Below are 57671 nucleotides of genomic sequence, written 5' to 3' on the forward strand. Positions count from 1 at the left end.
GACGGACCAGCGTCGACGTTTCAGGGTGTTTGAAACGGGGTTTGAAGAGAGTCTCGGTGAGATTCGCCTGCGTCATTGCGTTGCCTCCATGGATACGTCATATAGTGCCCATTGTAACGCGTGGCGGGATAAAAAGAACAACGCCCGGCATAGCCGGGCGTGTAAAGTTACGTACTGAAATTAACGGCCTGAAATAGGCGGTACGAAGACCACGCCCATATCCCACGGCTGTTCAATCCAGGTATCCTGTGGGATATCAATGACGTAATCGTCAACCAGTGGGCGACCCGCTGGCTTAGCGAAGATCGTCACGAAGTGCGCTTTCGGGTACATTTCGCGAATAGCGACCGCAGTACCGCCGGTGTCCACCAGATCGTCGATAACGATGAAGCCTTCACCGTCGCCTTCAGCGCGTTTCAGCACTTTCAGCTCACGCTGGTTATCATGGTCATAGCTGGAGATGCAGACGGTATCGACATGACGAATACCCAGCTCACGTGCCAGCAGCGCCCCCGGTACCAGACCGCCACGGCTGACGGCAATAATGCCTTTCCACTGTTCGGAAGGCATCAGACGCGCAGCCAGTTTGCGTGCGTGAATCTGCAACATGTCCCAGGTGACGACGTATTTTTCGCTCATGTGAAGTGTCCCAGCCTGTTTTTATACGGCTTAAAAAGTGTTCGAGGGGGAAATAGGTTGCGCGAGATTATAGAGATCTGGCGCACTAAAAACCAGTGTTTAGCGCTCCCTGCCTGAGTTTTTACATGCTTTATGCTACCAGCCAGCAGAGAAAGTGGTATTCTCAGTTGCATCTCGCAAGCCTGTCTTGTGGTAACTATTAACCTGCTAACCCTGTGGCCTGCAACCCTGTTTGCAGCGCCTCGACAAGGAGACTTATCGTGTCTGAACTGTCTCAATTATCTCCGCAGCCGCTGTGGGATATTTTTGCCAAAATTTGCTCCATTCCACACCCTTCCTACCATGAAGAACAGCTTGCCGAACATATTATGGGTTGGGCGAAGGAAAAAGGTCTGCACGCAGAGCGCGACCAGGTTGGCAACATTCTGATCCGCAAACCGGCTACTGCAGGCATGGAAAACCGTAAACCGGTTGTACTGCAGGCGCACCTGGACATGGTGCCACAGAAAAACAACGACACCGTTCACGACTTCACTAAAGACCCAATCCAGCCGTACATCGATGGCGACTGGGTAAAAGCGCGCGGCACCACCCTGGGCGCGGACAACGGCATCGGTATGGCCTCTGCGCTGGCGGTGCTGGCTGACGACAGCGTTGAACACGGTCCGCTGGAAGTGCTGCTGACCATGACCGAAGAAGCGGGCATGGACGGCGCGTTCGGTCTGCAGGCGAACTGGCTGCAGGCAGATATCCTGATCAACACCGACTCCGAAGAAGAAGGTGAGATCTACATGGGCTGCGCGGGCGGGATTGATTTCATCTCTACCCTGCCGCTGTCACGCGAAGCGATCCCTGCTGGCTTCCAGACCTTCAAGCTGACGCTGAAAGGGCTGAAAGGCGGCCACTCCGGCGGTGATATTCACCTGGGCCTGGGTAACGCCAACAAACTGCTGGCGCGCTTCCTGGCGGGCCACGCGGCCGAGCTGGACCTGCGTCTGGTGGACTTCAACGGCGGCACCCTGCGCAACGCGATCCCACGCGAAGCCTTTGCCACGGTTGCGGTGCCAGCGGCGAAAGCGGACGAGCTGAAAAAACTCTCCAGCATCTACCTGGATATCCTGAAAAACGAATTGTCGGCGAAAGAGAAGAACCTGACCGTGGTGCTGGAATCCGTGTCTACGGATAAAGCCGCCCTGACCGCGCAGTCTCGCGACAGCTTCGTTCAGCTGCTGAACGCGACGCCAAACGGCGTGATTCGCAACTCTGACGTGGCGAAAGGCGTGGTGGAAACCTCTCTGAACGTGGGCGTGGTGACCATGAACGACGACAGCGCGGAAATTATCTGCCTGATCCGCTCCCTGATCGACAGCGGTAAAGAGTATGTAGTAAGCATGCTGGAATCTCTGGGTGCGCTGGCGGGCGCGAAAACCTCCGCCAAAGGCAGCTACCCTGGCTGGCAGCCGGATGCAAGCTCTCCGGTGATGGCGCTGGTGCGTGAAACTTATCAGCGTCTGTTCAACAGCACCCCGAACATCCAGGTGATCCACGCGGGTCTGGAATGTGGTCTGTTTAAGAAGCCGTATCCGGACATGGACATGGTTTCCATCGGGCCAACCATTACCGGTCCACACTCGCCGGATGAGCAGGTTCATATTGAAAGTGTCGGCCATTACTGGACGCTGTTGACGGAACTGCTGAAGGCGATTCCTGCGAAGTAATTTGTCGTCTGTTGCCCGGCGGCGCTACGCTTGCCGGGCCTACGATGAGTGTAATCTACAATCCCAAAACCAGCTGACGCTCCAGCTGCGGATCCAGCAGCGTGACGTGCAGTCCCACCAGCCTCACCCCTCGTCCGCCTCGTCGTTCTTCCCACGCCTTTTTCGCTGTTGCGATAAGATCTTCTTTGTTCAGGCGCGGCCAGACGTGCTCCTGCGTCGTCTGCTGAAAGTCGTTAAATTTCAGCTTGATGCCCTGTCGGGCAATCAGTAAATCAGGCTTTACTTTGATCAGGCGTCGCTCCAGCTCTGGATAGAGCTGTTCCGTAATAATGGTTTCGCATTCCGACCAGTCATGGATGTCTTCGCTCAGCGTGCGCTCAACCCCGACCGATTTACGAAGCCGTTCGTTGTTTACATCGCGGTCGTCAATGCCCTGACTGCGCTCCCACAGCACGCGGCCAAACTTCCCAAAGCGCTTGAGCAGCATAGCCAGGTCGCTTCGCTGCACATCTTCGCAGGTGCGTAACCCCATACTTTCCAGCTTCGCGGCGGAGACTTTGCCTACGCCGGGGATTTTGCCAAGCGGCAGCGTTTTTAAAAACGCCGGGACCTCTTCAGGGGTGATGACGTACTGGCCGTTGGGTTTATTTAAATCGGAAGCAATTTTGGCGAGAAATTTTACCGGCGCGACGCCTGCCGACGCGGTGAGATTCAGCTCGTTGAAAATGGTCTGGCGGATCTCCTGCGCCATCAGGGTAGCGGAGCCGTGACAATGCAGGCTGTCGGTGACGTCCAGATAGGCTTCGTCCAGCGAAAGCGGTTCAATCAGTGAGGTGTAGCGGGAGAAGATTTCGCGTATATGGTTTGAGGCTTCTTTATAGGCGTCAAAGCGCCCTGGCAAAAGAGTAAGGTGCGGACACAGTTTCAGCGCCATCGCCGTCGGCATGGCGCTGCGCACGCCAAATTTGCGTGCAGGATAGTTGGCGGTGCTGATCACACCGCGCTGAACGCGGCTGCCGCCAATGGCGATGGGAATATCCCGCAGCGCCGGGTTGTCACGCATCTCCACTGCGGCAAAAAAGCAGTCCATATCGACATGGATTATTTTGCGCATCGGTCATACCACACATGTATTTATATACAGTATAACAAAAGGCAAAAAATGCGTCAGCTATTTTCCTTACTCACGGTTGTCATATAAACGTGTTACAAACATTCGTAATAAAACCTTTATATACATACATTTAGAAAATCAATGGAGCGTAATTATTCATGAAGAAAATTCTCCCGATTTCGTTACTGTTTCTGGCGAGTGCTGCATCTGCTAGCCCTGCGATCGTTGCCCACCGGGGCGGGACTGCGGATGCACCTGAAAATACCCTGCCAGCCATTAAGCTCGCCCTCGAAAACAAAGCAGATATCGTCTGGATTACCGTGCAGTTAAGTCGGGATGGCGTACCGGTTCTCTATCGACCTGCCGATCTGAAAGCGTTAACCAATTTGCAGGGAAAGGTGTCACAGTATACCGCTGAAGAACTGGCAAAGGCGGATGCCAGCGTGAAGTGGAAAGATAAGGGCCTGCCGGAAAACCTGCTTAATTCCCCGATACCGACGCTGAAGTCGGTGCTGAGCACCTGGCCAGATACGCGGTTTTTTATTGATATCAAATCTCCGGATGCCGATCCGGCGAACATGGGCAACGCGCTGCTTAACGTATTGAAAGAGACCAACAGCCTGAATCGCGTTCGCGTTTATTCAACCGAAGATCGCTATATGGAAGCATTGCCTGTCGAAATCCCCCGCTTTGTCACGCGCAGCGAAACCCGCACGCGTCTGGCCACGATTTCCCTGAGCCACGAATGTCTGCCTCCTTCACAAAAAATGGACGATTACTGGTATGGGCTTGAGTTAAACCGAAAAGTAGAAGTGGTCGAGAAATTCACCTTAGGCGAAGGTGTCTCTCCTGCAACATTAACGTGGGACAAAGAGGCCGTTGACTGCTTCCGCTCTCAGGGCAATGCCCATCTGATTTTTATCGGCGTGAACTCTGAAGAGGATTACCAGAAGGCGAAAACACTGGGTGCCGAAGGGGTTCTTGTAGACTCACCAGCCAAAGCCAAAAGCTGGGCAAAATAAATGATAAAGGCCGCACGAAGCGGCCTTTTCCTAGATGATCCTCTGCTGATCCCGGGCCATGCGCTTTTTGCGTGCATCGCATGGTTCGGGGCAGTCGCACACCTTTTCCATTCCGATGGAAGAGATACCTCCACAGCTGCCCTGAATGCTTTTACGCTTGATGATCCAGCCTAAAGACATACCGAACACCACCAGCAAAAACACCGCAAAGGTTGCCAGAAAGGTCAACATAATCAGCCTCCGAAATCATCAAGGAGGATGTTTTCATCTTCCACGCCGAGATCTTTGAGCATCTTGATCACGGCGGCGTTCATCATTGGCGGACCACACATATAGAACTCGCAGTCTTCCGGTGCCGGGTGCTGTTTGAGGTAGTTTTCATACAGCACGTTGTGAATGAATCCCGTGTAGCCCGTCCAGTTATCTTCCGGCTGCGGATCGGAGAGCGCCACGTGGAAGGTAAAGTTCGGATTCTCACACGCCAGCTGTTCAAACTCATCGTCGTAGAACATTTCGCGCAGCGAGCGCGCACCGTACCAGAAGCTGATTTTACGCTTGCTGCCGAGACGCTTGAGCTGATCAAAGATGTGCGAGCGCATAGGGGCCATACCCGCACCGCCGCCGATAAAGACCATTTCGGCGTCGGTATCTTTAGCAAAAAACTCGCCGAACGGACCGGAGATCGTCACCTTGTCGCCTGGCTTAAGAGACCAGATATACGACGACATCACGCCCGGCGGCGCGTCAGGCACGTTTGGCGGCGGCGTGGCGATACGCACGTTGAGCATGATAATGCCCTTCTCTTCCGGGTAGTTAGCCATGGAATAGGCGCGCAGCGCGGGCTCTTTTACCTCGGAAACAAAGCGGAAGAGATTAAATTTATCCCAGTCGGCCCGGTACTCATCGGGCACGTCGAAGTCCGCATAGGACACGGTGTGCGCCGGACACTCAATCTGGATATACCCACCTGCACGGAACGGGACGCTCTCCCCTTCAGGGACACGCAGCTTGAGCTCTTTAATGAACGTGGCTTTGTTATCGTTCGAGATAACCTCGCACTCCCATTTTTTCACGCCGAAAATCTCTTCCGGCAGCTCAATCTTCATGTTCTGACGCACCGCGACCTGGCACGCCAGGCGGCACCCCTCTTTCGCTTCACGCTTCGTAATATGCGACAGTTCAGTAGGCAGAATATCACCGCCCCCCTCTTTCACCGTCACACGACACTGCCCGCATGAGCCGCCTCCACCGCAGGCTGACGAGACAAAAATCCCGTTGCCCGAGAGCGTATTAAGCAGCTTGTCCCCTGCCGGAGTGCGGATCTGGTTCTGCGGATCGTCATTGATATCAATGATCACATCCCCGGAATTAACCAGCTTTGCGCGCGCCGCCAGAATCAGCCCTGACAGCACCAGTACTATCAGCGTGAACATCACCACGCCAAGAATAATTTCCATCTGTTAGCCCTTATAGCTGCACACCAGAGAAGGACATAAAGCCCAACGCCATCAGGCCGGTGGTGATAAAGGTGATCCCTAAGCCACGCAGCCCCGCAGGCACGTTGGCATATTTCATTTTTTCACGGATCCCCGCCATAGTGACAATCGCCAGCATCCAGCCGATACCGGAACCGAAGCCGTACACCACCGATTCACTGAAGTTGTAATCGCGCTGAACCATAAACGAGACGCCACCGAAGATGGCGCAGTTCACCGCGATCAGCGGCAGGAAGATCCCCAGCGCGTTGTACAGCGACGGGAAATACTTATCGAGGATCATCTCCAGGATTTGTACCAGCGCCGCAATCACCCCGATGAAGGTGATGAAGTTCAGGAAGCTAAGATCGACGCCTTCCACCAGCGCGCCGTCCCGCAGCACGAAGTTGAACACCAGGTTGTTAATCGGAACCGAAAGCCCCAGCACAACGGTGACCGCCACGCCCAGGCCAAATGCCGTCGAGACCTTTTTAGAAACGGCAAGGAACGTACACATGCCCAGGAAGAAAGCGAGCGCCATGTTTTCAACAAACACCGCGCGCACAAATAAACTCAGGTAATGAGCCATTGTCGGTTACTCCTTTTCCTGCTGTTCAGGCTTCAACGTACGAATCAGCCAGATCAGCAAACCGATAATGAAAAACGCGCTTGGGGCCAGCAGGAACAGGCCGTTCGGCAGATACCAGCCGCCGTTCTGTACCGTATCCAGCACCTGAACGCCAAACAGCTTGCCGCTGCCAATCAGCTCGCGCAGAAAACCGACCGTCAGGAGGATCACGCCGTAGCCCAGGCCGTTGCCGATACCGTCCATAAAGCTCGCCAGCGGCGGCATTTTCATGGCGTAGGCTTCAGCGCGCCCCATCACGATGCAGTTGGTGATAATCAGCCCGACAAACACCGAAAGCTGTTTGGAGGTTTCGTAGGCGAAAGCGCGCAGCAGCTGATCGACCACGATCACCAGCGAGGCGATGATCGCCATCTGCACGATGATCCTCACGCTATTGGGGATGTGGTGGCGGATCATCGAGATAAACATGCTGGAAAACGCCGTCACCAGCGTTACCGCCAGCGTCATCACCACCGCCGTTTCCAGCTTGGTCGTTACCGCCAGAGCCGAGCACACACCCAGCACCTGCAGGGTTATCGGGTTATTGGCTAAAAGTGGGCCAATAAGCACTTTTTTAACTTCTTTCAGTTCACCCGTATCAGCCATTGTTCAGCGCTCCTTCACGTACGTTCTTCAGGAAGGGACCAAAGCCCAGTTCACCCATCCAGAAATCAAAACTGTGCTGCACCCCGTTAGAGGTGAGTGTGGCGCCGGAAAGACCGTCAACGGCGAATTCATCCCCAGGACGCGCGCCTCCTTTCACCACCTTCAGCGCAGGCTGACCGTTATCATTGAGCACTTTTTTACCGATAAACTTCGCACGCCAGTTAGGGTTTTCCACTTCGCCACCCAGCCCCGGCGTTTCGCCCTGATCGTAATAAGTAATACCTTTGACCGTGCGGCCATCGGTATCCAGTGCCACAAACGCATACATCATTGACCATAAGCCGTTGCCGTAGATGGGCAACACGATTTCCTGTATGCGCTTCTGCTCGTCACGGACGAGATAAATCTCCGCGACATTGCTGCGGCGCTTAATGCCAGCCGGATCCTGCGAGGCGTCAAGCACGGTGCTCATCTGCGGATCCTTTAATGCCAGCGCCTGGTTATATTTCGCCGGGTCTTTATCCATCAGCTCGCCGGTTTTTAAATCCACCAGCCGTGCGGTAATGCGTTCAGCAAACACGTCGGCGACGTCGTCCTTCGTCATGCCTTCCTGCATCAGCCCGGCAACGGCCAGGATGTTACGCTGTTTATCCAGCGCGCGCTGTTCCTGCTGCAGCGGTTTCAACCCTACGGCGGAACCGGCAACCACGATGGAACAGACCAGACACAGTACCAAAACCACCAGCAGCGTTTTGCTGATGCTGTCGTTATTTTTAACCTCAGCCACGCGCCTTCCTCCGCTTAATGTTGGCGCGCACGACCAGGTAGTCGAACAGCGGCGCAAACAGGTTGGCAAACAGAATGGCCAACATCATCCCTTCCGGATAGGCCGGGTTGACCACGCGAATAAGTACACACATCACGCCAATGAGCGCGCCGTAACACCATTTCCCCCTGTCGGTAAAGGAAGCCGAGACGGGATCGGTGGCCATGAACATCATGCCAAACGCAAAGCCTCCCAGCACCAGGTGCCAGTACCACGGCATGGAGAACATCGGGTTCGTGTCTGAACCAATGAGGTTGAACAGCGTGGCGGTAAGCACCATGCCGAGCATAACGCCCGCGACGATGCGCCAGGAGGCCACGCGGCCAAAGAGGATGATGGCCCCGCCGATTAAAATCATCAGGGTAGATACTTCGCCAATAGAGCCCGGAATGTTGCCAAGAAACGCGTCGAACCAGGTTACGGGCTGGCCGGTAGCATTGTTGACCAGCGTTTCACCGCCGCCTGCCGCCCACTGAGAAAGCGGCGTCGCGCCGGAGAAACCGTCCGCAGCCGTCCACACCAGGTCGCCCGAAATCTGCGCCGGGTAAGCAAAGAACAGGAACGCACGCCCCGCCAGCGCCGGGTTGAGGAAGTTACGTCCGGTGCCGCCGAAAATCTCTTTGGCAATCACCACGCCAAAGCTGATCCCCATCGCCGCCTGCCAGAGCGGCAGAGTAGGCGGAACAATCAGCGCAAACAGAATGGAGGTCACGAAGAAGCCTTCGTTAATCTCGTGTTTGCGGATGATGGCGAACAGCACTTCCCAGAAGCCGCCCACGATAAAGACGGTCATGTAGATCGGCAGGAAGAAGACGGCCCCCAGCGTCATCATGCTGACCCAGCCTGCATCAGCCGCAAAGCTCACGCCCAGCGACTGCGCCAGACGATAGTGCCAGTCAGACTGGATCACCTGCGCCAGCTGCTGAGCGTCGTACATGTGATGCAGCGCCGGAATGGTTTGCAGACCAACGTTGTACATGCCCCAGAACATGGCCGGGAAAACCGCAAACCACACCAGGATCATCATGCGTTTCAGATCGATGGCATCGCGAACGTGCGCTGCCCCTTTCGTCACCAGACCCGGAGTGTAGAAAATAGTCGTCGTCGCTTCATACAGCGGGTAGTACTTTTTGAGCTTCCCTTCGGTAAAGTGCGGCTCAATTTTTTCAAAGAGGTGTTTTAATCCCATGGTTATCCTTCCTGCTCAATGCGGGTTAACACCTCGCGCAATACGGGTCCATATTCGTATTTACCCGGACACACATAGGTACAGAGCGCCAGATCTTCTTCATCCAGTTCCAGACAACCGAGCGCCTGCGCGCCGTCGGTATCGCCTGCCAGAAGATCGCGCAGCAGCACGGTAGGCAGAATATCCAGCGGCATTACACGTTCGTAGTTGCCAATCGGAACCATCGCGCGCTCGCCGCCGTTTGTGCTGGTAGAGAAGTTAAAGAGCTTATGACGCAGAAAGTGGCCAAGCGTGGTGCGGGTGACGGAGTATTTTTCTGCGCCAGGCAGAACCCAGCCGAACAGCTCTTTCTCACGCCCTTCCAGAACGACGCTCACCTGAAGATGGAAACGTCCCAGGTACGCGTGCGCATTGACAGCGCGGCGGCCGCTGAGTACCGAACCGGAAATGAGGCGGTTTTCACCCTCTTTCGTTTCCCCTGCCAGCAGTTCATTAATGTCTGCTCCCAGAAGCGTCTTAACCAGACGCGGGTTTGCGGCCTGCGGCCCGCCGATGGCGATAATCCGTTCAGCGCAGAGTTCACCCGTCGTAAAGAGCTTACCGATGGCAATGACATCCTGATAATTAAGGTGCCAGACCTGTTTTTTAAGGCTCACCGGCTCAAGGAAGTGGATATGGGTCCCTACCAGACCCGCCGGATGCGGGCCGGAAAATTCATTAAACGTAACCTGCCCCTGCGGATGGCCGCCAAGCTTGCCGCCGCTGGCCTGGCAAACGTGCACTTTTCCGGGCGTCAGGCGAGTCAGAACGGTCAGCCCGGCATCAAAGGCTTTACGCTGCGCCAGGATAATGGGCTGCGGGTCTGCGCTGAGCGGGTTGGTGTCGATGGCCGTCACGAAAATGGCAGCCGGGGCGGTATCAGGAACGGGTGATTTGCTGAAAGGACGCGTACGCAGCGCCGTCCACAGGCCGGACGCGAGCAGCTGAGCCTGCACATCTTCGCGGCTAAGCGTCGCGAGGTCTGCCGCATCATAACGAGCAAACTCACGCTGTTCATCGCCTTCAATGCGGATTACCACCGACTGCAGCACGCGACGCTCGCCGCGGTTGATCGCTACCACGGTGCCGCTGGCGGGGGCCGTGAACATGACGCCGGGATTTTTTTTGTCTTCAAAGAGCGCTTGCCCTTTGATCACGCGATCGCCCTCCTGCACCAGCATTGAAGGACGCATGCCCAGATAATCGTCACCTAAAATTGCGACATGACGGACGCTTGCGCCACACGAGACGTGCTGCTCAGGCACGCCTGCAATCGGCAAATTAAGTCCTTTTTTTATTTTAAACATGTGGTTAGCAGGTTTCCATAAACAACAATCCAGTGGGCGCAAAGTGTAACATTTTCCCCTTCTCTCGGGCAGGGGATCCACGGTCGGGCGCGCCAAAATGCGAGCTATTACGCAAAGTTCCTGGAGCCAGCGCATTTTTGATGGTTTATAAAGTAAAACTAATTTGTAAACTCACCGCCCGGCTCTTGCGAAAATCTATAGCGGTGCTAATGTGAGCGCACCTAACAGAATAATCTGATTTCGGGTCTCTTTTGCCGTCCTGGCAAGTTAGTCCAGGTTTTATCAAGGAATTTGTAGTATGCGTAAAATCGCATTGTTCATTGCGATGCTTCTGATTCCGTGCATGTCGTTTGCCGGGCTGCTCAGCAGCAACAGCTCCACCACGCCGATCAGCAAAGAATATAAACAGCAGTTAATGGGATCCCCGGTTTATATTCAAATCTTCAAGGAAGAGCGCACGCTCGATCTGTTTGTAAAAATGGGCGAAACATATCAGCTGCTTGATAGCTACAAAATTTGTAACTATTCCGGCGGGCTGGGCCCGAAACAGCGTCAGGGCGATTTCAAAAGCCCGGAAGGTTTTTACAACGTTCAGCGTAACCAGCTAAAGCCGGATAGCCGCTTCTATAAAGCCATCAACATCGGTTTCCCGAACGCCTATGACCGTGCTCACGGTTATGAAGGGAAATACCTGATGATCCACGGTGCCTGCGTGTCTGTCGGCTGCTACGCGATGACCGACTCCGGCATTGATGAGATTTTCCAGTTCGTAACCGGCGCACTGGTCTTTGGGCAGCCTAACGTTCAGGTCAGCATCTATCCGTTCCGCATGACCGATGCCAATATGGCGCGCCATAAGTACTCTTACTACGCCGATTTCTGGAAACAGCTGAAGCCGGGTTATGACTACTTTGAGCAGACCCACAAGCCGCCGGTAGTCTCTATCGTCGATGGCCGTTACGTGGTCAGCAAACCGCTGAGCCACGAAGTCGTCCACCCGCAGCTGGCGTCAAATTACACGGTCCCCGAGACAAAATAGCACCCACTCGCCTGGCATAATCTTTTGCCAGGTTTCGTTGCCCGTCAGCGGCTGCGTTGCAATAACGGTGACCACATCGTTCGGTGTGGTCTCTTTCTGAAAATCTATCTCCACATCCTGATCGAGCAGCGTAGCAACACCAAACGGCGCGCGGCGCGTGATCCAGAAGAGATTCGTCGAGCAGAACGCCATCACGTAGCGTCCGTCAGACAACAGCATGTTAAACACGCCTTTTTCACGCAATTCGGCTGCCAGCGTCGCGATGTATTTGAATACGGCGGCCATATTGCCGGGCGTGCGCGGATAACGTTCTGTCAGCTTATGCAGCAGCCAGCAGAAGGCCTTCTCGCTGTCCGTTTCGCCCACCGGACGGAAGTTGCCCGTTTCCAGAGATTTATAGCCCGTAAGCTGCCCGTTGTGCGCGTAGGTCCAGTTACGGCCCCACAGCTCGCGTGTAAAGGGATGGGTATTTTCCAGCGCAACTTCGCCACGGTTTGCCTGGCGAATATGCGCGATCACCGAACAGGATTTAATGGGATAGTCCTGCACCAGTTTGGCAATCGGTGAGTTAAAGCTGGGCTGTGGATCTTTGAACGTGCGACACCCTTTGCCTTCGTAGAAGGTGATGCCCCAGCCGTCTTTATGCGGCCCGGTTCCCCCACCGCGCTGAACCAGCCCGGTGAAGCTAAAGCAGATATCGGTTGGCACATTGGCGCTCATCCCGAGCAGTTCGCACATACATCACCTCCACAACAGCGGGGGGCACCGGCGCCCCCCAGCGAAGTCTTACTTAACCATCTCTTTTTCGATCAGCTGGATCAGGATGTGGATCACTTTGATGTGAATTTCCTGAACGCGATCTGCATAGCCGAAGTGCGGAACGCGAATTTCGATATCCGCCGTACCGTCCATCTTACCGCCATCTTTCCCGGTCAGGGTGATCACCTTCATCCCTTTTTCACGCGCGGCGGCGATCGCTTTGATCACGTTCGCGGAGTTACCGGAGGTAGAGATACCCAGCAGCACGTCGCCTTCACGGCCTACTGCCTCAACGTAGCGGGAAAAGATGTGGTCGTAACCGAAGTCGTTGCCTACGCAGGAGATGTGGCTCACGTCGGAAATCGCAATCGCCGGGTAGCCCGGACGGTTTTCGCGATAGCGTCCGGTCAGCTCTTCGGCGAAGTGCATGGCGTCACAGTGGGAACCGCCGTTACCGCAGGAGAGCACTTTGCCACCGGCCTTAAAACTGTCGGCCAGCAGGACCGCCGCGCGCTGAATAGCGTGAATATTGGCATCATCTTTCAGAAAGTTCGCCAGCGTTTCCGCCGCTTCGTTCAGTTCGTTACGAATAAGATCCTGGTACATGAGGATAATCCTTCAGTATTGATGAAATAACACAGTGGAGTGTACCGGATAGCGGGAAAAGCGAGAAGCTAAAGCCATGCGAATCGTCCGGCGTTTTGATTTTTTGTGCCGGCGAAAACGCGAACAATGTGAACCAGGTTGTAATTATTTTGTAAACACATTGCTAAAGGAATTCACATCAACTACAACCATATCATCACAAGTGGTCAGACCTCCTACAAGCAAGGGAGCTTTTCTTTATGATGATTTTGAGCATTCTCGCAACCGTTGTACTGCTCGGTGTGTTGTTCTATCACCGCGTCAGTTTATTCCTGAGCAGCCTGATTCTTCTGGCCTGGACGGCTGCGCTTGGCGTCGCAGGTCTCTGGAATATCTGGATTTTGGTCCCTCTTGCCATCATTCTGCTGCCGTTTAACCTGGCCCCGATGCGTAAGTCGATGATCTCCGCGCCAGTATTTAAAGGCTTCCGCAAAGTGATGCCGCCGATGTCGCGCACCGAGAAAGAAGCGATTGATGCGGGCACCACCTGGTGGGAAGGCGACCTGTTCCAGGGTAACCCGGACTGGAAAAAGCTGCACAACTATCCGCAGCCGCGCCTGACCGCCGAAGAACAGGCCTTTATTGACGGCCCGGTGGAAGAAGCGTGCCGCATGGCGAACGACTTTGCTATCACCCACGAAATGGCCGACCTGCCGCCGGAGCTGTGGGCGTACCTGAAAGAGCATCGCTTCTTCGCGATGATCATTAAGAAAGAGTACGGCGGTCTTGAGTTCTCCGCTTACGCGCAGGCTCGCGTGCTGCAAAAGCTGGCGGGCGTCTCCGGGATCCTGGCGATTACCGTCGGCGTACCGAACTCCTTAGGCCCGGGCGAACTGCTGCAGCATTACGGTACGGAAGAGCAGAAAGATCACTATCTGCCGCGACTGGCGCGCGGTCAGGAAATCCCGTGCTTCGCGCTGACCAGCCCGGAAGCAGGCTCCGATGCAGGCGCAATCCCGGATACTGGCGTGGTCTGTATGGGCGAGTGGCAGGGCCAGCAGGTGCTGGGCATGCGCCTGACCTGGAACAAACGCTATATCACCCTGGCGCCTATCGCCACCGTGCTGGGCCTGGCCTTTAAGCTCTCCGACCCGGAAAAACTGCTGGGCGGTGAAGAAGATCTGGGCATTACCTGCGCGCTGATCCCAACCTCGACGCCGGGTGTGGAAATTGGCCGTCGTCACTTCCCGCTGAACGTGCCGTTCCAGAACGGTCCGACCCGCGGCCAGGATATCTTCGTGCCGATTGACTACATCATCGGCGGCCCGAAAATGGCCGGTCAGGGCTGGCGCATGCTGGTGGAATGTCTGTCGGTGGGTCGCGGTATTACCCTGCCGTCGAACTCAACCGGCGGCCTGAAGTCCGTCGCGATGGGAATTGGCGCTTATGCCCACATTCGCCGTCAGTTCAAAATCTCCATCGGCAAGATGGAAGGTATCGAAGAGCCGCTGGCGCGCATCGCGGGCAACGCCTACGTGATGGACGCCGCTGCATCTCTGATAACCTACGGCATTATGCTGGGCGAAAAACCGGCCGTGCTGTCCGCGATTGTGAAGTACCACTGTACCCACCGCGCGCAGCAGTCGATCATTGACGCGATGGATATCGCGGGCGGTAAAGGCATTATGCTCGGCGAAGGCAACTTCCTGGCGCGCGGCTATCAGGGCGCACCGATTGCCATCACCGTGGAAGGGGCTAACATCCTGACCCGCAGCATGATGATCTTCGGCCAGGGTGCGATTCGCTGCCATCCGTACGTGCTGGAAGAGATGGCCGCTGCGCAGAATAACGACGTGGACGCCTTCGACAAACTGCTGTTCAAACATATCGGTCACGTGGGCAGCAACAAGGTGCGGAGCTTCTGGCTGGGCCTGACGCGCGGCCTGACCAGCGCGACGCCAACCGGCGATGCGACCAAACGTTACTACCAGCATCTGAACCGTCTGAGCGCCAACCTGGCTCTGCTGTCCGACGTTTCCATGGCGGTGCTGGGCGGTAGCCTGAAGCGTCGCGAGCGTATCTCCGCCCGTCTGGGCGACGTGCTGAGCCAGATCTTCCTGGCCTCTGCGGTGCTGAAACGCTACGACGACGAAGGCCGTCAGGAAGCGGATCTGCCGCTGGTGCACTGGGGCGTGCAGGATGCGATGTATCAGGCGGAACAGGCGATTGACGACCTGCTGGCGAACTTCCCGAACCGCTTCGTGGCTGGCGCTCTGCGCGTGGTGATCTTCCCGACCGGTCGTCATCATCTGGCGCCGTCCGACAAGCTGGACCACAAGGTGGCGAAGATCCTGCAGGTTCCGAGCGCAACCCGCTCCCGCATTGGCCGCGGTCAGTATCTGGCACCAACGCCGCATAACCCGGTGGGCCTGCTGGAAGAGGCGCTGCTGGACGTGATGGCCGCCGACCCGATTCACCAGAAAATCTGCAAACAGCTGGGTAAAAACCTGCCGTTTACCCGTCTGGACGAACTGGCGAAACAGGCGCTGGCCGGTGGCATTATCAATAACGACGAAGCTGCGCTGCTGGTGAAAGCCGAAGAGAGCCGTCTGCGCAGTATTAACGTGGATGATTTCGAACCGGAAAAGCTGGCGACGCAGCCGGTAAAGCTGCCGGAGAAGCATCGCAAACCTGAAGCGGCATAACCCGCTTCGCTATGACAAACCCCGCCCGGTGCGGGGTTTTTTATTGCCACATTTTCTCGTAATGACGTGCTACAGTGTCAAAAAGGGGTCGTTTGAGGAGTCTGTATCGTGCCTGGTTTGAAGATTTCGATTTTGCAGCAGCCTTTAGTGTGGATGGATGGCCCTGCCAACCTGCGCCACTTTGATCGTCAACTGGAAGAGATTACCGGGCGAGATGTGATTGTCCTGCCGGAGATGTTTACCACCGGCTTTGCGATGGAAGCGGCGAAACAGTCGATGCCCCAGGAAGAGGTGGTCGCCTGGATGCATGCCAAAGCGCAGCAAACCAACGCGCTGATCGCCGGGAGCGCCGCATTGCAGACGGAACGCGGCCCGGTGAACCGCTTCCTGCTGGTTGAGCCGGAAGGAAAGGTGCATTTTTACGATAAACGCCACCTGTTCCGCATGGCCGATGAACATCATCATTATGAAGCCGGTAACGAACGCGTGGTGTTCGAGTGGCGCGGCTGGCGTATTCTGCCGCTGGTCTGCTACGACCTGCGCTTCCCGGTGTGGTCGCGCAACCGCAACGATTACGACCTGGCGCTGTACGTCGCCAACTGGCCCGCGCCGCGCTCGCTGCACTGGCAGGCGCTGCTGGTGGCTCGCGCGATTGAGAACCAGGCGTACGTGGTGGGCTGTAACCGCGTGGGGACGGACGGCAACGGCCACCACTACCGCGGCGACAGCCGGGTGGTGAATCCGCAGGGCGAGATCATCGCCACCGCCGAACCGCATCAGGCGACGCGCATTGATGCTGAATTATCGTTAACGGCGCTGAAGGAGTATCGCGAGAAGTTCCCGGCGTGGCAGGATGCGGATCCGTTTAGCATTGGGTGAAAAAATGCCGGGTGGCGGCTACGCCTTACCCGGCCTACCAATGTTGCTCGCTTCTTTTAACTCACTAACGCCTGCCCGTCTTTGCGGCTCTCCGTCGCGGCCACGTAGTGCCCTTCCGGCATACGATAGATCACCTGCGCACCGCCGAAGTTGTAATCCTGGAGCGGATCTTCCACCACGATCTGATGCCCGCGCTCGCGCAGCGCGGCAATGGTGTTGCGATCGAACGTCGATTCAACAATCACCTCCCTGCCCTGCACCACGCGCCAGCGCGGCGCGTCGATGGCCGCCTGCGGGTTTTGCCCGTGCAGCATGATGCGCAGCGCCATCTGCATATGCCCCTGCGCCTGCATCGGGCCGCCCATCACGCCGAAGGACATCAGCGGCTTGCCGTTGCCGTCCATCGCAAAGCCCGGAATGATGGTGTGGAAAGGACGCTTGCTGCCCGCCAGCGCGTTCGGGTGTTTGGGATCGAGCACAAAGCCGCAGCCGCGGTTTTGCAGGCTGATTCCGGTATCCGGCACCACAATGCCTGAACCGAAGCCCATAAAGTTGGACTGGATAAACGAAACCATCATCCCGCTGGCGTCCGCGGTGCTGATGTAGACCGTGCCGCTCTGCGTCGGTGAACCGTACACAAAGTCAGAGGCGTTATCGCGATCGATAAGCGCCGCACGCGACTTCAGATAGTGGTCGCTCAGCAGCTCTTTTGCTGCGAACTCCATATGTTCTTCATCCGCCACGTAGCGGTCGAGATCCGCCAGCGCCAGCTTCATGGCTTCAATGGATAAGTGCAGAGACTGCACGGAGTCCGGATGATGTTTCTCAATGCCGCACTGCTCCAGAATACCGAGTGCAATCAGCGTGGCGATCCCCTGCCCGTTTGGCGGCAGCTCCTGTACCGAGCCGCCCGCGAAGTCGCGCGACAGCAGTTCAACCCAGTCCACGCGATGGTTTGCCAGATCTTCCGCTGACAGGTGCGCGCCGTGCTCCTGGGCGAAGGCGGCGATTTTCTGCGCCAGCTCACCACGGTAAAAGGCTTCACCGTTGGTTTTGGCAATCAGCTCCAGCGAATGAGCCTGCGCCGGGTTACGGAAGATTTCCCCCACGCGCGGGGCGCGGCCTTCCGGCGCGAAGCAGGCGCTAAAGCCCGGCTGATCTTTCAGCTTGTTATAGCCGCGCTGCCAGAGATGACCAATCAGCGGCGAGACCGGGAAGCCGTTGCGCGCGTAGTCAATCGCAGGCTGCGCCAGCGTGGTCAGCGGTAGCGTGCCGAAGCGTTCTGCCAGGGCCACCCAGCCCGACACCGCACCCGGCACCGTCACCGCGTCCCAGCCGATTTCCGGCACTGCGCTTTTACCGGCAAACAGATCCGCATGCCAGCTGGCCGGCGAGCGCCCGGACGCGTTCAGGCCGTGAAGTTTTTCACCGTCCCAGACGATGGCAAAGGCGTCGCTGCCGATGCCGTTGCCGGTCGGCTCAACAACGGTCAGCGCCATGGCGGTGGCAATGGCCGCATCGACGGCATTACCACCCAGCTGCAGCATTTTCATTCCCGCCTGCGCCGCCAGCGGCTGCGAAGTGGCAACGGCGTTGTGGCCCATCATCGGCGGGCGGCGTGAAGCGTAACCGGATGTAAAATCAAGCGCTTTGGTCATCATGACTCCTTAGTCGTGGCGCGGATCGAGCGCATCGCGCAGCCCGTCGCCAAGTAAATTAAAGCCCTGCACGGCAAGGAAAATCGCCACGCCGGGGAAAACGGACATCCACGGCGCCTGCTCAAGGAAACCTTTCGCGGTATTGAGCATGGACCCCCAGGACGGATTGGGCGGCTGCTGCCCCAGCCCTAAAAACGACAGGCTGGCTTCGGCAATAATCGCCGAGGCAATGGCCAGCGTGGCCTGAACCAGGATCGGCGACATCACGTTTGGCAGAACGTATTTAATGATGATCCAGCGATCCGGCAGGCCAATCGCCCGCGCGCCGTCGATGTACTCTTCGTTGCGAATGGCGATCACCTGCCCGCGCGTCAGGCGGGCGAAGATCGGCATCGCCGAAAGACCGATGGCGATCATCGCATTGGTCAGGCTCGGGCCTAAAAATGCCCCCAGCGCGATCGCCATGATCAGGAACGGACAGGCCAGCAGCGCCTCGATAAAGCGCGAGATGACGCCGTCCCACATCTTCTGGAAGTAGCCCGCCACCAGCCCCAGCGGCACGCCGATGACCACCGCGATAACCACCGACATACAGCCCGCCATCAGCGAGGTTCGCGCTCCCCAGATAATGCGGGACAAAATGTCGCGCCCCAGCTCGTCGGTGCCGAACCAGTACATCGCTGACGGCGCTTTGCGCACCGCGAGGAAGTTGGCTTTAACCGGGTCAAACGGGGCGATCCACGGCGCCAGCAGCGCCACCAGCACAAAGAAACCCACCACAAGCGCGCCAATCACCGCGCTTTTATTGGCGAGGAATTTCTTCAGCACCCGGTTCTGCGCGCGCGGCAGCGCGGGGGCTACGGTTTGCGTCGTCAGTTCCGCCATCGTTAACCTCGCATTTTCGGGTTGATAAGGACGTAAAGCACGTCGGCCAGCAGGTTGAGCAGCAGGAAACCGATCGCCACGATCAGCACCACGCCCTGCACCACCGCGTAGTCACGGTTGAACACCGAGTCGACGATCATCTTGCCAAAGCCCGGAATGGTGAACACCTGCTCGGTCAGCACCGCGCCGCCCAGCAGCTCGCCGAACAGCAGCGTGGTGAGGGTGATCACCGGTACCAGCGCGTTGCGAAACGCGTGCTTTAGAATGACCGCCTTCGGCAGCAGCCCCTTGGCGCGTGCGGTACGGATATAATCCGCTTTCAGCACCGCAATCATCGACGCGCGGGTATGGCGCATCAGCGTCGCCGCCAGCCCGGTTCCGAGCACGGACGCGGGCAGCAGCAGCGTGCGCAGGTTCTGAAGCGGATCTTCACTGAACGGCACGTAGCCGGACGCGGGCAGCCACTGCAGGTTCACCGAGAAGACCAGAATCAGCAGGATCCCCAGCCAGAAGTGGGGAATAGAGATCCCTGAGATCGCCACGAAGTTCGCCCCGTGATCGACCCAGCTGTTTTTGTTCACCGCCGCAAGGATCCCCATGCTGATGCCAAACACCAGCGCAATAAGCATCGCCAGCAGCGACAGCTCCAGCGTAACCGGCAGCTTGCTGGCGATAAGCTCGGTCACCGGCTCGTGCGTGCGCAAGGAGACGCCCAGATCGCCCTGCAGCGCCCGCGTCAGCCAGTGGAAATACTGAACCGGGATCGGCGCATCCAGGTTCAGCTCCGCGCGCAGCTGGGCGATCACCGCCGGATCGCGTTCCTCACCAGCCATCGCAATCAGTGGGTCGCCGGGCAGCAGCTTTTGCAGCCCGAACACCATCATGCTCACCAGCAATAGCGTCGGGACGGCCAGCAGCAGACGTTTGCAAATCAGTTCCAGCATGGGTTCTCCTCAGGACGTTTATTTCGCCAGCGTCAAACCCGCCAGACGCACGATGCCGTCCGGGTAAGGCTTAAAGCCCTGCACGCGCTTGTTCAGGCCAAAAATGCGCGGCTCGAAGTAGAGGTAGGCAATCGGCATATCGGTTTGCAGCTGCTTCACCACCTTGTCATACAGCGGCTGGCGTGCGGCCTGATCGGTGCTCTGGCGCGCCTGCGTCAGCCACTCATCGACTTGCGTGTTGCTGTAACGGCCGTCGTTAAGCGTGCCGTTGCTGTGGATAAAGCCGTAGATGCTGCCGTCCGGATCCGGGCGACCCGACCAGCCGGAGAAGCTCAGCTGATAATCACCGCTCTGCTGGCGATCCAGCAGCGTGGCAAATTCGGTCATCTGCAGGTTCAGCGTGAAGCCGGCCTCGGCGACCATCGCCTGCAATACCTGACCCACCTGCTGCGAGGTTGGGTTGTTCGGCACCAGCAGGTTGACGGTCAGCGGCGCGGTGACGCCTGCCGCTTTGAGCAGCGCTTTGGCTTTATCAACGTCGCGCGGCGGAACCGGCAGATTCACGTGATACGGGCTGACCGTCGAAAACGCCTGGTTGGCTGGCGTATACAGCCCTTCAAAGACCACCTGGTTTAACGCATCACGGTCGATGGCCTGAGAAAACGCCTCGCGCACGCGGGCATCTTTGAACGGATCGTTCGCCGGGACCTTGCCGTTGTTAATATTGAAGGTGATCCCCTGATAGCCCAGGCCGGTGACCTTCGCCAGCGCCAGCTTGCTGTCGGCTTCGACGGTTTTGACGTCGCTGGCGGCGATGCCTTCGGTCAGATCCAGATCGCCCGCGCGCAGGTTCGCCAGACGCACGGAGGCATCCGGGATCGGCAGATAGATAATTTTGTCGAAGTGGTAGGCGCCTTTGTTCCAGTAGTTGTCGAAGCGGGTCAGAACGATGCGGTCCTGCGACACGCGGCTGTCGAACTTGTACGGGCCGGAACAGACCGGATGGGCGGCAAAGTCAGGCTTTTTTGCGGCCTCGGGCGCCATCATCGCGCCCGCGCGGTCGGTAAGCTGCATCAGCAGCGCGGCGTCCGGCGTTTTCAGGTGCAGCGCTATCTGCATCGGGCCGGTGACCTCTACCGATTCCACGGAGGAGATCTCGCTTTTCCGCAGGGAGCCTTTGAGGGTCAGGGCGCGGTCGAGGTTGTATTTCGCGGCGGCGGCATCGAATTTCTCTCCGTCATGGAAGGTCACGCCTTCGCGCAGATCCATGGTCAGCGTTTTGCCGTCGGCGCTCCAGGCCCACGATTTCGCGAGACCTGGCACGACCTTCAGATGCTCGTCGACGTCCACCAGCCTGTCGCACAGGGAGGCAAACACGAAGCGGCCATAGTAGGTGCGCGCCAGGTGCGGGTCGAGCATGTCCGGGTCTGCCCCCAGGCCGATTCGCAGCACGCTTTCAGAATGGGCGGGCAGCGCCGCGCCAAGCAACATAACACTTCCCAGTACGGTCAAAAGAGAATTACGCATTGTCATTATCATGAGTTCCTTGAAGGAAGGGAGGAGTGAGTGGCCGCGTGTTCAAACAGCGCGCGGCGGCGCAGAAAGGCTGCGGATGGCGGTGCGATCTGGATAACGCTGCGATCGCGGTTAATCTCCTGCCAGCGGTGGCAGGCAACCTGACGCCCGCCGTCGAGCACCTGATTAATCGGCTCGACCTGGCGGCATTCGTCAGTGACGTACGGGCAGCGGGTGTGGAAGCGACAGCCCGATGGCGGGTTCGCCGGGTTCGGCAGATCCCCCTGCAGCAGCGGCGCGTCGCGCTCAATACCCGGCTGCATCTGCGGCGCCGAGGCGATCAGCGCCTGGGTGTAAGGGTGCAGCGGTGCGTCAAAGATCTCGTCGACGGTGGCAAGCTCAACGATTTGCCCAAGGTACATCACCGCCACGCGGTCGCTCATGTGGCGGATCACCGCCAGACCGTGGGCGACGATCACCATCGTCAGCCCCAGCTGGTGCTTCAGGCTCTCCAGCAGATTAACCACCTGCGCCTGCACCGACACATCCAGCGCGGAAACCGGCTCGTCGCCCAGCAGCAGCTTTGGCCCGGAAGCCAGCGCGCGCGCAATGCCGATACGCTGGCGCTGCCCGCCGGAAAACTCGTGCGGATAGCGCCCGGCCCAGGCGGCAGGCAGGCCAACGGTCTTGAGCAGCTCCGCGACGCGATACTGACGATCCGCTTTCTTCATGTTCTGGTGCAGCCACAGCGGCTCACCGACGATCTGCTCTACCGTCATGCGCGGATTCAGCGAGGCAAAAGGATCCTGAAAAATAATCTGCAGCTCGCGCCGGAGCTGGTTCAGACGGGCGCCTGTGGCGTGGGTAATCTCCTCCCCCTGATAAAACACGCGCCCTTCGCTGGCGGCCAGCAGACGCAGCAGCAGACGGCCGAGGGTGGATTTCCCGGAACCGGACTCGCCGACAATCGCCAGCGTTTCGCCCGGCATCACGGCAAGCGAAACGCGATCGACCGCCGTGACAAACCGGGCCGGGGAAAAGAGTTTTTTCGGACCGGGGAAAAGTTTGCTGAGGTCCCGGGCTTCAAGAATGGGCGTGGTCATGCGGTCTCTCCCAGGGCAATGTGGTGTTCAAGCGGCACGCGGAAGCAGGCGACCTGATGGCCCGCGCCGAGCGTGGTGAGCTGCGGTTTTTCATCATGACAGCGCGACTGCGCAAACGGGCAGCGCGTCGCGAAACGGCAGCCTTGCGGCATGGATTCCGGGAGCGGGACCGTTCCGGGAATGGTAGAGAGCTGGCCTTTGCGTGCGCCCAGCGAAGGGATCGAGCCCATCAGGCCGATGGTGTACGGGTGCTGCGGGTCAGCGAATATTGCCTCAACGCTCCCCTGCTCCACCACCTGCCCGGCGTACATTACCGCCACCTGCTGGGCCACTTCAGCCACCACGCCTAAATCGTGGGTGATCATCAGCACCGCCGTGCCGGTTTCCTCTTTTAGGGTGTTCAGCAGGGTCAGGATTTGCGCCTGGATGGTGACGTCGAGCGCGGTGGTGGGTTCGTCGGCAATCAGCAGTTTAGGGTGGTTGATCAGGGCCATGGCAATCATCACGCGCTGGCGCATGCCGCCGGAAAGCTGGTGCGGATACGCCTTGAGGCGCATCTCCGCCGCCGGGATCTGCACCTTTTCAAGGATCTGCAGCGCGACCTTCATCGCCTCCGGGCGAGTAACGTTCTGGTGACGCATGACCGCTTCACTGAGCTGATCGCCTAACGTGAAGGCCGGATTGAGCGAGGTCATCGGCTCCTGGAAAATCATCGCCAGCTCGCTCCCGCGCAGGTCGGCATACTCCCGCGGCGAAAGCTTGCGCAGGTCGTGGCGGCGAAACTGCATCTCGCCGCTGACAATCTGCGCGCTGGCGGGCAGTAAACCCATCAGCGCCAGTGAGGTGATACTTTTCCCGCAGCCGGACTCCCCCACCAGCGCCAGCGTTTCGCCCGCTTTGACCGTCAGGGAAATGCCGTCCAGGACGCTGACCGGCGAGCCGGAAAACTTAACGTTGAGATTATTCAGCCGGAGTACAGGCGTGGAGTCCTTAAACGGGATCGTCGTCATAGCGTGAAATCGTCCTCAAGGTGGATCGCCTGAATCAGGGCGTTTTGCAGGCTGAGCAGGTGTTCGCGCATGGCGGCCGCTGCTTCATTAGGCTGGCGATGGATAATCGCGGACATGATCTTGTGATGGTGGTCGTTGTAGCTGTCGACGCGTTCGGGCGTGCGGGCTAATTCACGCAGATGCTGCCAGCCGGGTTCGCGCCGCACGGCGTCAATGGCGTCAAACAGGCCGAGCATCAGGCGATTGCCCGCCGCCTCGGCAATGGCGCGGTGAAAGGCGCTATCCCAGAGTTCATTGAGATCGCGGTCATCCGGGCTGACCTTGTCGATGCGTTCCAGCATGCGCTGCATGAGCGCGAGGTTTTCCCTGGTGGCACGCAGTGCCGCAAGCCGGGCTAAGCCGGGTTCGATCTGTATACGAGCTTCCATCACTTCCAGCAGATTGGTCTGCTGAACCAATCCCTGAAGGGCCAGCGGTTCAACAGGGGCAGCCGGACCAATAAAGGTGCCTTTGCCCTGTTTACGCCAGATCCGCCCTTCTTCTTCCAGCACGTCCAGCGCGCGACGCACTTCGCGTCGTCCTACGCCGAGTGTTTCCGACAGCTCACGTTCCGTGGGCAGCGGAGTGCCTGGTGTTGACTCATGCTGGTTGATTAGCCCGCGCAGTTGCTCAAGCGCGGTGCTGGAATTGGCCAGAAACCGTGACGGTTTTTCCATATTGGTTCGCTCACTATCATCGTTATTTTCTTTTTATGAACGATAAGTTATTGATATGGCGTGCTACTTATCGTGCTAATGATTAAGCAATAAACGAACCAATTTTTTAATGGTTCAAAAGAGATTTAAAAAAGCGGTAGTAAATGAAGGGGTTACAGCAACGTATTGTTACAGATGCAAGCGGCATCCTGAGACGATAAAGGCCAGAAAAGAACATGAAACGCACAAAGACAGTGCAAATATTGCACTACAATAGTGCTATTGTTAATTTTTTGCACTATAAATGATAACAATAAGTTAACAAAAAGTAATAAATAAGGCGTGCTTACGCCTGAAAATGGCCCCCTTGCGAGGGCCGCGCAAGATTAAGGAACAGGCTGCCAAAGCGTCGCAGCCGCAGTCGGCGCCCAGTCGGACTGAGACGTATGCCCCTGCACGCAGCGATACTGTGTGCCGTTATACGTGACAATTTCTCCAGTCTTATAGCGCGTACCGACTTTCCACTCGCCTTCCGGCTCAGGCGTCACAGACCCCTCTTTCGTCGTGGCTTTAAGTGGTGTACTGGCGAGAGACTGATGACCTTTGGCATTTTCGGCGATCACCTGGTAGCTGTAGGTTGTTCCCGCGCGCAGGCCGCTGTCGAAGATCTGCGTTCCGCTTACGGTGAGTAACTCCGCCCCATCGCGTAGTACGTGGTATTTCACCGCGTTGTCTACCGCATTCCATTTCACCGTCAGGCTGTTTTCCGTCGAAGAAACCAGGGCCAGGCCGCCTGGCGCGTCAGGACGTCCCTCTTCGACCTGTACGGTTTCTACCTTAACCACGTTGCTGCTTTCAGAGATATTGTTCGCTGCATCACGTGCTTTCACGCTGTAGTGGTACACCACACCGCCGGTCTCTACTGCATTATCGGTCCACTGGGTGTCCGTTGAAGACCCGACTTTGATGTCATTACGGTAGATGTCATATCCCACTACGCCACGGTCATCGGTGGAGGGCTGCCAGGCAAGGGTGATAGTCAAGCCATTGTTCAGCACCTTCAGTCCTGCTGGCGCAGTTGGCGCGACGGTATCCTGCGGGCGTTCAGGCGACATCAGGTCCGCGCGCTCTTTCATTTCATTGAAATAGTCAACCTGCTGCGGGATGGACAGCTGCTGATCGTTTGAACCCAACGTCCAGATAAAGAACCCACCATAGCCGTTTTCCGCCTGCCAGCCCGCACGGTTTACGTTGTTCTGTCGGTTTTCAACAAAGCGACCTTCTGGCCCCCACTGGGAGTTGATGGTCTGACCGAGAACGATTTTGCTCTTATCACCCACCGCCCGGGCGTAGTTAGCCATCGCCACGTCATACTTAAAGCGTGGGCCGGCGTCATAGGCCATGACGTTGAAGAAATCGAAAACGTTTTTCCCCTGCGTCAGCAGCGGCAGAACTTCGCCATGGTGTGAAGAGCGAGCCGTCTCAACGAAGGAACAATTCTCGGTTACCGCGCTGTTGGTGCAGTTCTCCGGGTCAGCACCAACGTGATAGGTGGTCAGGCTCAGCAGCTTTTTGCTGCCGGACGCATTGAGCTTGCTACGAACCCGTTCAGCCAGATCCAGCAGGTTTGCGTTTTCCTCTGGCGTGACGCGATCGGGCTTTTCAAAGTCAAAATCGATGCCGTCAAGCTGAACGGTACCCGCCTTCTGGTAGTTCGCCATATTACATTTGCCTTGCCAGTCGGCGCTCAGGCATTCGCCAACCATCTCTTCCGGCTTCAGGTTCTTTTTATATACCGGGAAGTTGGTATTCAGCAGATTCACCAGATTCTGCGCCAGCGTTTCTCGCGTTTGCGCGTTATTCAGATAAGACCACATCGCGGAATACGTCTCGCCGCCGAGCGCCAGCATCATTTTTTTCTCCGGGTGCGCCAGCTTCAGCTGACTCCACACGACATAAGCTGGCGCATTAATGTACCAGGGATCATATTGTGGTACTGCAACAATATTATCGGAACTGGACAGCTTACCGTTTGCATCCCAGCCACCAAATGAAAGCAGGAACGTATCCGCTTTCACCTCTTTCATATCCTCAACGGACTCGACCGGAACGCCCCAGGAGGTCAGATAGGTGACCGCTCGTGGTGCCTGCGCTGCGAAAGCCGACTGCGCCATTAGTGCGCTACCAATTAACAGAGATAATGTAAGTTTTTTCATCAAAGTTCCTTATTGCTTTGTGATGATAGTCCTGTGGATTACCTCGCAAATTGTCTTTTTTTTTAGCGCCGAGATCGTTGGGGATAATAGAGTGGTGAATCAGGAAACCCTCCGCATTAAATAAGAAATATCTCTCGCATTTATAATAAATACTTCAACGACAGCGCGGGAGAATTCTCGCATCCTGTAAGACGCTTCTTTATTTAATTTTCCCATCTTCACCAATTAAAAAAGATGGCATACCTGTGTTCCCGCTCTTTTATCAGGGAAAATTCAGGAATTAATCACAACTATTATCCAACTAGGGACGCTCTCAATGAAATATGCAACAAACGTGATGCGAAAACAGGGTGGTTTCACCCTGCTTGAACTGCTGGTCGTGCTGATGATTATTGCGCTGCTGGCAGGATTTGTCGGGCCAAAAGTCTTCTCAAATGTCGACTCGGCTAAGGAGAAAACCGCCATGCGCCAGATGCGCTCGCTTGCTGAGGCACTCGGGCAATATCGCCTCGACACCGGCAGTTATCCAACTGAAACACAAGGTCTGAAAGCGCTGACTGAAAAGCCTTCCAACGCGCAAAACTGGAATGGACCTTATCTTAGCCAGCATGTGCCGTTAGACCCCTGGGGCAATCCGTACCAGTGGCATAACCCCGCCCGGACAAAAGACGCCATTAATGAAGTCGAAATAACCTCCGGCGGTAAAGACGGTAAGCCTGTCACTTACGGGTTCTGAATATGCTGCGCCTGTCCATATATTCGCTGTTTATCTTCAGCGTATTTTCCTGCCGGGCCGATTGCTGGCAGCTGGCGGGAGAACGTTACGGCATTGAGCCAGAACTATTACAGGCGATAGCGATAGTGGAATCCAACGGTAATACCCGGGCCATCAACAAAAATCGTGATGGCTCAATGGATGTCGGTCTGATGCAGATCAATAGCATTCACTTCGATGCGCTGCGTAAATTTCGTATTAGTCAAAAAGATCTGCTAACCGACCCTTGCCAAAGTGTCATGACCGGCGCCTGGATCCTGGCAGGTCAAATCCAGCGCTTTGGTTATACCTGGGACGCGGTGGGAGCGTATAACGCCGGAACGGCAAATACCCCCCAGCGCCGCGCGCTTCGTCAACAATACATAAAAAAAGTGGCTCCGCATTATGCCCGCCTTAAAAGGCAGAGCCATACACTGTCGCCAAAATGAAACCATATACCGTCACCATCCTCCAGGGGGGGAAACGCGTCAATCAGACCGTACTTGCCGCGTCGCCTGATGATGCCAGCGCCCGCATTATTGCCGGCGGCGGCATCGTTTTGCAGGTACAGGAACGCCCCGCCCGCAAGGAGAAACGCTTTCCACTGAATCTGTTCTTGCAGGAGCTTATCGCTCTGCTGGAAGCCGGGCTGGTCGTGGTCGAGGCCGTCGAAGCGCTGCGCGAAAGCAGCCGCGACGGTGGCACCTCGCTGGTTCTGGATACGCTGGTTAAAAAGCTCTACGAAGGAGCGCAACTCTCCCAGGCGATGATGGCGTTACCAGCACTGTTTCCGCCTCTGCTGATTAACACCGTTGCCTCTTCTGAGCAAACCGGACACTTACCCGAAGCGCTAAAGCGTTTTCAGTTTTACGAATCAAGAATGGAAATTCTGCGCAAGCGGATTAAATCAACCCTGCTCTATCCGACAATTGTCATTGCCGCCGGCGGGATAATTCTGTTCTTTCTGCTCGGCTTTATTATTCCACGTTTTTCCGTGGTGTTTGACGGGATGAAGAACCCGTCCGCCAGCGCACAGCTTATCCTCTGGTGGGGACGCCTGACGCAAACCCATGGCTCGCTGCTGCTGGCCGGTTGCGCGGCAGCGGTCGCAGGCATCGTGATGGCGGTGCGTAGCCCGCGCCTGCGCCAGCGCGCGCTCGGTTTGTTGCTGCGCATTCCCGCCTTACGCCAGCAGCACCAGCTTTCTGTGCTGGTGCGTTTCTACCGCACGCTGGGCCTGCTGTTACAGGGCGGCCTTCCCGCGCCAGATGCGCTAATGCTGAGCCGGGAGATCCTGCCCGCCACGCATCGTCAGCAGGTTGAACAGGTTATCCGCGACGTCGCCGCCGGCGAGTCGCTCTCCCGCATGCTGGAAGCGCAACGGATGACGACTCCTGTCGCCAGTCGTCTGCTGCAGGTCGGCGAACGCAGCGGCGAACTGCCTGCCATGTGCGAGCGGATCGCCGCTTTTTATGATGAATCGCTGGAACGCGCGATTGAAACCTTTAGCAAAATTTTTGAACCGATTCTGATGATGGTCGTTGGCGGCATCGTTGGGCTCGTCGTGTTTTTACTGTACATGCCCATTTTTGAACTGGCAGGAGGATTGCAATAATGTCTCACTCACCGTCTGTAGAACCCCTTTTCGACCTGCCAGACGAGCAGCGCTGTCAGGCGCTGGCGGAACTGCTGGACAGTTTCCCCGGTGCGTTAGAAGAAGCCGCCGGTTCCCTGGGGCTCACGCCGCTCTCACCCACACAGCTCGCCGACAGCGAAGAGGATTTCGAAGCCGTGCCGCTGACCGAATCGCTCAGCCAGCGAGCATTGCCGCTGCGCGTTAACGGTCAGCTCCACGTTGCGCTGGGCGATCCGTTTTCACTGGCGCTGCGCCAGTGGGCTTATAACGTGAATGCGCTCCCCGCGCTCGCCCCGCTCTCTCAGCTTAATGCCCGCCTTGATGAACTGGCAAAACAGCAGCGCACGCTCGATCAGCTGGAGCAGCAGCAGAGTGAAGAGAATAAAGAGGCCCGGTGGCTGGAGATCACCCCAGCAGCCATCGCCAGTGAACCCCATGCCGTCATTAAGCTGGTTAACGCCACGCTGTTTGATGCCCTGCAGAGCCGCGCCAGCGATATTCATCTTTGCGCCGTCGCGGATGGGTTGATGGTGAAGTACCGCATTGATGGCGTCCTGCACAGCATTCGCCACTGCGCCGGGCTTCAGCAGGCGGAGCAGGTGATCTCCCGTCTCAAGGTATTAAGCTGCATGGACATTTCCGAACGACGCACGCCTCAGGACGGGCGCTTTAAGGCGTTGATTCTCCAGCGTCCCGTCGATTTTCGCGTGTCCATCATGCCGGGCGTCTATGGCGAGGATGCCGTACTGCGCGTGCTGGATAAATCTCACGATCAAAACCTGCGCCTGGAGACGCTCGGCTTTGATGAGCACACGCTGGGCGCGATTCGCCAGTTAACCCATCTGCCCCACGGTATGGTGCTCGTCACCGGGCCAACGGGGAGCGGGAAATCCACCACCCTCTATTCAGCACTCAGCGAACTCAACAGTGGTGAATGCAAAATTATCACCATTGAAGATCCCGTGGAGTACCAGCTCAACAGCGTGCTGCAAATTCCGGTCAACGATAAAAAAGGGCTCACCTTCGCCCGCGGCCTGCGCGCCATTTTGCGTCACGACCCGGACATCATCCTGGTGGGTGAGATCCGCGACGGTGAAACCGCCGGCATTGCCGTGCAGGCGGCGCTCACCGGCCACGTGGTGCTCTCCTCGGTTCACGCCAATGACGTCTTTAGCGTACTGGAACGTTTTTTATATATGCAGGTGGAGCCCGCCAGCCTGATCACCGCCCTTAACGGCGTCGTGGCGCAACGGCTGGTGCGCCAGATTTGCCCGGACTGTATTGATGACGCCACGCCCACAGATGACCTTCTCGCGGCCTGGCAATCCGGACCTCTGCAGCAGCTCACGCCCCGCTGGCGTCGAGGGCGAGGCTGTGATACCTGCCGCGACAGCGGTTTTCGCGGCAGGCTGGCGCTGGCGGAAGTGCTGCATTTCAGCGATGCGATGAAAGAGGCAATGCTAGCGCGATCGCCCCGGCGCAAGCTAAAGGAAGTGGCGCTGAATGACGGTTTTGTTCCGCTCTCGACCATCGCGCTGCGCGCCGTGGTCGAAGGCAAAACCACCTGGGAGGAGGTGAACCGTGTTATCACTCACTAACACCTGGCAGTGCGACATCTGGCCTCATGCCGTGCGGTTGCGCCGCAACAACGTGGTTCTCGCCACCCATGAACGCCGGCCAGATGAGTCTCTTGAAGCCGCGCTCGAAACGCTGCTGCGCCTGCGCCCTTCCGTCTTACCGTGGCGTGACGCGGTGGAGTTTCACCTCGATACCGACGATCTGACGTTTTTAATTCAGCCCTGGCATGACGGCGTGACCACACCGCAGGAACTGCTCCAGCTCGCCCGACAGCAGGCGGTTCTTCGCGCGAGTCCGCCCGTCGACTGGCAGGTGCGCTTCGAGACCCTTAACTGGCAGCAGTCAGCGCTGGCCGCGTGCCTGAAGCAACCTTGCTGGCACCTGCTTGTCGCGCTGGCGCGTCGGGAGCGGCTGCGGTTTCGCGGTGTTGTCACGCCGTTTCAAAAGCTGTTTAGCCACTTCGCCGCCGCACTGCCGGAAAACGGCCTGTTTGTGGCGATGAGCCCCCACCATAGCCGGATTGCCAGCCGTCAGCACCACAGCTGGCGCGACGTCTGGACACTCACCCTGCCACAGCAGGAGATGGACGCCCAGCTGCGGGTTATCGCCCGGCTAAGCGGAATGCAGGACTGTCCTGGCTACGTCATTCATACCGACGCTGAGCATCACCAGGAAGTCGCGCTACAGGAGAGTACTCATGACGCCGCTGTTTACGCGTAGTTCCCCGTGGGCCGCACGCACGCTGCTGTTAACCGGACTCCTCTGCTTACCGCTCACCGGTGCCGTGATGTATGGCCTGTTTGAGCACCAGCGCCTTGAGCTGGAGACGTCGCAGGTACAGCAGCAGCTCGCCCAACGGCAGCAGGTGCTGCGCAAGCTGCGTGAAGCGGAGCAGCGCCGGTTGCGCCAGGCTCAGCAACTGCAGGCCGTCCCGCCGGCCATCAAGCTGCTGGACAACATCGGCAGCGTACTGACGCCTGATATTGCGCTCCTGAGCATTGACGTCATTGCCAGTAAAGGCGATGCGCGGCTTACGGTGAATGCAGGCAATCTTGACGCCCTGCTCGCCTTTAGCGAGCGGCTACAGCAGTTGCCGGCGCATGTGGTGCTTGAGAACCATCGCCAGTCGGCGCAGGGCGATCCTGCCTGGCCGATTAACGCGGTACTCGACGTCAAGGTGACGACGGAGGCGCACCATGCGGCTTCAGAATAAACCCGCCGTGCTGCGCTGGCAGGCGGCGTTATTTGCCGGGCGCATCGGAACGGTTCCGCTCGTGCTCGCCGGGCTGCCCGCAGGACTGCTGCTGTTATGGCTTGGCGGCGTGCGGCCGCACACCATCCATTTGCAGGAGAACCTTGCCCGGATCCAGGCGCAGCTACAAACCGCGCTGCCGCTGGATAAACAGCAGCCGGAACTGCAAAGCCGCATCAGCCTCGGAGAATATCAGCAGGTCAGGCTCATTTTTGAGCAGTTCAGGAGCCGAGGGATGAAGGTCGACGCCAGCCGCTATCAGCTGGAAAACGACGACGGCAAAACCGCGCTACGGCTGGATATTCCGCTGCGCGGTGAATATCTGCCGCTGATGGACGCCCTGGAAACGCTAAGCCGCACTTTGCCGTTACGCATTGAGCAGCTAAGCCTGCGGCGCGCCGGGCCATCGGAAAGCCAGCTCAGCGCCACCGTGCAGCTTCGCCTGTTGAAGGAGTCGCCATGAAACTGCCGCGCTATTTACAGCTGGCGCTGGTGCTGACCGCCGGTGCTGTTTTCTGGAGCCAGTTTGCCGATGACGAGATATCGCAAGCGCCGCTTGAGGCGCAGCCGGTCTCACGCCCGCGCCCCGCGCCAGCAAAGCCGGAGACGGCTCACGCAACGCGCATCGATCTCTTTTCAACGCCACATAGCAGGGCGCAAGACGTAGCAGAAAAGCCGCCGGAAAACGATCGGCCTGAAGAGGCGACACCAACCGCACCGCCGCTACCGCTTCAGATCCTCGGTGCCTGGTGGGAAAACCGTCAGAGGATCCTTGTGCTGACGGATGGCAAAGAGACCTGGCCGGTCTGCGAGCGCTGCAGGGCGGACGGCAGGATCTGGATCGGCAGTTCGCCGGTCAACAACTGGATTTTAAAAGCGGTGGCGAACGACCACCTCCTGTTTGAATGGCAGCCCACCCATAGCCAGCAGCGGCTGGAACTGGATGAGCTGCAATCGGAACCGACACATTAATCATGAAAAAAACTATTGCTCTCACTTTTTTGTTGTCATGCGCGCTACTGAGCGGCTGTGCACAACGTGCGGCGCCTCCGGTCCGGGAATCAGTGACCGCCTCGCCGCAGGTGCTGGTTAAGCGGCTTAAGGAGATAGACCAACAGCGCATCGCCAGCCCACAGGATATTGCGCTTCGCGCCGAGCAGGCTGACATCAGCAAAAAGCTGGTCAATGACTACCTTAAAAATGCCGATCTCGCGGTGCGTCAGAACAACTACACCCTGGCGACGCAAATGTGGCGCGATGCGCTTACCTATGAGCCCGGCAACCTGCGCGCCCTGCAGGGCTTACGCAAACTCGATGCCCGTAGAGCGCTGGACGCATTGTATAAGGAGGCGGTGGCTAACAGCACCCGCGACCCGGCACGCGCGCTGCACAAAATCCAGCAGGTACTGGAAGAAGATCCCAACTGGCCCCAGGCGCGCGCGCTGCGCGATCACCTGATGCGTGAGGTGTCGCGGATCAACCAGCCGGAGCAGCGTCTGAACCGGGAACTGCAAAAAACGATAGCGCTTAATTTTCGCGAGCACAGCCTGATGGCCATCTTTAACACCATCAGCCAGATGACCGGGGTCAATATCATTTTTGACAAAGATATTTCCTCCAGCACTACCGGCAGCCTGATAGCCAAACGCACCACTGCGGAAGATGCTATCAACGTGCTGCTGTTGTCGAATAACCTGCGGAAGAAGGTGCTGAACAGCAATACGTTGCTGATCTACCCCGCCACCGCGCAAAAAGAGAAGATCTATCGCGACGTGGTCGTCAAAACCATCTTCCTGGGTTATGCGAAAGCAAAAGAGGTCAACGTCGCCCTGCGCAATATGGTCAAGCTGAAGGATGTGCACGTTGATGAGCGAACCAACTCCGTCACCCTGCGCGGGCCAAAAGAGAACGTGGAAAAAGCGGAGCGCCTGTTAGTGACGCTCGACCGGCCTGAAGCGGAGGTCACGCTGGCCGTTGAGGTGCTGGAAGTAAATACCAACGATCTCGAAGCGCTTGGCGTGAAGCTGCCGCAAACCATTAGTGCGGGTTTTGCGAAAAGTAAAGAAGGTGATTTAAAGGGAAGCGGGATCCCGCTGGGCGACCTGAGCGCCAAAAATATCATGGTCGATATCGACAATATGACCATTGACATGAAAAAAGTGTTGAGCAACGCCAGAGTGCTGGCCAACCCGCGGATCCGGGTGAAAAACAATAAAAAAGCGCTGGTTGATATTGGTCAAACGATCCCGGTACTGACCACAACCGTCAATGACGGGATTTCGCAACAGAAAGTGGATTATCAGGACGTCGGCCTGAAGCTGGAAGTCACCCCGGAAGTCAGTATGGATGACAATATCTCAATGGAGGTGAAGTTCACGCTCAGTGCCCTGGGCGCCGAAGAACCCGGTGAGAACGGAGCAAAGTATTACCGCACCACGAAACGCGAAGCCAATACCACGCTCAGCAGTATGAACGGCGAGACCCAGATGCTGGCAGGGCTGATCAAGCAGGATGAAACCACGACCCAAAAAGGAACGCCGTTATTAAGTGACATTCCGGGGCTGGGCCGCCTGTTTAGCAGCAATTCCGACAACAAAGAGCGCACGGAGGTGGTGCTGTTAATTACGCCGACCATTGAGCGCAACCTCGATTTACCGGGAAGCCACGTCAGTACCATTGAGATGGGCAGCGACGATTTAACGGGCGACAGCATTCAACTGCGCGACCTGCAGCACGACGAGCCGGGCAGCGGGTTTACCGCACCGGCGCTAGCGCCGCCGGCCCATTTCCCTGACCGGGCGGCCACGCTGCCGCCACCGATCTTCGATGAGTCAGAGACGGAAAACGGAGCATCGTAATGCAGCGCCAGCGCGGTTTTACCTTGATTGAGATGATCGTCACGCTGGCGCTACTCGCCACGCTTGCCGCTGCCGCTGCGCCGCTGATGCGTAACTACCATCAGCGGCAGCAGGAGACGCAGCTACGTGAGTCGCTGCGCACGCTACGCGATGCCATTGACCGTTATCACCAGGCAAGCGTGGACGGCATCATTGAGAAAAAAACCAGCGAATCGGGATATCCGCCGACACTAAAAAGCCTGGTGGAAGGCGTCCGGGATAAGACATCGCCCACTGGCGCGATGATCTACTTCCTGCGCCATATACCGCGCGATCCGATGTGCGATTGCGAGGGAAAAAATGATGAAGAGACCTGGCGGTTACGCGCATCCACGCAGCCACCCGGCGATTTCAGCGGCGGCGGGAAAGACGTGTTTGATGTCAGTAGTACCAGTACGGCCAGCGGTCTGAATGGAGTGCCCTATGCGCAATGGTGAAAAAGGTTTTACGCTCATCGAGCTGCTGGTGGTGATGGCGATCATCGCGACATTGATGACCCTGGTCGCTCCACGTTTTTTCCAGCACGCGGACAGAGCCAAAGAGGTGGTGCGCGAGCATAACCTGCATGCGCTGCGCAGCGCGATCGATCACTACCGCCGCGATCGCCTGGCGGGGCCATACAGCCTGGAGGATCTGATCGAGGCCGGTTATCTGCGCCAGATGCCGCTGGATCCCATCACCAACCGCCGCGATATCTGGGAGGCGAAGACCGATGACGAAGGGCAAATTATTGACGTCGAGACGCCACCTAAACCCGGGCAGGATCATCGCGATGCGTTCGATTAAACGACAGGGAGGTTTTACCTATCTGCTGCTGCTGATTGCGCTCTCCACGCTGGCGTTGTCGCTGCTGAAAAGCCGCGATGAGGTGCAGATGCGTTATCAGGCGCAACAGGAGGCTGAGCTTTTATTTCGCGGGGATCAAATCCGCGCAGCGATACAGGCCTACCGCGGCAACGGTGATGGCTGTTTTCCCGTGCGTTTCGAACAGCTGCTTATTGATAAACGCGGGCGAAAACCGCTTTATCACCTGCGCCAGCACTACGCCGACCCGCTAACCGGGAGTAAAAACTGGGGGATGATCCTCGATCCTCAGGGACGCTGGATTGGCGTGCGCAGTCTCGGAAAGGGTACGCCACGGAAAAAAGTCGGCTTTCGTCACGATCCAAAACAGTTTGCCAAAGCGAAAACGTATTACGACTGGAAATTTCAGGTAGAGAGCGATCCGCAGGCCCCGCTGCCTGCGGCCTGTGGTCGCTAATGCAACGACTGTCTTTGTCATGAAAAAATCCTCTTTGAGAAAAATAAAAACAACAAGTTTACGCAACAGTGACCATATCTTAATGCTTCAGACCGTAAAACATACCACCAGATAAAATCATCGTTTATTTATTTTTAACTCATAGATACAGAGAAGATTCTTATTAATCAGAAGACCAGCACCGTCTTATTTTATTCTGAGGAATGAATATACTGCCTTGCCACTATTCAGGCAGGAATAGTAGGCTTAATAGCCATCTCATATATTTTACCATGATGAGCGAGACATAAGATGGAACCATCAATTAAACAGACTCATGAAAAAATTCGGGTTTGCGTGCGAACAAACTCTTTTTTATTCGAAAAAGGGCTTGAAGAAATAGCGCGATTTTATTTTATCGCCAGAGATAAAATACTGTGCATTATCGATGCTGACACGTTTGGCACGAAGACGCATCTGGTGAAGTATCTGGAGTTCATCAGAAGAATTAAACCCGACATGCTTGTTTTGATCACGGGTCATCACACCCGAAGCGAGCAGCACGCATGGTATGTAAAAGCAAATGAATCCCTGTCGGGCTGGTGCGAAACCATTGATGCCATGAACTTTATACGACCCAATCTCGACAGCGTTATCGATTTTTACAGAAGGCAACATGACTGAAAATCTTTTGCAAACGGAGGACTAGACGTGAAGTTAAGTTTTTGTATCAGGACGAATGTTTTGGCGAAAATGGCCGATGTCACCGAGGCTGAATTAGTGTATGCGCTCATGACGACGGGTGAGCTGTTCGGGGTGAAAATACCGGCACCGTTACCGGGCAGGCATAATGCCAAAACGCGTAGCTTTGATTACAAAGAAGCACTGGATTTTGCTGAAGAAGTGAAAATTGCCCGAGACAGTAAAAGGCAGATCTGAAAACGTAATAAGTCCATCCCTTAATCAAGTGATACCTCAATCCATTCCTTATATTTACAGCAGCACTGCCCGGATGACTTAACGTTTTCCTTCAACATTGATAGCGCAATACAAATGACTTCAGCGTACAAGCAATCATTAATACTCCGGGCATACTCAAGTTTTTTATCCAGATAATAACTAAGCGAAACATGATCAATATTAATCCCCTGCAAGGATAATTGCGTGGCGGCATCGCCAATGAGTATTGATGCTTGCTTTTCAGGATAGACATTATTCATGAATTTTAGCCCTGCACTTTGTAAAATATTCGACAGGTAGAGTTCAGGGGGCTTATGCCCCCTTGTTTACAAAAACACCTCAGAATGAATTAACGTGTTTACCAATCACAGCTACTTAAGCCCGTATTTTTAAACGTTTTTGATTCCGTCTTTCCTCTGATACCGTCCTTATTAACTGGCGTCACATAAAGCGTGACTTCCCCCCAATAGCCTAAAGTAACGCTTTTTATGTTGGAAACGACGGTGCTTCCCCACTTCCACTGAAATATCGTGTTGCCTTCAGATGCACCGCCATTAGCGTTGTAGGTGTAGGTTGCCGTTATTCTGTTACAGGCTCCGGTACTGCCGCTGTAACCCAGGTTTGTAACGAAAGGCGCAGGCTTAGATCTTATGGTAACAGCACCACTAAAGGCCTGAGTGCCAGATAACGGCTGCCCTGAACCTTTAGGCGTCACGGCCACCCGCACGTCATAACCCGCATAGCTGTCCGGCAGCGTGAACGTTTTTGCCGTGCCGCCTGCGACATTCCTCCACGTCTGGCCATCCTTCCACTGCCACTGGAAGCTGGAGACGTCCGTACCGGCCCCGTTTGCAGTGAAGGTATATTCCGCCCTCAGGGTCTGCCCCACCTCCGGCGTGCCGGAGATCCTTAGCCCCGTCACAGACGGCATACCATACACCGCTACCGCCGGGCTGTTCTGTACCGCACCGGTCAGCGACGGCTGGCTGCTGCCCTTCGGCGTTACCACCACCCGCACGCTGTAGCCCGCATAGCTGTCCGGCAGCGTAAACGTTCTTGCCGTGCCGCCTGCAGCATTCTTCCATGTTGCACCATCCTGCCATTGCCACTGGAAGCTGGAGGCGTCCGTCCCGGACCCGTTTGCCGTGAAGGTGTATTCCGCACTCAGGGTCTGACCCACCTTCGGCGTGCCGGAGATATGCAGATTGGTTATTGACGGCGCACCATAAGCATCCACCGCCGGGCTGTGCTGTGTATCGCCCTGCAGCTGAGGCTGGCTGCTGCCCTCCGGAATTACCGTCACTTTAATGCTGTAACCCGCATCCTCGGCCCGGAGGGTGTATTCCCGACCCGTGGCCCCCTCAATCGGCATCCAGCTGGTTTTCTCATACCTCCCCCAGATAAAGGTGGATTTATCCGTACCGCTTCCATTTGACGTGAAGGTGTATTCTGCCCTCAGGATCTGCCCTACCCTCGGCGTGCCGGAGATGTGCAGATTGGTTACCGACGGCGCCCCATAAGCGTCTACCGACGGGCTGCTCTGTACCGCTCCGGCCAGTGCTGGCTGGCTGCTGCCCGTCGGCGTCACCACCGCCTTAATGCTGTAACCCGCGTCTCCCGCCTGAAGAGTGTATTCCCGGCCGTTGGCCCCCTCGATCGGCATCCAGCTGGTTTTCTCATATCTCGCCCAGATATAGGTTGAAGCATCCGCACCGGTTCCGTTCGCCTTGAAGGTATATTCCGCCCTCAAGGTCTGCCCCACCTTCGGCGTGCCGGAAATCTTCAGGCCCGACACCGACGGCGCGCCATATACTTCGACCGCTGAACTTTCCTGCGCCACTCCGGCCAGAGCCGGGTGACTGCTGCCCTTCGGCGTCACCACCACCCGCACGCTGTAGCCCGCATAGCTGTCCGGCAACGTTAACGTGCGTGCCGTATTGCCAGCGGCGGCCGCATTCTTCCAGGTCTCACCGTCCTTCCACTGCCACTGGAAGGTGGACGCATCCGCACCGCTCCCGTTTGCCGAGAAGGTGTATTCCGCCCTCAGGGTCTGCCCCACCCTCGGCGTGCCGGAGATGTGCAGATTGGTTACCGACGGCGCCCCATAAGCGTCTACCGACGGGCTGCTCTGTACCGCTCCGGCCAGTGCTGGCTGGCTGCTGCCCGTCGGCGTCACCACCGCCTTAATGCTGTAACCCGCATCTCCGGCCTGGAGGGTATATTCCCGGCCGGTGGCTCCTTCGATCGGCATCCAGCTGGTTCTCTCATACCTCGCCCAGATATAGGTTGAGGCATCGGCACCGCTTCCGTTCGCCGTGAAGGTATATTCCGCCCTCAATGTCTGCCCCACCTCCGGCGTGCCGGAAATGTGCAGATCTGCCACCGATGGCGCACCGTAAACATCTAATGCCGGGCTGTGCTGCACCGCACCGACCAGCGACGGCTGACTGCTGCCCTCCGGTATTATCGTTACTTTAATGCTGTAACCCGCGTCTCCCGCCTGGAGGGTGTATTCCCGGCCGTTGGCCCCCTCGATCGGCATCCAGCTGGTTTTCTCATACCTCGCCCAGATATAGGTTGAAGCATCCGCACCGGTTCCGTTCGCCTTGAAGGTGTATTCCGCCCTCAGGGTCTGTCCCACCTCCGGCGTGCCGGATGTACGCACGTCCTCCACCGCTGGCGTGCCGTAAGCCGTAACCGCCTGGCTCTCCTGGAGCGTTCCGGTCAGCGACGGGTGACTGCTGCCCTTCGGCGTCACCACCACCCGCACGCTGTAGCCCGCATAGCTGTCCGGCAGCATGAACGTTCTTGCCGTATTGCCAGCGGCTGCCGCATTCTTCCATGTCTCTCCGTCCTTCCACTGCCACTGGTAGGTAGACGCATCCGCACCGCTCCCGTTTGCCGAGAAGGTGTATTCCGCACTCAGGGTCTGCCCCACCTTCGGCGTGCCGGAGATATGCAGGTCTGTCACCAACGGCGCGCCGTAAATCTCCACGCCGGATTCGCCTTTTTTGCCGTTGACCGTGGCGCTCACCGTGATGGTTCCACCGGTATTTTTCGTGGTGACGGTCATTGTCCCCACGCCTCCGGTTCCGGTGATGGTGCTGGTCTCCCCCTGGGCCACCAGCTCCGGTTTGTCGATATCCCAGACAATCGCCTCGCCCACTACCGCACGGCCAAAGCGGTCCTTCACCGTGGCGGTGTAGGTAATGGTGTTCAGCCCGTTAGCTTCCACGCTGGCCGCACTGGCAGTGACCGTCACGGCTGACGCTTTCCCGGTGACCGGCTCCGTTTTTGACGACGCCTTATAGCCCTCATTTTTGGCCGCGTTGGTAGCGGTTACCGCGACAAACAGCGTTGCCCCTGTGTCCTGCTCTGTCAGGTGATAACTTTCCGACGTGGCGCCGTCGATCGCGCCACCGTCACGGTGCCACTGGTAGCTCAGCTTCACCTCACCGCCGCCGTTCTGTTCCACGTCCACCTTCTCAACGCTTACCGTGTCACCCACCTTCAGCCCGGCGGTTTGGTTCAGCGTGATGCTTTTGATCGTCGGAATCCCCTGCAGCGCCACGCCGGACTCGCCCTTCTTGCCGTTGACCGTGGCGCTCACCGTGATGTTTCCGCCGGTATTTTTCGCGGTGACGATCATCGTTCCCGTGCCTTCTGTACCGGTGACGGCGCTGGCCTCTCCCCGGCTCACCAGCTCCGGCTTGTCGATGTCCCAGACAATCGCCTCGCCCACAACCGCACGGCCGAAGCGATCCTTCGCCGTGGCGGTATAGGTAATGGTGTTGAGACCGTTCGCATCCACGCTGTCCGCGCTGGCGGTTACCGTAACATCTGACGCCTTCCCGACCACCGGCTCCGTTTTCAACGACGCCTTATCGCCTTCATTTTTGGCATCGTTGGTCGCGGTCACCACCACAAAGAGAGTCGCCCCCGTATCCTGCTCCGTCAGGTGATAACTGTCTGACGTGGCGGCATCGATCGCGCCACCGTCACGGTGCCACTGGTAGCTCAGCGTCACCTCACCGCCGCCGTTCTGATCCACGTCCACCTTTTCCACGCTTACCGTATCGCCCACCTTCAGCCCGGCGGTTTGGTTCAGCGTGATGCTGCGGATAATCGGGTAACCGTTGAGCGTCAGCTGCGTCGCTTGTTTTTTGCCGCCAATATCGACCTCTATTTGCGCATTGCCCCCCGCGGATGCGGTCGTGAACGTGGCCGTCGCTTTGCCTTCTGCATCGGTTTTTTCGATCGCGTTGCTCAGCGCGCCAAACTGCTGCGTGACTAACGACCACGTTACGGGTGCGTCCGGTACGCTATTGTTGTGCTCATCCAGCGCGATGGCGGTCAGCGTCGAAGTGCTGCTCCCATTGGCATTCAGCGTATCTGGGGTACCTTTAAGCTCAACATGATTCACTTTCCCGACAGTCACATTGACGATCTTCTGCTCATCACCTGCGGAGACTTTCACCTGCGATGGCGCTTTTTCAGGTACTACGACGGTTGCACTGGCAATACCGTGCTCATCGCTGTCTCCGGTAGGCGCTTCCCGGAACTGACTCCCTTCTATCCGCCAGGTGATGGCCTGCTTACGGCTGATAACCGCGTTATCAAACCGGTCATACAGCTGCGCGCTGACGGTTTTATCCTCACTGCCTGCGACCGCGTTTTCCGGGACGTCCAGCACCACTTTTTCCACCGGCCCTGGCTCAAGGCTTACGGGCGCTGACGGGCTACTCACGGTATCTACCGTGGCGTTCACCACCCACTTCTCTGCTGCTTTTTGCGGCGCGATAAGCGCGATGGATGCTCTTCCCTCGCTATCCGTTTTGCCGCTCAGGGTTTCACCGTTACTGCTCCACGTGACGTTCTTCTCAACCGTCAGAGGCTTACCATCCTGATCGGTAACTTCAATAGTGAACGTCTTTTCCGTGGCAACTTCTGCGCGCTCGGGAGAGGCCATGAAGCGGATGGCAAGCGGGTGGGCAAAATCGACCACCAGCGCCATCTTCTCCTGCTGAACATTGTTATCACTGGCGGTGCTCTGGGTCTGGATCCCGCCTGGCGGGATCAGCGAGGCCGTAATTTCATCTTCACCATCCGCCATGATGTTTTCTATTTTTACCAGCGCCTGACCGTGCTCATCGGTGCGTACGCTGTTTTGCGACAACGAGCCAAGCGAGTTCCTGCTCTGCCAGTACACCATCTGATCGGTCAGAGGGGAGCCCTGACCGTCTTTCACCTCGGCTAACACCAGCAACGCACCGTGACTCTCTTCGAAGAACTTCACGCTGCCGTCACGGCGGATCTCACCGGGTGAAAGCAGATGATCGATACGCAGGGTGGTTATCGTTGCGCTCCCGGTAACTTTCGCCGTTCCGCTCTCCCCTGGTATCCCTTTTTTGTTGAACGGTGTGACTTCAAAGACCACGCTTCGGGCCATATCACGCGTTTGCACCTCATACGTGGCACTCCCTTCCTTGAGCAGTTCGCCTGAATCTGCGTCATACCAACGCATCCGGGTTTGCTCAGGGTCTTCATCCTCCCCTTCATTGCTTTTATAGAGATAACTCCCCTCCAGGATCTGGCCCGGGGACATGTCCCCCTTAATGGCAACGCCCTCGACGGAAGGGGCAAAATCGCCCGGCGTCACGGTCAGGTGATAGCTGGCGGAACTTAATACGTGCTCCGGATCGACAGGTGACGTTTCCGTCGCTGTGATGGTGACATCGCCCCGATGCGTTGGGTTCACCAGACCGCTGCCCGGCTCCACGGTTGCGATCGCCGTGCTGGAGGAGGTGTAGCGAATGACGCCCCCCTGCCCACCTTTCACCGCGTGCAGCAAAGGCACGCCAGCCTGCGTGGTTTTTTCCGTCGGGCTGAAATAGAGACGTCTGTCTTTTTCTTCCTGCTTATAGGCGAGAACGATGTTGTTATTACGGGTAACGAACTCCGTGCGGGACTGCATGAGCGATGGCAAAGCCGCCGCATTTTCACTTGCCAGCATCTCGGAAAGTTTTCGGCCAAACTCCCAGTGGAAATTCAGACCCACAGAGAAGTTATCCCGCTGCCCGCTAATCATGCTCTGCTCCGCGCTGACCCCTACCAGCGGCACAGGTTGCCACTTAAGCCCGAGGTTAAGCCCGTGAGGATTGTGGCTGGCTTCGCTGCGGCTGCCGTTAACGTCCACTTTGTCGCCATACCACTGGAACCATCCCAATTTAAGCGCGACGTGCTGTGAAAGGGCCGTCTCCAGATTGAGATCCCAGCCGCGGGCGGCACGTTCATACAGTTCATAGCGGTCGGGATCATCATTAAACATGCTGTCGTCAGAATGACGCCAGCCGCTCAGGGGCAGGTAGTAGTTCGCGGACGCACGAATCCCATCGCTCCACAGCTCGGCGCCGGCCCCCATTCGGTTATGGTGCCGCGTGACATCCTGATCGAAAAAGAGGTTTCCACCCGCCATCAGATGCGGGTTAAAGGTATGTCGCCAGCCCAGTCCAACGTTAAGGATATCGCGCTCGTTCCAGCGGTGTGCGCTCATCTGAGTGAACAGAATGTCGTGTTGCCAGATTTTAACCGGCCACAGATAGTCCAGCCCGAAATCGCGGCTATCGCTCCCGCCAATACCGACATCTGCCGTAACGCGGGCTTTCCCGCCGATATTGTTTAACCACGCTTCCACTTCCTGGGTTAACGCGGCATTCACCTCGCTATTTGCCGCACCGCGCAGGGCATCACCCGCGCCGTTTTGTTGGGCGCTTCCCCACATGCCGGCCATTTTATCCCGCAGGGGCTGATTGCTTTCGCTTTCAATGGTTGCGTGAGTTTCAGTTTGCGCCCGCGCGACGGGGGGAACCGTGAGCAAAAAGATGGAAAATAAATAATGTAAAAGGATTATCCACACGGATAATTTTTGACGTAAAGAACAGTACGAAACACTGGGCATTGTGACGCATCCCTAATTAATTAAACTCCCTGGTTAGCGATATTAAGATCCAGATAATTCCTAAACTCCATACAGTAATCAGGAGATGATCATGAGATTTTCCGTCCCTCATTAAATTCAATACTTAGGCATTGATGTTTAACAACTCTTTCAGCCTGCTTCATAAATTTCTCAGCCCAATTTCAGCCGTATATTTTCCGGAGCAGGTAATTCTTAACATGGAACAGACACCTCGCAATTTTATTGCTGACCGTCTTCTTATGCAGATTTTCCCCTAATGGCAGGATGATCCCAGCAATACTCTGGATGTCATTTAATAAGGAAGATCGTTGACATGAATAAAACTGGACTGGCCCTGCTTATTTGTGCACTATTGAGTGCCCCCGCTTTTGCGCAAAATTCCGTCACGCACGAGCAAGCCTGGGAAGGCACTTCGTATCTCTCCGTTATCGTGAAATTAAAACCCGGTACAACGCTTAATAAGTCTTCACCCTTTTCATTACGCGACAGTACCCTCGCCGTGAGTCCGTTATTTACGGCAAATCATTTGCGCAGCAGTGAATTAAGCGAGATGGATGTGCTTAATGAACGCTACGGCTTTAACCGTTATTTACGTATAGCCCTGCCAGCCGATAAGCAACACGACGCGACATATATCAATGACGTAATTAATGAACTGGCGGCGCGACAAGATATTGAGCTGGCTTACCCGGAATCTACGCCGGTGTCGCTGGAAAAGGGGGTCACGGCTCCCGACCTGCCGCCCTATTCCGGGCTGAGCTATGCCCTGAACAGTACCAGCCAGGCCACCGTCCCGGATTTTCGTGGATTGCAGGATTACACCAAATCGCCAGATGAAAAACGGCCCGGCTACTATATGGGTGGCGTTAATCGCGACAGCGTAAGTCAGTATTCAGGGCACGATGGTAGCGGCATTTCGCTGGTCTCGATGGAAAACAACGCATGGAATACCAGCCATGTGAATTTGCCGCCGATCGATTTCCATGAAGGGGACAAGCGCTATACGCCAGGCGAAGATCACGACACCAGCTCCGTCGGGATTATGGCGGCGAAAGATATCAATGCGGGCATCAAAGGCCTGACGTGGAACGCCCGTATGGGATACGTCAAATGGCAGGCCAATAATCTCTACAATATGATCCCCAGACTCCAGGCAGGAGATGTGGTGCAAATAGGTATGCAGACCGGCGGAGGAGATGTGACAGGTTGCACCTCCTCTTGCTATGTCCCCCAGGAAAACGCTCCAGCCTATTATGACGTGATAAAAGCGCTGACGGATAAGGGCGTGCACGTGATTCAGGCGGCAGGCAATGGCAATATCAACCTCGATCACGCAGGATTTAATGGAAAATTTGACGTTAAAAAGCGGGATTCCGGCGCGATCATTGCGGGCGCGTTTTGTGCAAACAATGGCAAAAAAGCCTCTTTCAGCACCTATGGCTCACGTGTGACCAGCGCCAGCTGGGGCTGCTGGGATGTGGTTACTACGGGTTACGGCGGTTTGCATAGCATAAAAAATGCGGAATACACCTCAAGTTTCTCCGGCACGTCCTCCGCGAACCCGATTATCGCAGGCGTGGTCGCCAGCCTGTCGGCCATTGCAAAAGCGCACAATATCACCGTCACGCCTCAACAGATGCGCTCCATTCTCCAGGAAACCGGCACACCTTTAGCTGCGGGGGATTCAGCGAAAGTAGGTACTCACCCCAATATGGCAAAAGCGGTAGCCAGGATTCTGGAACTCAAAGAGGAAGAACAGGAGGAAGTAAAGGCAGTGCCGGGAGAAAACTTTACCGTTACCGGCACGACCGATTCTTCCCGTGCGTATCAGTTAGACGGGAGCGCCAGCAAGAATGCCGTCTCCTGGAAATGGACTATCGACAAAAACAGTACTGGCACATTCTGGCTACAGGAGAAACATGCCGGAGGCTGGGTACGTGAAGTTTCAGGGCCTACCGCCCGGGCACTCATTCCCGCCAATACAGACGGAGAAGCAACCTACTGGTTAACCGTCACGGGCAAAGACGGAAGCGTGAGCGCTGAGAAGATCACCGTAACGGTGAAAAAACCACAGTTACCTGATATTCCTGATGACAGCGCAGAAGCGTATAACCCGCGGATCGCCTACCCGGTGAAATGTACCCGCGTATCGCATAACGGCAAAATCTGGCTGAATCAGTGGTATGTCAACGCAGGACAAGAAGAGCCAGGAAGCGGCGGTGAGTGGGGGGCATGGCGAACGTCGGATGCAGCTAATAATAGCTGCCCTTAAAAACCCTTTTGGTTAACATAATAGTAAAGCCTGGATATAAGCCAGGCTTTATTTTATTAATTCAACGCTCAGGACAACCGTAAAAACGTCATTTCTTAAACTCCGTACTCGCTCAGATTTTATTAATACGCGTCAAGGACTGAAATTGGCAGTACTATTTCATACTCTGTCGCGCTCCGCCCTCTTTACAGCGCGAACGGTCGCTCTTCTCTGCCGAAACTCCCCGACTCTTAATTGCTCAGAGAAGTCTCTTATTCAAGCCGGTTGTCTCCTCCCGTTACTATTTGTCCCTGTTATCACACGGTAATAACGCCTTTTTACCTGCGCCGCAGGTGAGATTAACTTTTCGTTATTGTTCAGTAATAAATAAGGGAACTTATGAAATTAACAGGATCTGCTTTTGTCCTTGCCGCTTTACTGGCAGGGGCGGGCGTCAGCGTTTCAGCTAACGCCGCCACGACCTCGCCATCGGCAAACTGCGAACAGGGTCACCAGAACTGCATGAAAGAACTAGGCACGCTGGAACGCGCCGTCAACGGTGAGAAAGTGAAGGTCGTTGAAGGGCAAACGATTCGTGCGCGCTTCTTTAACGACGGAACCGAACTGCCAAATCTGGAAACGCGCGTCACCATTCTTGCTGGCGAAGAGGCCCACTGGTCCTACGCCCTCGCCCAGGCTATCAACCAGCAGCACCCCGAACTGCGTGCCGGTTTCAGGCACAGCAACGGCGAGATTACACCTGATGAGTCAGAGCCAAATAAGGTGTATGCCGAACAGAACAACCCTCTCAGTCACGTAGAAGTGTCCTTCAATTAATTCAGGGAAGATTATTTTGAAACTACTCAAGATGAATAATATTACGTCTGCGTTAGCCGTGGCATTGATTGGTATGTATTCCACGGGCGCACTGGCGCATGGCTATGTTTTTGAACCAAAATCACGTTCGGTGATTCACTTCCCGCCGATGAACGATAAAGGTGAGCATAGTAACGTCTGGCCTGCTGACGCCGTGGAAGCGCCGAAGCTCCCGGCTGGCAACGATATGAGCCCAACTCCGATCGCCAACGAACAGCTATTCCAGTTCCCGCCGGATGGAAAACTGGCAAGCGGTGGTTCAACGGCAACTCCCGCCTTCAGCAAGCTTGATGACGAAAAGCAGAATACCTACAACAACCCGATGTCTGCGGGTCCGCACCAGTTTAAATGGCATTTACCGGCTAAGCACCGCACCACCTATTTTACCTACTACATCACTAAGCCGGACTGGCAGTCTGTTCCGGGTGCGGATTCGCGCCTGACCAGGGCGATGTTTGAAGATAAGCCATTCTGCCATAAGGTTTATACCTATGCGCCAGGCAACCCGTCGGCCGATATTTCTCTCCCGACAGGCTTCGAAACCCACACCTGCGACGTACCGGAGCGTGAAGGTAAGCAGAAAATTTATGCCGTCTGGCGCGTGCGCGATACCGATAACGCATTTTATCAGATGATTGACGTCGATTTTGGCGGTGAAGTCATTACCAAACCGGTAGCCAACGTCACGCCATCCAGTCATAACCTGTCAACCAGCACGCTGTCGCTGGACGGTAGCGCCTCAACGGGGAAAGAGCTGAAGTACAGCTGGGCCGTCACCAGCAATGCCGATAAGGTCATTCTGGAAAACAGCACCAGTGCTAAAGCCAGCATTCGCCTGAAGGCTAAACCTGAGAGCGATTTTACCGTCAACGTGAAGCTGACCGTCACCAATGATAAAAACGTGAGTGATTCAAAAACCGTCACCCTGAATGCCAAAGCTGAGGCGGATAGCACGGCACCGGAGGCGAAGGCAGGCAGTGACTTCACCGTTCACAGCAACAGTGAATCACGTGGTTATGACCTTAACGGTTCCGCAAGCGTCAATGCTGAAAAATACCAATGGACTATCGTTTCAGGGCAGGACATTGGTGCGTTGCAGGTTGCTAACGGTGGCGAATGGGTTTCAACCGTCCACGCGGCAAAAGCCCGTGCGCTGATTAAACCCGGCAAAATCGGTAAAGTGACCTATCGCCTGACGGTGACGGCCAAAAATGGCAAAACCAGCACCGACGATATCACCGTGACCGTGAAGGAAGCGCAGCAGGCTTCTGATGTGCAGATCAATACGGGCAACAACCAGGACACCATCGTTGGCAGTGACGTTATTGCTGCCGCCGTCGTGTCCAAAAACAATGACTCGTTAAAAGGGGCAAAAATTGAATGGTCCGCACTGAATCACGCCGATAAGATTCAGATCTCGTCACCAAATAACTTCAGCACCAACCTCATGGGTAAACATCCGTATACCGACAATGTGGACGTGACGCTGCAGGTGAAAGTGACGGCGCCTGACACCGGTAAAGTCTCCACGGCAACGAAGGTGATCAAGCTGCGCCCGGCGCAAACCGATGTAAAAGCCTGGGATCACAGCAAGACTTACAAGACACCTTGTGAAAAAGTGAGCTATGAGGGCAACATCTGGCTGAACAGCTGGGAAACCCGAGGCGTTAAGCCGGGTTCCGATGGCGAGTGGGGCGTCTGGAAAAAAGAAGGTGCTGCCAACATGCCTAAAGAGTGCAAATAATACTGTGAGTTAACTCTGGCCGGGTCTTCACTGACCCGCGCCTCACATTATCATTCCCTGCCTAAACTTTCGTTATCATTTTTGCGCCGGAAATCGCCCCTTCGTTCCGGCGCTTTTTTATCGATATAAGATCACCCACCCTATCGCGGCGATAATCGGATACGGGCCGAAGGGAAACGGTTGACCGGGCTTGATCCGCAACAGAATCAGCGCCGTGATCAGCGCCAGCAGGGTCGAGGCAACAAAAACATCCAGCAGCGCCAGCGGGCCAAGCCACGCCCCGATCGCCGCCAGCAGTTTCATATCCCCCATCCCCATCCCTTCATGGCCGCGCAATAAACGAAACAGCAAAGAGAGCGTCCAGGGCACGCCAAATCCCAGCAGAGCGGCGATTAATGCCTGCGTTGGCTCCACCCGGCTATAGCCGCTGACGGCAAACGCTAGCGACATCACCAGCAGCGGGAGCGTCAGACGGTCGGGCAGGAGCATGGTGCGCAGGTCAATAAACAGCAGCGGCAGCAAAAACGTCACCGCCAGCAGGTCGAACAGGCTCTGCGGCGTGACGCCCTGCTGCCAGATAATCACCCCGTACAGCAGTGCCATAAGCCCTTCAACCAGCGGATAGCGCCACGATATCGCCTGACCACAGCTGGCGCAGCGCCCGCGCAGCAGCAGCCAGCCCATCAGAGGAACATTGTGGCGAAATTTAATGGGGTGTTTACAGCGTGGGCAATGGGAAGCAGGCCACGATAAAGAGAGTGCTTCACCGTGGAGAATCAAGGGGAGCCGATAAATGATGACATTGCAAAAACTGCCGATAATGGCGCCCAAAAAAACGCTAAAAACGAGTATTACACTCTCAACCATGGTTCCACACTCTGAGGGACATGCAATCTCCGATAATAGCAGAGACTACTCGTTATATTTAGGCAGCCTGTTTGCACGTAAAGTACAAAAGTCTCCGCGCAAGTTCGCCCATTCAATATTCAGATGCGTTTTTGCATATTGTGCCGCTTCTTTCCACAATAATGCCGCGATATGCCACTCCTTTCCCTGTTCATGTTCTGCCGCTCGTGAAGAAAGTGAAAACCACAGGGTAGCAGGGTCGCGTTTGTCGCTTTGCCAGTCCATCGTTAAGCCCTTTAGAAAAAATCCCAGCGTATCAATAGCGACGATAAAATAATTGAGCTTAAAATGATAAATACCTGAATAACGCTGAATGCCTCAGTGGGAGAACAACGCTGATTACCAATATTATCCGCTGGCTGGCCTTTTCGGGTCTCTATATCCTGCTGGCATTGCTGAGCTTTCATACGCGGGATAGCTGGAGCCTCTCCACCACGCTCTGGCTCCCGGCGCCGTTGCTTTTCGCCGCGTTATGGCTGACGGCCCCGCGAGAGTGGCCGCTGTGGCTGGCTACCGCGGGCTTGCTGCATGTGTTTGCTGGCGTCTGGATAGGCCGCCCGCTCACGCTGGCGTGCCTGTTCGCCCTCTTCGACGTCGCGATATTTCCGCTGTGCGTCGCCGTCTTTCGTCTGAATGCGCAACTGCCTGCGCTGCGTTTTGCGCGCAGGCCGATTATTGGTGAACTGATCTACCCCCTGCAGTTAATCTTCAGCATTTTTTGCGGCAGCCTGCTGCTTAATCTGGCGCTGTTACTCTCAGGGTATCCGATTGCGCCTCTGCATTTTTTTTCCTGGGTGCTGGCGGCATTAACCGGCATTCTCGCCATTCTGCCGCTGCTGCGTGAGAGCAAAATGCCGTCGCACCCGCGGTTTAACGGGCGGGAAGCTCTGCTCCTTGCCGCGAATACCCTGGTGCTGATGACGGGGTACTTTTTCCTGCCACCGCTCTGGCAGGGGCTAAACCTGCTGCTGGTGCAAACGACGGTGGTTTTACTGAGCGTGTTTGCGCTCTCCGGGCGCGGCGTTGGCGCTCTGCTGCTCATTCAATACCTGATTGTGGTGCTGGCGACCCAGCAGCGGGAAGGGATTTTTTACACGCTAACGCCCGATCTCATCCCCGCAATCTGGCAGGCGCAGTGGTACCTGGTATTTTCGGCGATTTTTGCCAACTGTTTATATCAGTACCGCCGCTGGATCCAACAGCAACAGGCGCTCGCGGCCAGCACCAGTGCCATCATTATTCGCCTGTCGCAGACGGGTTCTTGCGTCGTGTTTCGCCTCTCGATGCCAGAGGAGGAGATCCACTGGCAAGGCAGTACGGAAGCGCTGTTCCCTGATGAGGAAAAGACGCTGAGCACCCTGACGCTACTGGACGCACACTGCGATACGCCGTTCCTGCCCGGTTTTCGCGCCTGGTACTCACAGCAACTTGAAAGCAGCTTTGCCCGGGAAGTTGTTCTGCAAACGCTGCACGGAAGGCAGATGCGCGGGATGGTGCTGTTTCACAGGATTGGCAACACCGCGCATCTGATGGGGGGAGTGAGCCTCTTTCTCACAGCATCCGCTGCAGAATCTCCCGCTGCCCGCTAAAGGTGTATTTCAACACCGCCGCGACATGCCCAAGCAGAATCACACCCAGCAGAATGCAGCTATAGCGATGCACCTGGAAGAAAAACGCATTCACTTCGGCGATGGCAATCGGGCGGGAAACCGGCACCAGACCAAACAGGTTGTAGTCTTTTTGCAGCATCAGAAAACCGCTAACCAGCACCACCATAATGGTCAGATAAAACAGCTCATGAATAAATACCACCAGCTGTTTTTTACGTCCGGCTACCGTTGCCGGATAGGGCACCGAAGGGCGGAAGAAACGCCAGACGAAGCGCACCATCATGATAGGCGTGGCGATGGTACCCAGCGACATATTCAGCACGGAGAAGAAGGTAAACCAGCGGGTTCCTTCCAGCGCGTGCAGAATATAGCCCATGCACATCGCGTAGATAATGACGGCTGCGACCACCCAGTGCAGAAGGCGAGAAAACCGATCGTAACGTTTGGCAATAACCAGAGAAGTTTGCATAGTCGTTGTCCTGTAAAACAAACAGCACGGCTCCCTGCGAAGCCATGCTGTTTAAGAAAAAGGTTATTCAGCTACCCACAAGTTGCGGGCCCGATCCGGCGACCAATGGCTGGCACCTGTATGGCCAATCTGACAGCGATAAACGTTGCCCTCATAGAGCACTTTATCCCCTACGGCATAGAGTTTGCCCGGCGTGAATGGGGTAACGTCGCCGCCCTGGCCGCCCTCTTCGCCTCCGCCATCGTCATTATCGGGCACGGTAACGTTGACCGGCTGGCTCGGCGTAGCGAAGTTGTTGGCTGCATCATAGGCGATGACCGTATAGCGATAGCTCATGCCAGGCTGGGTTTGGGTGTCGGTAAAGTTGAGTTCACGGGTATCACCGATCTTTTCCAGACCGCGCCAGATGGCATACCCCGCCACGCCAGTATTATCCTTAGCAGGCAGCCAACTGAGCGAAACATCCTGCCCCTTCAGCGTGGCCTGCACGCCCTGCACCTGTGTTGGCGCCTGAGTATCCGTTTCGTCGCCCCCATCCGGCAGACTGCCGTCAAGGATGCTCTGGTAGCGGTTCAGAAATTCATAGCCGTAATGTTGACCATTTTTAGTGTTGCCATTGTCCCAGTTCACTGACCAGGTCATGAGCCCTTTTACCGCTTCATTTTTCGCTTCCAGTCGCGAAAGTGCGTTAAAGACACTCTGCGCGTCTCGCACATAGCCGGTTCCTGCCGCATCCGCATTGGCCGGGAGACCAATCACCAGCTTGTTCGCCGGGATCTTCACATAACCGCGCGTCCCGTTTGCCAGGCTGTCGGTGAGATAGTAAAGGAAAAGCTCTTTTTGACGGTCGCTATAGCCCTTCCCCCATTCCTGCGGCAGCCACCATTCACCGACTTCGTCCTTCTCCTCCTGCGTCATCATATTCACGCCGTCGCCCGCCTGGTTGTAATACTGTGGAGCGATAAAGTCATACACGCCCTCAAGATTTTGCAGGTAGGCTTTGTAGTTCACCCCGCGATCGGACTGAAGATAAGGGAACTCTGGCGCCATGCTGATGATGAAGTGTTTGCCCTGCTGCTGATAATGGTCGCGCACCATTTTCAGCGCCGCCGGGATCACCGTACTGTTTTCAGCAGCGGTAATGGCCGTCTGCTCCAGATCGATATCAAGACCATCAAAACCATAGCGATCGGTCAGGCGAATAATCTCCGCCGCAAACGCCTCAGTCTGGTCTTTGTTCAGTGCAATGTGCGCGTCAGCGCCGCCCAGTGAAATCAACACCGCGCGCCCCTGCTCGTTCAGCTCTGCAACCTGAGCGCGGAACTCCTCATCGCTCGCGTTGTAGGGTTTGAAGGTGGGAATATTCCCGCTCTGCCCATCCATGACTTTCATGAAGGAGACGTTGACGACGTTGTAGCCTCTCGGCACTTCACGCAGCGACATATCAGAAGGTAAGCCTCCCTGATAGCCGCGCGCTTTGTCTATCTCTTCCGGGTTAATTCCCCAGTTGTGCCAATAACCTACGAGAATTTTTTTCTGACTGATATCCGGCATCTGTGAGGCGGCGTCGGTTGCGGCCGCATGGCTAAACGTGCTGACCAGCATTCCGCTTAACGCCAGGCCCGCGGCGATAGCGCTCAGAGATATTTTATTTTTCTTTAACATGGGAGATATCCTGCTCCAGGTTTAATAATGAAATCCCGTCCCGCAAGATAGGATATTCATCTTCCTGAAAACAGGAGAACAGCTCACTGCAGCAGCAGATTTAAAACTCGCCAGCCTGGATATGTCTTATAATAAAATTATCGTGAGATTATTTATACTCACACATTGCTACCCAGTTATCATTAATTTTCATCAGCCAGCTATCTTTATTAATCGGCTTGAATAACAGGTTAATATACTGACCATCTTCACTTATCAGAAAGGTCTTCTCCGGCAGCTGATCGCCAACGGCAATTTTTAATTCTGCCACCCGGCCATTGATGACGTTTCCCTTCTGTGTCACCGATTTTAACTGCAGGGTTCGGTTGAATACCCGGTTACCGGCCTCATCGGTTTTTACACCAAATAGCGTTAGCCTGTGGAGTTTAGGCCACCAGGTGATCACACCATTAAACTGGTAATGCTGCAGGCTTTCATCAATAAATTTGCCATTACGTATGACGCTGCTGCAGGGCTCGGCGGGCACTTTTCTACTTTCCAGGTAGTTGCTGGTCAGGTAAGCCAGCGCGCCACCCAGCGAAACGCTGATGCAAACCATCAATATGACGAATAGTATTCGTAACCGCATTTTCCCTCCTGAGATAGTTCGCCTTCACATTGCGCAACGAACACTTTTGGACCGTTCGACGCGATGTACACGTTATTGATGCCCGCCGGCAGGGCATGCCGCTTTCTCGCCAGCGCCTGCCGATCGACACTGCGCAGCGAAGAGAGATGAAACATGACGCCATCTACGTAGATATTTTCCTGAAACGCCTGCGGCGTGTCCGCCGTGCAGACCACCACCAGCGTTGGAAGGATAATCAACAAGCTGCACAGCGCCGCCAGCAGAGCCCCGTATTGACGTGGGGGAGTTTTCATTGGCTCCGCCGTGATAGCAGGCAACGACGGGCAATCGACGGGAGTGGGACAAGACGCGTTATCAGGCTCTTCTGGCGGCGGGCAAGCGACCTCACTGTCCTGCGTTTCGCAGGGTGCCAGTACTACACCATAACGGGGAATGGTTTTAATGATCGAGCCCGGCAGGCCGGCATTTTGCAGCTTGCGGCGGAGCATTTTTATAAGCTGGTGATAGCTGGATTCGCTAACAATCATGCCCTGGTTAAGCCAGATCTCTTCAAATATGGTCTCTTTTTTACATTTGCCGCTGAGGATCAACTCCAGCAAACGACGCTCGTTGGGCGTCAGATGTATATCACCATGATCCACGGTTGCCAGAGATGATTTTTCCGGTACGAACGTTACTGACGCTGAAAGAGAGATTTCTTCGTTATTCACGGGTAGGTCCTGGATAATAAAATTACAGCGTTTACATTGTTATGATGAAAAAGCGCAGGGATTAACAGTTGCATGTCTGTTATCTAATTCAGGCACAAATTAACAACATATCCCTATAAATGATAGTACCTTCGCCCTTTGCGCTATTTTCCGTCCTGATTTTTCCACAACCAATTCATGATTTCAGAAAGTTTATTCTGAGTAACGCCTGAGTAATACCTGATATTCAACCTGAACAATAAGGAATTCCTTTCCGTACCTGAGAAATATCGCCCTCCATGCCGCTATTTCGCGATAAATAACAAACCATTCAGCTGCTCCGGAAAAAATCTCTATCATAGAATGTGAAAACGTCATTACTTTACCTTTCGGTTTTCCATCAGGATCGGCTGATGCCCCCCAGCAACTATACAGCCCACCACTTTTTAGCTACTCTTTTTCACCTCACTCTGCTCTACACTGTAAGAGTGATGCTAAAGCGCCATTCGCTAAGATGTGCGGTGAACACCTGTCTTTTCCTTGCCGGATCGGATGTCATGCTAAAAACAGTTCTGATTGCCGACGACCACCCTGTCTATTTATTAGGCTTGCGCACATTGCTGCAGACGCGCCCGGACCTTTATCGGGTCGTTCACGAAGCGCTCAGTGCTGATGAACTCATGAATAAACTGGCGAGCGAGCCTGTCGATATCATCATCACCGACCTGAGTATGCCCGGCACGCGCAGCCCGGACGGATTAACCATGATCCGCTCGCTGATTCGCCATTATCCGCAGAGCATGATTGTGGTGGTCACCATGATCACCAATCCTGAGCTTCTGGACTCGCTGCGGCGCAGCGGGGTGCATGCCGTTCTCAACAAAGCCAGTTTGTCCAACAATCTGCTGCAGACGCTGCGCAGCACCCTGCGGGGGCAAATCGAACCGGTGAAGCCTCAGGCACAGTTGACCGAACGGGAAACAGAAGTGCTGCGCCTGCTGGTGCGCGGTTTCACCGTGAACGAGATCAGCGCCCAGCTTAACCGAACGAAGCAGACCATCAGTACGCAAAAAAAGAGTGCCATGAGCAAACTCAACGCCAGGAATGATTTCGAGCTGCTCCAGTGCGCGCAAAGTCTGGGGCTGGTTAGCTGAGCATGCGCAGAGGCTGGCTGGCGACATTATTTATCCTCATGCTGATAAGCGGGCACGCGGCGGCTGGCACGCTGCGCGTGGGCCTGCTGAGCGCCGCGCCGCCTTTTCTCGTAATCGATCGGCCGCCGGGCATTCTGGATGATGAACTCAGCATATTGTTTAGCAATACGACGCTGCCGGACGTCCAGCGTTTTAGCGACCCGGCAACGGCGCTGGATGCGTTGAAGCGAAAGCGCATCGATGTGTTAATTGCCGCAAGGCGTCCTGCAGCCGATCTGGTCGCCAGCGAGCCAATGTTCGCTTTCCCGCTGGCGTCCCTGAGCATAAAAGAGGGACGCGGCGGTACACTGTGCTTTCCGGAATTACCGTCAGAGGTCGCGACCCGCTGCTCTGCGACGGGTTCAGCCTCACCGGGAGAAAACGTCAGGCAGCTGGCAGCAGGGAAAGCGCGGGAATTCATCGCCCCGGAGTTTGTTTTACGTAACTGGCTGACCCACTCCCCCGCCACCACGCTGACCCTGACGCCGCTGGACGATACTCCCCCGCTACATTTTCGTGCCTGGGCTCTGCCTGAGCAGGCAAACACGCTGGAAATCTTCAACGAGCGTATTCACACCCTTAACCCGGAAGATGCTGAATGGCTGGAACAAAAGTGGCTTTTGCCGGACGGCAGCGTCTTTGACGCCCGCCATTCCCCCGTGAAGGAAAATGCGCCCAAAATCACGCTGCACGTTTTGCTTCCCGCTATTTCGCCGCCAATGGTCACGCTCACGCCTGACGGGCATATTCAGGGGGTATGGCGCGATCTGCTGCTCAATCTGTTTCCGTCCAACCTGTATAGCCTGACCTTCAACCTTGATGCGCCCCCGCTTCAGTATGCGGAGAACACGTTGCGCATAGTCGCCAGCGCGACGCCACCGTCAAAGAGTGCCATCACGTTTGACTCACTGAGCTGGGCCCTGCTCAGTGAGGACAGCAACCCGCTTTCCGGCTCCTTGTCCGCATTACAGCATAAGCGGATTGCCGTCATACGCATCTCTCCGCTCGTCACGTTACTGCGTCAGGCGTTACCTGCGGATAACCTGGTGCTGGTTAACTCGCTCGATCAGGGTTTTGAATTGCTCAAAGCCGGAGGCGCGGACGGGCTTGCGGGCGATGCGTTTATACTCCATCACCTGCTGCGCCAGCATAACGCCAGCAATCTGTCGCTGACGCCGCTGGCGCTGCCGGAAGTGCCGCTATGGTTTGTACCAAATATTTCTGACCCGGCGGATGCCAAAAGGGTGAATGCGGTCATGGCGTCCGTAACGCAGGCTGATATCTACGCGAGCCTTAACCTGTCGCAGGCCGTACAGACGACACCCACCGCCCCGGTGCAATCGCTATGGCTGGTCATGCTCGCCGTGGTGGCGATTTGCGCGGCATTCGTCGCCCTGCTGACCTTTAGCGCCGCGCAGAGCCAGCGACGCCAGCGCGAGCGGGACACCGCAGAGCTGCACAACGCGCTCTCACTCTGGCAAACTCTGATGAACAATGTCCCGGTGCCGCTGTTTGTCTGCGATCCGACCGGGCGGCTGACGCGCTATAACGACTCCTTTATTCACTCACCGTTACTCACGGCACTGCCCGAAGAGGGCGCCCCCTTTTCCAGCCTGCCTTTGGGCAAGCTTGCCCAACAGTTTACGTTGCCGCATCGCCTCTCGCTGCTCCATGCCGCGTCGCCGTTAACGGGTGAAACCACCCAGAACAATTCCACCCTTTACTGGTGGCTTTGCCGCTATACCGATACGCGGGGGCGGCCTCAGGGCGTGGTCGGAGGCTGGATCG

The 57671-nt window shown here is 56.2% G+C and carries 53 protein-coding genes (2 of these 53 running past the window's edge); 25 read left to right on the forward strand and 28 right to left on the reverse strand.

Annotated features, from left to right (window positions below; translation table 11 throughout):
- Positions 1–76: the beginning of an esterase FrsA gene (gene frsA / locus INF77_RS00265; RefSeq protein ID WP_028012084.1), read on the reverse strand. Its footprint begins 1169 nt before the window's first position; the window shows 76 of its 1245 coding nt (coding positions 1–76); its start codon is at positions 74–76; its stop codon lies beyond the left edge, outside the window.
- A gap of 104 nt (positions 77–180) precedes the next feature.
- Positions 181–639 carry a xanthine phosphoribosyltransferase gene (gene gpt / locus INF77_RS00270; RefSeq protein WP_003863205.1) on the reverse strand — a complete coding sequence of 153 codons (459 nt, stop codon included), beginning with the start codon at positions 637–639 and terminating at the stop codon, positions 181–183.
- A gap of 260 nt (positions 640–899) precedes the next feature.
- Here gpt and pepD point away from each other — a divergent pair, with 260 nt between their 5' ends.
- Complete coding sequence (gene pepD, locus INF77_RS00275) at positions 900–2357, forward strand: cytosol nonspecific dipeptidase (protein ID WP_193532786.1); 1458 nt, start codon at positions 900–902, stop codon at positions 2355–2357.
- A 55-nt stretch (positions 2358–2412) separates the two neighbouring features.
- Here the strand turns inward: pepD and dinB are convergent, their stop codons facing one another.
- Positions 2413–3471, reverse strand: a complete 1059-nt coding sequence (gene dinB, locus INF77_RS00280) for a DNA polymerase IV (protein WP_041911133.1) — start codon at positions 3469–3471, stop codon at positions 2413–2415.
- 158 nt (positions 3472–3629) lie between these two features.
- On the opposite strand from dinB, the gene INF77_RS00285 reads away from it, so the two are divergent.
- On the forward strand, positions 3630–4493 hold the full coding sequence (locus INF77_RS00285; RefSeq protein WP_193532787.1) for a glycerophosphodiester phosphodiesterase family protein: 864 nt from the start codon (positions 3630–3632) through the stop codon (positions 4491–4493).
- Positions 4494–4523: 30 nt separating this feature from the next.
- On the opposite strand, the gene nqrM is transcribed toward INF77_RS00285, so the two are convergent.
- Genes nqrM through INF77_RS00320 form a run of 7 tightly spaced genes read right to left on the reverse strand, consistent with a single transcriptional unit; the run spans position 4524 to position 10563 of the window.
- The gene (gene nqrM, locus INF77_RS00290) at positions 4524–4724 is read right to left on the reverse strand and encodes a (Na+)-NQR maturation NqrM (RefSeq protein ID WP_041911135.1); all 201 of its coding nucleotides are present in this window, start codon (positions 4722–4724) and stop codon (positions 4524–4526) included.
- A gap of 2 nt (positions 4725–4726) precedes the next feature.
- Positions 4727–5950: an NADH:ubiquinone reductase (Na(+)-transporting) subunit F gene (nqrF, locus tag INF77_RS00295; protein ID WP_193532788.1), complete on the reverse strand. Its 1224-nt coding sequence runs from the start codon at positions 5948–5950 to the stop codon at positions 4727–4729.
- A gap of 10 nt (positions 5951–5960) precedes the next feature.
- Positions 5961–6557: an NADH:ubiquinone reductase (Na(+)-transporting) subunit E gene (gene nqrE, locus INF77_RS00300; protein WP_003863217.1), complete on the reverse strand. Its 597-nt coding sequence runs from the start codon at positions 6555–6557 to the stop codon at positions 5961–5963.
- A 6-nt stretch (positions 6558–6563) separates the two neighbouring features.
- Positions 6564–7202 (reverse strand): NADH:ubiquinone reductase (Na(+)-transporting) subunit D, encoded by a 639-nt coding sequence (locus tag INF77_RS00305; RefSeq protein ID WP_028012078.1) that lies wholly within the window; start codon positions 7200–7202, stop codon positions 6564–6566.
- Positions 7195–7989: a Na(+)-translocating NADH-quinone reductase subunit C gene (locus tag INF77_RS00310; RefSeq protein ID WP_193532789.1), complete on the reverse strand. Its 795-nt coding sequence runs from the start codon at positions 7987–7989 to the stop codon at positions 7195–7197. Before INF77_RS00310 ends, INF77_RS00305 begins: the two co-directional genes overlap by 8 nt.
- Entirely contained in the window at positions 7982–9217 is a 1236-nt protein-coding gene (locus tag INF77_RS00315; RefSeq protein WP_028012076.1) for an NADH:ubiquinone reductase (Na(+)-transporting) subunit B, read from the reverse strand. Before INF77_RS00315 ends, INF77_RS00310 begins: the two co-directional genes overlap by 8 nt.
- A gap of 2 nt (positions 9218–9219) precedes the next feature.
- Entirely contained in the window at positions 9220–10563 is a 1344-nt protein-coding gene (locus INF77_RS00320) for a Na(+)-translocating NADH-quinone reductase subunit A (RefSeq protein ID WP_045259786.1), read from the reverse strand.
- 298 nt (positions 10564–10861) lie between these two features.
- Between INF77_RS00320 and dpaA the strand changes: the two genes are divergently transcribed.
- A complete protein-coding gene (gene dpaA, locus INF77_RS00325; protein ID WP_041911140.1) occupies positions 10862–11602 on the forward strand; it encodes a peptidoglycan meso-diaminopimelic acid protein amidase in 741 nt (246 codons plus the stop codon).
- On the opposite strand, the gene INF77_RS00330 is transcribed toward dpaA, so the two are convergent.
- Entirely contained in the window at positions 11573–12340 is a 768-nt protein-coding gene (locus INF77_RS00330; RefSeq protein ID WP_028012073.1) for a class II glutamine amidotransferase, read from the reverse strand. The two genes, dpaA and INF77_RS00330, sit on opposite strands and share 30 nt — an antisense overlap.
- 48 nt (positions 12341–12388) lie before the next feature.
- The gene (gene lpcA, locus INF77_RS00335; RefSeq protein WP_003863232.1) at positions 12389–12967 is read right to left on the reverse strand and encodes a D-sedoheptulose 7-phosphate isomerase; all 579 of its coding nucleotides are present in this window, start codon (positions 12965–12967) and stop codon (positions 12389–12391) included.
- Between the two features lie 239 nt (positions 12968–13206).
- On the opposite strand from lpcA, the gene fadE reads away from it, so the two are divergent.
- On the forward strand, positions 13207–15651 hold the full coding sequence (fadE, locus tag INF77_RS00340; protein ID WP_193532790.1) for an acyl-CoA dehydrogenase FadE: 2445 nt from the start codon (positions 13207–13209) through the stop codon (positions 15649–15651).
- A gap of 108 nt (positions 15652–15759) precedes the next feature.
- On the forward strand, positions 15760–16530 hold the full coding sequence (locus INF77_RS00345; RefSeq protein WP_041911141.1) for an amidohydrolase: 771 nt from the start codon (positions 15760–15762) through the stop codon (positions 16528–16530).
- A gap of 56 nt (positions 16531–16586) precedes the next feature.
- Here the strand turns inward: INF77_RS00345 and INF77_RS00350 are convergent, their stop codons facing one another.
- From INF77_RS00350 to INF77_RS00385, 8 genes are all read right to left on the reverse strand, one after another.
- The gene (locus INF77_RS00350; protein WP_193031476.1) at positions 16587–18188 is read right to left on the reverse strand and encodes a gamma-glutamyltransferase family protein; all 1602 of its coding nucleotides are present in this window, start codon (positions 18186–18188) and stop codon (positions 16587–16589) included.
- A gap of 9 nt (positions 18189–18197) precedes the next feature.
- A complete protein-coding gene (locus INF77_RS00355; protein ID WP_028012069.1) occupies positions 18198–19073 on the reverse strand; it encodes an ABC transporter permease in 876 nt (291 codons plus the stop codon).
- A gap of 2 nt (positions 19074–19075) precedes the next feature.
- Positions 19076–20017, reverse strand: coding sequence for an ABC transporter permease (locus tag INF77_RS00360; protein ID WP_193532791.1), 942 nt, complete (start codon positions 20015–20017; stop codon positions 19076–19078).
- A gap of 18 nt (positions 20018–20035) precedes the next feature.
- On the reverse strand, positions 20036–21550 hold the full coding sequence (locus INF77_RS00365) for an ABC transporter substrate-binding protein (RefSeq protein WP_074164099.1): 1515 nt from the start codon (positions 21548–21550) through the stop codon (positions 20036–20038).
- Positions 21551–21552: 2 nt separating this feature from the next.
- A complete protein-coding gene (locus tag INF77_RS00370; protein WP_045259782.1) occupies positions 21553–22635 on the reverse strand; it encodes an ABC transporter ATP-binding protein in 1083 nt (360 codons plus the stop codon).
- Positions 22632–23645, reverse strand: a complete 1014-nt coding sequence (locus INF77_RS00375) for an ABC transporter ATP-binding protein (RefSeq protein WP_045630680.1) — start codon at positions 23643–23645, stop codon at positions 22632–22634. The genes INF77_RS00370 and INF77_RS00375 overlap by 4 nt, the downstream gene beginning before the upstream one ends.
- Complete coding sequence (locus tag INF77_RS00380; RefSeq protein WP_028012064.1) at positions 23642–24361, reverse strand: FadR/GntR family transcriptional regulator; 720 nt, start codon at positions 24359–24361, stop codon at positions 23642–23644. Before INF77_RS00380 ends, INF77_RS00375 begins: the two co-directional genes overlap by 4 nt.
- 365 nt (positions 24362–24726) lie before the next feature.
- The gene (locus INF77_RS00385; RefSeq protein WP_193532792.1) at positions 24727–26556 is read right to left on the reverse strand and encodes a glycosyl hydrolase family 18 protein; all 1830 of its coding nucleotides are present in this window, start codon (positions 26554–26556) and stop codon (positions 24727–24729) included.
- Between the two features lie 316 nt (positions 26557–26872).
- Here INF77_RS00385 and gspG point away from each other — a divergent pair, with 316 nt between their 5' ends.
- The 14 genes from gspG to INF77_RS00455 all read left to right on the forward strand — a co-directional run bounded on the left by gspG (position 26873) and on the right by INF77_RS00455 (position 36852).
- Positions 26873–27292 (forward strand): type II secretion system major pseudopilin GspG, encoded by a 420-nt coding sequence (gene gspG, locus INF77_RS00390; RefSeq protein ID WP_045630682.1) that lies wholly within the window; start codon positions 26873–26875, stop codon positions 27290–27292.
- Between the two features lie 2 nt (positions 27293–27294).
- Positions 27295–27759 (forward strand): lytic transglycosylase domain-containing protein, encoded by a 465-nt coding sequence (locus INF77_RS00395; protein ID WP_032644836.1) that lies wholly within the window; start codon positions 27295–27297, stop codon positions 27757–27759.
- Positions 27756–28925 carry a type II secretion system F family protein gene (locus tag INF77_RS00400; protein WP_045630683.1) on the forward strand — a complete coding sequence of 390 codons (1170 nt, stop codon included), beginning with the start codon at positions 27756–27758 and terminating at the stop codon, positions 28923–28925. The genes INF77_RS00395 and INF77_RS00400 overlap by 4 nt, the downstream gene beginning before the upstream one ends.
- A complete protein-coding gene (locus INF77_RS00405) occupies positions 28925–30544 on the forward strand; it encodes a GspE/PulE family protein (RefSeq protein ID WP_136342896.1) in 1620 nt (539 codons plus the stop codon). Before INF77_RS00400 ends, INF77_RS00405 begins: the two co-directional genes overlap by 1 nt.
- Entirely contained in the window at positions 30528–31244 is a 717-nt protein-coding gene (locus INF77_RS00410) for a hypothetical protein (RefSeq protein ID WP_193532793.1), read from the forward strand. The genes INF77_RS00405 and INF77_RS00410 overlap by 17 nt, the downstream gene beginning before the upstream one ends.
- A complete protein-coding gene (locus tag INF77_RS00415) occupies positions 31222–31737 on the forward strand; it encodes a hypothetical protein (protein WP_045630685.1) in 516 nt (171 codons plus the stop codon). Before INF77_RS00410 ends, INF77_RS00415 begins: the two co-directional genes overlap by 23 nt.
- Positions 31721–32239 carry a hypothetical protein gene (locus INF77_RS00420; RefSeq protein ID WP_028012056.1) on the forward strand — a complete coding sequence of 173 codons (519 nt, stop codon included), beginning with the start codon at positions 31721–31723 and terminating at the stop codon, positions 32237–32239. The genes INF77_RS00415 and INF77_RS00420 overlap by 17 nt, the downstream gene beginning before the upstream one ends.
- On the forward strand, positions 32236–32748 hold the full coding sequence (locus tag INF77_RS00425; RefSeq protein WP_193532794.1) for a hypothetical protein: 513 nt from the start codon (positions 32236–32238) through the stop codon (positions 32746–32748). The genes INF77_RS00420 and INF77_RS00425 overlap by 4 nt, the downstream gene beginning before the upstream one ends.
- Before the next feature lie 92 nt (positions 32749–32840).
- Positions 32841–34634 (forward strand): secretin N-terminal domain-containing protein, encoded by a 1794-nt coding sequence (locus INF77_RS00430; protein ID WP_248176594.1) that lies wholly within the window; start codon positions 32841–32843, stop codon positions 34632–34634.
- Positions 34634–35110, forward strand: coding sequence for a type II secretion system protein (locus tag INF77_RS00435; RefSeq protein ID WP_028012053.1), 477 nt, complete (start codon positions 34634–34636; stop codon positions 35108–35110). The genes INF77_RS00430 and INF77_RS00435 overlap by 1 nt, the downstream gene beginning before the upstream one ends.
- Positions 35097–35459, forward strand: a complete 363-nt coding sequence (locus INF77_RS00440) for a type II secretion system protein (protein WP_080339181.1) — start codon at positions 35097–35099, stop codon at positions 35457–35459. Before INF77_RS00435 ends, INF77_RS00440 begins: the two co-directional genes overlap by 14 nt.
- Positions 35446–35934 (forward strand): type II secretion system protein, encoded by a 489-nt coding sequence (locus tag INF77_RS00445; protein WP_100170723.1) that lies wholly within the window; start codon positions 35446–35448, stop codon positions 35932–35934. Before INF77_RS00440 ends, INF77_RS00445 begins: the two co-directional genes overlap by 14 nt.
- A gap of 291 nt (positions 35935–36225) precedes the next feature.
- Complete coding sequence (locus INF77_RS00450; RefSeq protein WP_193532796.1) at positions 36226–36597, forward strand: hypothetical protein; 372 nt, start codon at positions 36226–36228, stop codon at positions 36595–36597.
- Between the two features lie 69 nt (positions 36598–36666).
- Positions 36667–36852, forward strand: coding sequence for a hypothetical protein (locus INF77_RS00455; protein WP_045630703.1), 186 nt, complete (start codon positions 36667–36669; stop codon positions 36850–36852).
- Positions 36853–36872: 20 nt separating this feature from the next.
- Here INF77_RS00455 and INF77_RS00460 read toward each other — a convergent pair whose 3' ends face one another.
- Positions 36873–37133: a hypothetical protein gene (locus INF77_RS00460; RefSeq protein ID WP_193532797.1), complete on the reverse strand. Its 261-nt coding sequence runs from the start codon at positions 37131–37133 to the stop codon at positions 36873–36875.
- 98 nt (positions 37134–37231) lie between these two features.
- Positions 37232–43663, reverse strand: a complete 6432-nt coding sequence (locus tag INF77_RS00465) for an inverse autotransporter beta domain-containing protein (RefSeq protein ID WP_193543062.1) — start codon at positions 43661–43663, stop codon at positions 37232–37234.
- Positions 43664–44378: 715 nt separating this feature from the next.
- Here INF77_RS00465 and INF77_RS00470 point away from each other — a divergent pair.
- The 3 genes from INF77_RS00470 to INF77_RS00480 all read left to right on the forward strand — a co-directional run bounded on the left by INF77_RS00470 (position 44379) and on the right by INF77_RS00480 (position 48723).
- A complete protein-coding gene (locus INF77_RS00470; RefSeq protein WP_226859220.1) occupies positions 44379–46124 on the forward strand; it encodes a S8 family serine peptidase in 1746 nt (581 codons plus the stop codon).
- 378 nt (positions 46125–46502) lie between these two features.
- Positions 46503–46940 carry a hypothetical protein gene (locus tag INF77_RS00475; RefSeq protein WP_063155407.1) on the forward strand — a complete coding sequence of 146 codons (438 nt, stop codon included), beginning with the start codon at positions 46503–46505 and terminating at the stop codon, positions 46938–46940.
- 16 nt (positions 46941–46956) lie between these two features.
- The gene (locus INF77_RS00480) at positions 46957–48723 is read left to right on the forward strand and encodes a lytic polysaccharide monooxygenase (RefSeq protein WP_126327432.1); all 1767 of its coding nucleotides are present in this window, start codon (positions 46957–46959) and stop codon (positions 48721–48723) included.
- A gap of 117 nt (positions 48724–48840) precedes the next feature.
- On the opposite strand, the gene INF77_RS00485 is transcribed toward INF77_RS00480, so the two are convergent.
- Both INF77_RS00485 and INF77_RS00490 read right to left on the reverse strand, forming a co-directional pair.
- Entirely contained in the window at positions 48841–49590 is a 750-nt protein-coding gene (locus INF77_RS00485; RefSeq protein ID WP_150142914.1) for an A24 family peptidase, read from the reverse strand.
- A gap of 45 nt (positions 49591–49635) precedes the next feature.
- On the reverse strand, positions 49636–49854 hold the full coding sequence (locus INF77_RS00490) for an ANR family transcriptional regulator (RefSeq protein ID WP_120279556.1): 219 nt from the start codon (positions 49852–49854) through the stop codon (positions 49636–49638).
- 167 nt (positions 49855–50021) lie between these two features.
- Between INF77_RS00490 and INF77_RS00495 the strand changes: the two genes are divergently transcribed.
- A complete protein-coding gene (locus INF77_RS00495; RefSeq protein WP_059357729.1) occupies positions 50022–51218 on the forward strand; it encodes a hypothetical protein in 1197 nt (398 codons plus the stop codon).
- Here the strand turns inward: INF77_RS00495 and INF77_RS00500 are convergent.
- The 4 genes from INF77_RS00500 to INF77_RS00515 form a co-directional block, all read right to left on the reverse strand.
- Complete coding sequence (locus INF77_RS00500) at positions 51181–51708, reverse strand: cytochrome b (protein ID WP_028015621.1); 528 nt, start codon at positions 51706–51708, stop codon at positions 51181–51183. The two genes, INF77_RS00495 and INF77_RS00500, sit on opposite strands and share 38 nt — an antisense overlap.
- A 63-nt stretch (positions 51709–51771) precedes the next feature.
- Positions 51772–53373 carry a glycosyl hydrolase family 18 protein gene (locus tag INF77_RS23410; RefSeq protein ID WP_283253261.1) on the reverse strand — a complete coding sequence of 534 codons (1602 nt, stop codon included), beginning with the start codon at positions 53371–53373 and terminating at the stop codon, positions 51772–51774.
- 148 nt (positions 53374–53521) lie between these two features.
- The gene (locus INF77_RS00510; RefSeq protein ID WP_126296587.1) at positions 53522–54001 is read right to left on the reverse strand and encodes a hypothetical protein; all 480 of its coding nucleotides are present in this window, start codon (positions 53999–54001) and stop codon (positions 53522–53524) included.
- Positions 53971–54711, reverse strand: a complete 741-nt coding sequence (locus INF77_RS00515) for a helix-turn-helix domain-containing protein (protein ID WP_028015618.1) — start codon at positions 54709–54711, stop codon at positions 53971–53973. Before INF77_RS00515 ends, INF77_RS00510 begins: the two co-directional genes overlap by 31 nt.
- A 536-nt stretch (positions 54712–55247) precedes the next feature.
- Between INF77_RS00515 and INF77_RS00520 the strand changes: the two genes are divergently transcribed.
- Both INF77_RS00520 and INF77_RS00525 read left to right on the forward strand, forming a co-directional pair.
- Positions 55248–55844, forward strand: coding sequence for a response regulator transcription factor (locus INF77_RS00520; RefSeq protein ID WP_028015617.1), 597 nt, complete (start codon positions 55248–55250; stop codon positions 55842–55844).
- A 2-nt stretch (positions 55845–55846) separates the two neighbouring features.
- Positions 55847–57671 carry the 5' portion of an ATP-binding protein gene (locus INF77_RS00525; RefSeq protein ID WP_193532802.1) on the forward strand. It continues 1508 nt past the right edge of the window, so only the first 1825 of its 3333 coding nucleotides appear in the window; its start codon is at positions 55847–55849; the stop codon falls past the right edge of the window.

The sequence above is a fragment of the Enterobacter cloacae complex sp. P1B genome, from assembly GCF_014982345.1.
GTDB classification, from domain to species: Bacteria; Pseudomonadota; Gammaproteobacteria; order Enterobacterales; family Enterobacteriaceae; genus Enterobacter; species Enterobacter bugandensis.

Bases quoted from the DNA above. Each gene is read 5' to 3' on its own strand.
- INF77_RS00360 (WP_193532791.1), bottom strand. From the start codon at position 20,017: ATGCTGGAACTGATTTGCAAACGTCTGCTGCTGGCCGTCCCGACGCTA.
- INF77_RS00315 (WP_028012076.1), bottom strand. From the start codon at position 9,217: ATGGGATTAAAACACCTCTTTGAAAAAATTGAGCCGCACTTTACCGAA.
- lpcA (WP_003863232.1), bottom strand. From the start codon at position 12,967: ATGTACCAGGATCTTATTCGTAACGAACTGAACGAAGCGGCGGAAACG.
- INF77_RS00415 (WP_045630685.1), top strand. From the start codon at position 31,222: ATGACGCCGCTGTTTACGCGTAGTTCCCCGTGGGCCGCACGCACGCTG.
- INF77_RS00350 (WP_193031476.1), bottom strand. From the start codon at position 18,188: ATGACCAAAGCGCTTGATTTTACATCCGGTTACGCTTCACGCCGCCCG.
- gspG (WP_045630682.1), top strand. From the start codon at position 26,873: ATGAAATATGCAACAAACGTGATGCGAAAACAGGGTGGTTTCACCCTG.
- INF77_RS00520 (WP_028015617.1), top strand. From the start codon at position 55,248: ATGCTAAAAACAGTTCTGATTGCCGACGACCACCCTGTCTATTTATTA.
- fadE (WP_193532790.1), top strand. From the start codon at position 13,207: ATGATGATTTTGAGCATTCTCGCAACCGTTGTACTGCTCGGTGTGTTG.
- dinB (WP_041911133.1), bottom strand. From the start codon at position 3,471: ATGCGCAAAATAATCCATGTCGATATGGACTGCTTTTTTGCCGCAGTG.
- gpt (WP_003863205.1), bottom strand. From the start codon at position 639: ATGAGCGAAAAATACGTCGTCACCTGGGACATGTTGCAGATTCACGCA.
- INF77_RS00500 (WP_028015621.1), bottom strand. From the start codon at position 51,708: ATGCAAACTTCTCTGGTTATTGCCAAACGTTACGATCGGTTTTCTCGC.
- INF77_RS23410 (WP_283253261.1), bottom strand. From the start codon at position 53,373: ATGTTAAAGAAAAATAAAATATCTCTGAGCGCTATCGCCGCGGGCCTG.
- INF77_RS00420 (WP_028012056.1), top strand. From the start codon at position 31,721: ATGCGGCTTCAGAATAAACCCGCCGTGCTGCGCTGGCAGGCGGCGTTA.
- INF77_RS00355 (WP_028012069.1), bottom strand. From the start codon at position 19,073: ATGGCGGAACTGACGACGCAAACCGTAGCCCCCGCGCTGCCGCGCGCG.
- INF77_RS00490 (WP_120279556.1), bottom strand. From the start codon at position 49,854: ATGGACTGGCAAAGCGACAAACGCGACCCTGCTACCCTGTGGTTTTCA.
- INF77_RS00435 (WP_028012053.1), top strand. From the start codon at position 34,634: ATGCAGCGCCAGCGCGGTTTTACCTTGATTGAGATGATCGTCACGCTG.
- INF77_RS00395 (WP_032644836.1), top strand. From the start codon at position 27,295: ATGCTGCGCCTGTCCATATATTCGCTGTTTATCTTCAGCGTATTTTCC.
- INF77_RS00380 (WP_028012064.1), bottom strand. From the start codon at position 24,361: ATGGAAAAACCGTCACGGTTTCTGGCCAATTCCAGCACCGCGCTTGAG.
- INF77_RS00460 (WP_193532797.1), bottom strand. From the start codon at position 37,133: ATGAATAATGTCTATCCTGAAAAGCAAGCATCAATACTCATTGGCGAT.
- INF77_RS00365 (WP_074164099.1), bottom strand. From the start codon at position 21,550: ATGACAATGCGTAATTCTCTTTTGACCGTACTGGGAAGTGTTATGTTG.
- dpaA (WP_041911140.1), top strand. From the start codon at position 10,862: ATGCGTAAAATCGCATTGTTCATTGCGATGCTTCTGATTCCGTGCATG.
- nqrM (WP_041911135.1), bottom strand. From the start codon at position 4,724: ATGTTGACCTTTCTGGCAACCTTTGCGGTGTTTTTGCTGGTGGTGTTC.
- INF77_RS00330 (WP_028012073.1), bottom strand. From the start codon at position 12,340: ATGTGCGAACTGCTCGGGATGAGCGCCAATGTGCCAACCGATATCTGC.
- INF77_RS00465 (WP_193543062.1), bottom strand. From the start codon at position 43,663: ATGGCCGGCATGTGGGGAAGCGCCCAACAAAACGGCGCGGGTGATGCC.
- INF77_RS00320 (WP_045259786.1), bottom strand. From the start codon at position 10,563: ATGTTTAAAATAAAAAAAGGACTTAATTTGCCGATTGCAGGCGTGCCT.
- INF77_RS00400 (WP_045630683.1), top strand. From the start codon at position 27,756: ATGAAACCATATACCGTCACCATCCTCCAGGGGGGGAAACGCGTCAAT.
- nqrE (WP_003863217.1), bottom strand. From the start codon at position 6,557: ATGGCTCATTACCTGAGTTTATTTGTGCGCGCGGTGTTTGTTGAAAAC.
- nqrF (WP_193532788.1), bottom strand. From the start codon at position 5,950: ATGGAAATTATTCTTGGCGTGGTGATGTTCACGCTGATAGTACTGGTG.
- INF77_RS00510 (WP_126296587.1), bottom strand. From the start codon at position 54,001: ATGCGGTTACGAATACTATTCGTCATATTGATGGTTTGCATCAGCGTT.
- INF77_RS00375 (WP_045630680.1), bottom strand. From the start codon at position 23,645: ATGACGACGATCCCGTTTAAGGACTCCACGCCTGTACTCCGGCTGAAT.
- INF77_RS00440 (WP_080339181.1), top strand. From the start codon at position 35,097: ATGCGCAATGGTGAAAAAGGTTTTACGCTCATCGAGCTGCTGGTGGTG.
- INF77_RS00385 (WP_193532792.1), bottom strand. From the start codon at position 26,556: ATGAAAAAACTTACATTATCTCTGTTAATTGGTAGCGCACTAATGGCG.
- INF77_RS00455 (WP_045630703.1), top strand. From the start codon at position 36,667: ATGGCCGATGTCACCGAGGCTGAATTAGTGTATGCGCTCATGACGACG.
- INF77_RS00405 (WP_136342896.1), top strand. From the start codon at position 28,925: ATGTCTCACTCACCGTCTGTAGAACCCCTTTTCGACCTGCCAGACGAG.
- INF77_RS00425 (WP_193532794.1), top strand. From the start codon at position 32,236: ATGAAACTGCCGCGCTATTTACAGCTGGCGCTGGTGCTGACCGCCGGT.
- INF77_RS00475 (WP_063155407.1), top strand. From the start codon at position 46,503: ATGAAATTAACAGGATCTGCTTTTGTCCTTGCCGCTTTACTGGCAGGG.
- INF77_RS00285 (WP_193532787.1), top strand. From the start codon at position 3,630: ATGAAGAAAATTCTCCCGATTTCGTTACTGTTTCTGGCGAGTGCTGCA.
- INF77_RS00305 (WP_028012078.1), bottom strand. From the start codon at position 7,202: ATGGCTGATACGGGTGAACTGAAAGAAGTTAAAAAAGTGCTTATTGGC.
- INF77_RS00450 (WP_193532796.1), top strand. From the start codon at position 36,226: ATGGAACCATCAATTAAACAGACTCATGAAAAAATTCGGGTTTGCGTG.
- INF77_RS00485 (WP_150142914.1), bottom strand. From the start codon at position 49,590: ATGGTTGAGAGTGTAATACTCGTTTTTAGCGTTTTTTTGGGCGCCATT.
- INF77_RS00445 (WP_100170723.1), top strand. From the start codon at position 35,446: ATGCGTTCGATTAAACGACAGGGAGGTTTTACCTATCTGCTGCTGCTG.
- INF77_RS00370 (WP_045259782.1), bottom strand. From the start codon at position 22,635: ATGACCACGCCCATTCTTGAAGCCCGGGACCTCAGCAAACTTTTCCCC.